The sequence below is a fragment of the Actinospica acidithermotolerans genome (genome assembly GCF_018139625.1).
Classification (GTDB): Bacteria; Actinomycetota; Actinomycetes; order Streptomycetales; family Catenulisporaceae; genus Actinospica; species Actinospica acidithermotolerans.
Genome location: NZ_JAGSOH010000003.1, coordinates 112,139 through 169,809, shown reverse-complemented (window position 1 = coordinate 169,809; position 57,671 = coordinate 112,139). Strand labels below are relative to the sequence as shown.

At 68.7% G+C, this 57,671-nt stretch carries 41 protein-coding genes and 2 pseudogenes (1 of these 43 cut by a window edge); 25 read left to right on the top strand and 18 right to left on the bottom strand.

From position 1 onward, the window contains the following. Both KDK95_RS02425 and KDK95_RS02420 read right to left on the bottom strand, forming a co-directional pair. Positions 1-228, bottom strand: the beginning of a protein-coding gene (locus KDK95_RS02425) for a hypothetical protein (RefSeq protein WP_212516304.1). The gene continues 273 nt to the left of window position 1, outside the view; 228 of the gene's 501 nt are visible here — the first part of the coding sequence; it begins with the start codon at positions 226-228; its stop codon lies beyond the left edge, outside the window. 350 nt (positions 229-578) lie between these two features. Then, positions 579-3,104, bottom strand: coding sequence for an RICIN domain-containing protein (locus KDK95_RS02420; RefSeq protein WP_307844087.1), 2,526 nt, complete (start codon positions 3,102-3,104; stop codon positions 579-581). A 182-nt stretch (positions 3,105-3,286) separates the two neighbouring features. Here KDK95_RS02420 and KDK95_RS02415 point away from each other — a divergent pair, with 182 nt between their 5' ends. Next, entirely contained in the window at positions 3,287-4,291 is a 1,005-nt protein-coding gene (locus KDK95_RS02415) for a LacI family DNA-binding transcriptional regulator (protein WP_212516303.1), read from the top strand. Here KDK95_RS02415 and KDK95_RS02410 read toward each other — a convergent pair. The 4 genes from KDK95_RS02410 to KDK95_RS02395 all read right to left on the bottom strand — a co-directional run bounded on the left by KDK95_RS02410 (position 4,288) and on the right by KDK95_RS02395 (position 9,698). Then, positions 4,288-6,366: a hypothetical protein gene (locus KDK95_RS02410; protein ID WP_212516302.1), complete on the bottom strand. Its 2,079-nt coding sequence runs from the start codon at positions 6,364-6,366 to the stop codon at positions 4,288-4,290. The two genes, KDK95_RS02415 and KDK95_RS02410, sit on opposite strands and share 4 nt — an antisense overlap. Positions 6,367-6,370: 4 nt before the next feature. Beyond that, a complete protein-coding gene (locus KDK95_RS02405) occupies positions 6,371-7,279 on the bottom strand; it encodes a carbohydrate ABC transporter permease (protein WP_212516301.1) in 909 nt (302 codons plus the stop codon). After that, positions 7,276-8,238 carry a carbohydrate ABC transporter permease gene (locus tag KDK95_RS02400; RefSeq protein ID WP_212516300.1) on the bottom strand — a complete coding sequence of 321 codons (963 nt, stop codon included), beginning with the start codon at positions 8,236-8,238 and terminating at the stop codon, positions 7,276-7,278. The genes KDK95_RS02405 and KDK95_RS02400 overlap by 4 nt, the downstream gene beginning before the upstream one ends. 134 nt (positions 8,239-8,372) lie before the next feature. Continuing rightward, positions 8,373-9,698, bottom strand: coding sequence for an ABC transporter substrate-binding protein (locus KDK95_RS02395; RefSeq protein ID WP_212516299.1), 1,326 nt, complete (start codon positions 9,696-9,698; stop codon positions 8,373-8,375). A gap of 252 nt (positions 9,699-9,950) precedes the next feature. On the opposite strand from KDK95_RS02395, the gene KDK95_RS02390 reads away from it, so the two are divergent. Together KDK95_RS02390 and KDK95_RS02385 are read left to right on the top strand one after the other, a co-directional pair. Beyond that, positions 9,951-11,222: an ROK family transcriptional regulator gene (locus KDK95_RS02390; protein ID WP_212516298.1), complete on the top strand. Its 1,272-nt coding sequence runs from the start codon at positions 9,951-9,953 to the stop codon at positions 11,220-11,222. Between the two features lie 145 nt (positions 11,223-11,367). Beyond that, positions 11,368-12,156, top strand: coding sequence for a DeoR/GlpR family DNA-binding transcription regulator (locus KDK95_RS02385; RefSeq protein WP_212516297.1), 789 nt, complete (start codon positions 11,368-11,370; stop codon positions 12,154-12,156). 23 nt (positions 12,157-12,179) lie between these two features. Here the strand turns inward: KDK95_RS02385 and KDK95_RS35465 are convergent. Further along, positions 12,180-12,503: pseudogene (locus KDK95_RS35465) on the bottom strand (carbohydrate ABC transporter permease); the annotation flags it as partial. A 167-nt stretch (positions 12,504-12,670) separates the two neighbouring features. Here KDK95_RS35465 and KDK95_RS02375 point away from each other — a divergent pair. The 3 genes from KDK95_RS02375 to KDK95_RS36660 are packed head-to-tail and all read left to right on the top strand — an operon-like array spanning position 12,671 to position 14,758. After that, a complete protein-coding gene (locus tag KDK95_RS02375) occupies positions 12,671-13,597 on the top strand; it encodes an ROK family protein (RefSeq protein WP_212516296.1) in 927 nt (308 codons plus the stop codon). After that, complete coding sequence (locus KDK95_RS36665) at positions 13,594-14,424, top strand: N-acetylglucosamine-6-phosphate deacetylase (RefSeq protein WP_212516295.1); 831 nt, start codon at positions 13,594-13,596, stop codon at positions 14,422-14,424. The genes KDK95_RS02375 and KDK95_RS36665 overlap by 4 nt, the downstream gene beginning before the upstream one ends. Then, on the top strand, positions 14,342-14,758 hold the full coding sequence (locus KDK95_RS36660; RefSeq protein WP_212516294.1) for an amidohydrolase family protein: 417 nt from the start codon (positions 14,342-14,344) through the stop codon (positions 14,756-14,758). The genes KDK95_RS36665 and KDK95_RS36660 overlap by 83 nt, the downstream gene beginning before the upstream one ends. Before the next feature lie 30 nt (positions 14,759-14,788). On the opposite strand, the gene KDK95_RS02360 is transcribed toward KDK95_RS36660, so the two are convergent. From KDK95_RS02360 to KDK95_RS02345, 4 genes are all read right to left on the bottom strand, one after another. Beyond that, positions 14,789-15,976: an SIS domain-containing protein gene (locus KDK95_RS02360; RefSeq protein WP_212516293.1), complete on the bottom strand. Its 1,188-nt coding sequence runs from the start codon at positions 15,974-15,976 to the stop codon at positions 14,789-14,791. Then, a complete protein-coding gene (locus KDK95_RS02355) occupies positions 15,969-17,300 on the bottom strand; it encodes a D-tagatose-bisphosphate aldolase, class II, non-catalytic subunit (protein WP_249160039.1) in 1,332 nt (443 codons plus the stop codon). The genes KDK95_RS02360 and KDK95_RS02355 overlap by 8 nt, the downstream gene beginning before the upstream one ends. A 568-nt stretch (positions 17,301-17,868) precedes the next feature. Next, a complete protein-coding gene (locus KDK95_RS35455; RefSeq protein WP_307844083.1) occupies positions 17,869-19,269 on the bottom strand; it encodes a putative Ig domain-containing protein in 1,401 nt (466 codons plus the stop codon). A 134-nt stretch (positions 19,270-19,403) separates the two neighbouring features. After that, positions 19,404-20,432, bottom strand: a complete 1,029-nt coding sequence (locus KDK95_RS02345; protein ID WP_212516292.1) for a LacI family DNA-binding transcriptional regulator — start codon at positions 20,430-20,432, stop codon at positions 19,404-19,406. 150 nt (positions 20,433-20,582) lie between these two features. On the opposite strand from KDK95_RS02345, the gene KDK95_RS02340 reads away from it, so the two are divergent. The 6 genes from KDK95_RS02340 to KDK95_RS02315 all read left to right on the top strand — a co-directional run bounded on the left by KDK95_RS02340 (position 20,583) and on the right by KDK95_RS02315 (position 31,731). Then, positions 20,583-22,535, top strand: a complete 1,953-nt coding sequence (locus KDK95_RS02340; protein ID WP_212516291.1) for a glycoside hydrolase family 127 protein — start codon at positions 20,583-20,585, stop codon at positions 22,533-22,535. Beyond that, positions 22,532-23,842, top strand: a complete 1,311-nt coding sequence (locus tag KDK95_RS02335; RefSeq protein WP_212516290.1) for an ABC transporter substrate-binding protein — start codon at positions 22,532-22,534, stop codon at positions 23,840-23,842. The genes KDK95_RS02340 and KDK95_RS02335 overlap by 4 nt, the downstream gene beginning before the upstream one ends. A 12-nt stretch (positions 23,843-23,854) precedes the next feature. Further along, positions 23,855-24,745, top strand: a complete 891-nt coding sequence (locus tag KDK95_RS02330; RefSeq protein ID WP_212516289.1) for a carbohydrate ABC transporter permease — start codon at positions 23,855-23,857, stop codon at positions 24,743-24,745. Next, positions 24,742-25,656 carry a carbohydrate ABC transporter permease gene (locus tag KDK95_RS02325; protein WP_212516288.1) on the top strand — a complete coding sequence of 305 codons (915 nt, stop codon included), beginning with the start codon at positions 24,742-24,744 and terminating at the stop codon, positions 25,654-25,656. Before KDK95_RS02330 ends, KDK95_RS02325 begins: the two co-directional genes overlap by 4 nt. An 85-nt stretch (positions 25,657-25,741) precedes the next feature. Continuing rightward, the gene (locus tag KDK95_RS02320; RefSeq protein WP_212516287.1) at positions 25,742-28,117 is read left to right on the top strand and encodes a 3-keto-alpha-glucoside-1,2-lyase-like domain-containing protein; all 2,376 of its coding nucleotides are present in this window, start codon (positions 25,742-25,744) and stop codon (positions 28,115-28,117) included. A 290-nt stretch (positions 28,118-28,407) separates the two neighbouring features. Further along, the gene (locus KDK95_RS02315; RefSeq protein ID WP_212516286.1) at positions 28,408-31,731 is read left to right on the top strand and encodes a carbohydrate-binding protein; all 3,324 of its coding nucleotides are present in this window, start codon (positions 28,408-28,410) and stop codon (positions 31,729-31,731) included. A gap of 110 nt (positions 31,732-31,841) precedes the next feature. Here KDK95_RS02315 and KDK95_RS02310 read toward each other — a convergent pair whose 3' ends face one another. Next, positions 31,842-35,711, bottom strand: a complete 3,870-nt coding sequence (locus KDK95_RS02310; RefSeq protein ID WP_212516285.1) for a ricin-type beta-trefoil lectin domain protein — start codon at positions 35,709-35,711, stop codon at positions 31,842-31,844. Between the two features lie 661 nt (positions 35,712-36,372). Between KDK95_RS02310 and KDK95_RS02305 the strand changes: the two genes are divergently transcribed. The 5 genes from KDK95_RS02305 (at position 36,373) to KDK95_RS02285 (ending at position 43,659) form a co-directional block, all read left to right on the top strand. After that, positions 36,373-38,190 (top strand): glycoside hydrolase family 2 protein, encoded by a 1,818-nt coding sequence (locus KDK95_RS02305; protein WP_372463252.1) that lies wholly within the window; start codon positions 36,373-36,375, stop codon positions 38,188-38,190. 38 nt (positions 38,191-38,228) lie between these two features. Further along, positions 38,229-39,500 carry an ABC transporter substrate-binding protein gene (locus KDK95_RS02300; RefSeq protein ID WP_212516283.1) on the top strand — a complete coding sequence of 424 codons (1,272 nt, stop codon included), beginning with the start codon at positions 38,229-38,231 and terminating at the stop codon, positions 39,498-39,500. A 120-nt stretch (positions 39,501-39,620) separates the two neighbouring features. Continuing rightward, a complete protein-coding gene (locus KDK95_RS02295) occupies positions 39,621-40,493 on the top strand; it encodes a carbohydrate ABC transporter permease (RefSeq protein WP_212516282.1) in 873 nt (290 codons plus the stop codon). Continuing rightward, the gene (locus tag KDK95_RS02290; protein ID WP_212516281.1) at positions 40,490-41,392 is read left to right on the top strand and encodes a carbohydrate ABC transporter permease; all 903 of its coding nucleotides are present in this window, start codon (positions 40,490-40,492) and stop codon (positions 41,390-41,392) included. Before KDK95_RS02295 ends, KDK95_RS02290 begins: the two co-directional genes overlap by 4 nt. A gap of 86 nt (positions 41,393-41,478) precedes the next feature. Beyond that, a complete protein-coding gene (locus KDK95_RS02285) occupies positions 41,479-43,659 on the top strand; it encodes a ricin-type beta-trefoil lectin domain protein (RefSeq protein WP_212516280.1) in 2,181 nt (726 codons plus the stop codon). 279 nt (positions 43,660-43,938) lie between these two features. Here the strand turns inward: KDK95_RS02285 and KDK95_RS02280 are convergent, their stop codons facing one another. Both KDK95_RS02280 and KDK95_RS02275 read right to left on the bottom strand, forming a co-directional pair. Further along, positions 43,939-44,766, bottom strand: a complete 828-nt coding sequence (locus tag KDK95_RS02280) for an LLM class F420-dependent oxidoreductase (protein WP_212516279.1) — start codon at positions 44,764-44,766, stop codon at positions 43,939-43,941. A 257-nt stretch (positions 44,767-45,023) separates the two neighbouring features. Beyond that, positions 45,024-46,145, bottom strand: a complete 1,122-nt coding sequence (locus KDK95_RS02275) for a hypothetical protein (RefSeq protein WP_212516278.1) — start codon at positions 46,143-46,145, stop codon at positions 45,024-45,026. On the opposite strand from KDK95_RS02275, the gene KDK95_RS02270 reads away from it, so the two are divergent. Next, positions 46,138-46,545 (top strand): hypothetical protein, encoded by a 408-nt coding sequence (locus tag KDK95_RS02270; protein WP_212516277.1) that lies wholly within the window; start codon positions 46,138-46,140, stop codon positions 46,543-46,545. The two genes, KDK95_RS02275 and KDK95_RS02270, sit on opposite strands and share 8 nt — an antisense overlap. 15 nt (positions 46,546-46,560) lie before the next feature. Beyond that, entirely contained in the window at positions 46,561-46,995 is a 435-nt protein-coding gene (locus KDK95_RS02265) for a hypothetical protein (protein ID WP_212516276.1), read from the top strand. 152 nt (positions 46,996-47,147) lie between these two features. Here KDK95_RS02265 and KDK95_RS02260 read toward each other — a convergent pair whose 3' ends face one another. Beyond that, positions 47,148-47,981: an alpha/beta fold hydrolase gene (locus tag KDK95_RS02260; protein ID WP_212516275.1), complete on the bottom strand. Its 834-nt coding sequence runs from the start codon at positions 47,979-47,981 to the stop codon at positions 47,148-47,150. 109 nt (positions 47,982-48,090) lie between these two features. Here KDK95_RS02260 and KDK95_RS02255 point away from each other — a divergent pair, with 109 nt between their 5' ends. Continuing rightward, positions 48,091-48,687 carry a TetR/AcrR family transcriptional regulator gene (locus KDK95_RS02255; RefSeq protein ID WP_212516274.1) on the top strand — a complete coding sequence of 199 codons (597 nt, stop codon included), beginning with the start codon at positions 48,091-48,093 and terminating at the stop codon, positions 48,685-48,687. Positions 48,688-48,785: 98 nt separating this feature from the next. On the opposite strand, the pseudogene KDK95_RS38080 reads toward KDK95_RS02255, so the two are convergent. Next, a pseudogene (locus KDK95_RS38080) lies at positions 48,786-48,935 on the bottom strand (alpha/beta fold hydrolase); the annotation flags it as partial. A 185-nt stretch (positions 48,936-49,120) separates the two neighbouring features. On the opposite strand from KDK95_RS38080, the gene KDK95_RS02250 reads away from it, so the two are divergent. Continuing rightward, positions 49,121-49,726, top strand: coding sequence for a hypothetical protein (locus KDK95_RS02250; protein WP_212516273.1), 606 nt, complete (start codon positions 49,121-49,123; stop codon positions 49,724-49,726). Here KDK95_RS02250 and KDK95_RS02245 read toward each other — a convergent pair. After that, positions 49,720-50,214 carry a hypothetical protein gene (locus KDK95_RS02245; protein ID WP_212516272.1) on the bottom strand — a complete coding sequence of 165 codons (495 nt, stop codon included), beginning with the start codon at positions 50,212-50,214 and terminating at the stop codon, positions 49,720-49,722. The genes KDK95_RS02250 and KDK95_RS02245 overlap by 7 nt on opposite strands. A gap of 323 nt (positions 50,215-50,537) precedes the next feature. Here KDK95_RS02245 and KDK95_RS02240 point away from each other — a divergent pair, with 323 nt between their 5' ends. The 3 genes from KDK95_RS02240 (at position 50,538) to KDK95_RS02230 (ending at position 54,099) form a co-directional block, all read left to right on the top strand. Next, complete coding sequence (locus KDK95_RS02240) at positions 50,538-51,995, top strand: aldehyde dehydrogenase family protein (RefSeq protein WP_212516271.1); 1,458 nt, start codon at positions 50,538-50,540, stop codon at positions 51,993-51,995. A gap of 17 nt (positions 51,996-52,012) precedes the next feature. Beyond that, the gene (locus tag KDK95_RS02235) at positions 52,013-53,131 is read left to right on the top strand and encodes an NAD(P)-dependent alcohol dehydrogenase (RefSeq protein ID WP_212516270.1); all 1,119 of its coding nucleotides are present in this window, start codon (positions 52,013-52,015) and stop codon (positions 53,129-53,131) included. Positions 53,132-53,337: 206 nt separating this feature from the next. Further along, the gene (locus KDK95_RS02230; protein ID WP_212516269.1) at positions 53,338-54,099 is read left to right on the top strand and encodes an SOS response-associated peptidase; all 762 of its coding nucleotides are present in this window, start codon (positions 53,338-53,340) and stop codon (positions 54,097-54,099) included. 23 nt (positions 54,100-54,122) lie between these two features. Here KDK95_RS02230 and KDK95_RS02225 read toward each other — a convergent pair whose 3' ends face one another. Further along, positions 54,123-56,129: a DMT family transporter gene (locus tag KDK95_RS02225; RefSeq protein ID WP_212516268.1), complete on the bottom strand. Its 2,007-nt coding sequence runs from the start codon at positions 56,127-56,129 to the stop codon at positions 54,123-54,125. A 333-nt stretch (positions 56,130-56,462) separates the two neighbouring features. Here KDK95_RS02225 and KDK95_RS02220 point away from each other — a divergent pair, with 333 nt between their 5' ends. Further along, positions 56,463-57,371, top strand: coding sequence for an oxygenase MpaB family protein (locus KDK95_RS02220; RefSeq protein ID WP_212516267.1), 909 nt, complete (start codon positions 56,463-56,465; stop codon positions 57,369-57,371). Positions 57,372-57,671: the final 300 nt, after the last annotated feature.

Below are 57,671 nucleotides of genomic sequence, written 5' to 3'. Positions count from 1 at the left end.
CAGCACCTGGGCGGCCCGCGAACCGCAATCGGCGATCACCGCGGCCTGCGCGCGCATCCCGTCGCTCTGCACCTGGAAACTCGGGCTCGACCCGCCCCCGCCACCCGAGCTCCCGCTCGCGCCGCCGCCCGCGGGTTGCTGCGCGGCAGGCCCCCCGGTGTACTCCGTCTGATAGATCCCCGACTCGTCGACCGACGGCGCCGAGTACGCGCCACTGCTCATCGACATCTGCTTCCCATACCCCCCACTGCTGGGAACCTGCGACGAATCAGGTTACTACATCGGCAGTGTCTGAGAACAGCGCGTGCGCGGAGAGCACGATGAACCGGGGGCGTCGTTTCGTGGTGTGGGTGGCGGAGTCAGTGTTCTTCGGGGTCGAAGATCGTCACTGGGCCGCCTTCGAGGGCGATCGCGGTGAGCCCGGTGTCGGTGCCGGTGGCGTGCACTTCGCCGGGAGCCCAGTAAGCGGCTTGTCCGGAGGTGATCGGGGGATCGACTGATACCAGTGTGCTCCCGGGCGGGTTCCCGGACGGCGCACGCGTCGTCCGGGAACCCGCTCACTCGAGTTGATCGACGACTCAGTTGAGCGCCCACTGCTGCAGCGAGGAACCTGTGTTCGTCTGCTGCGTCACGAGCGCTCCGCTCTTTGTCGACGCCGTCGACAGCAGCAGCCCGCTGTTGACGTTCGTGAGCTCGTACGAGCCGTTCGGCTGGAGGGCAACCGTCCAGTGCTGGTTGCTGTTGCCTGTGCACGCCCACTGGATCACAGGGTCGCCGACAGTGGTGAACCCGCCGTCGTCGTCCATACACAGGTTCGAGTACGCGTTCTCGATCTGGTACGAACCGTCCGACTGCTCGGTGAAGACCCAGTTCTGGTTCGCACCACCGTTGGCCGTCCACGTGTCCAGTTGCGTGCCCTCGCTCGTCGACCAGTTAGGGTCGTCGAGCGCGTTTCCGGAGATCGACAGTACGTGCGTGCCGTTGAGGCTTGCGCCTGCCGCTACCGTCCAGGAGAACGTGGTCTGGTTCGAGGCGCCTCCAGCGGTGGCGGTGACGGTCGCCTTGCCGCTCCCGGTGCTGGTCGGGTCTCCGCTGATCAGGCCGGTCGACGAGGCGATCGAGACGCCGGCGGGCAGGCCGCTGGCCGAGTAACTGATGGTTTGGCCGGTCGAGGAGGTCGCGTTCGCCCGGATGCTCACCGGGCTGCCCTCAGTCCAGTTCTGCGTGCCGATGGAGGCGAGCGTGACGGTGCCGGTGACCGCGCCGACGGCTGTGATGGTGAGCGTCTGCTCGTTGGCGGTGCGGCTGCCGCCGACGGAGTTGCCGGTCGCGTTCGACCAGTACCGTGCCGGAGTCGTCTCGGCACTCGCGCCGGAGCCGGTGGTCAGTGCGAGGACCAAGCCGCTGTAGCGGTTGACGAGGCGGTAGGAGCCGGTCTGGCTTCCCGTGGCCGAGTCGGTGTCGGCGATGATCCACCACTGTTGCCCGACGGTCGCTCCGGTGCTGCCGGACGCGGTCACAGTCGGCGCGGAGCCCCAGGAGCGTGAAGCGGTGGTGGACGCGTCGACGCCGAGGAGTTCGCCGGTGGCGGCGTTGAGGATCTGGTAGGAGCCGTCGCCGTCGGGCACGAAGGTCCAGTCCTGCAGCATGCTTCCGCTCGAGGAGCTCTGCGACGCAGTAGCCGTGCCGCCAGAGACCTGCGCGAGGATCTGACCGTCGCCGGTCGCGATTTGGTACATCTCAGTTGTGCTGAACGGATAAGGTGCCGGACTGCTCGAGTCGAGTGTGATGTTCGCGTACTGGCCGCCGGAGGTGCCGTTGCACGAGACCGCGCAGTAGGAGCGGAAGTTCTCGCCGACCACGGAGTTCGTCAGTGTCGCCGAGGCCGAGTCGACGAACCACCGGTACCAGGAGTCCGACGTGAAGGACCCGGTGTCGCCGACCAGGCGCCACTGTTCGGTGGCGAGGTTGTCAGTGACGTAGAACTGCTGCGGCTCGGGCGTCGAGGTGTTCACGACCTCCGGCTCACCTATGTAGAGGCCCAGATATGCGTCGTAAGCGATGTTCATCGCGAACAGCGGCGACTTGCTCGGTATCTCGTTCGCCGCGATCTGCGCCTCGACGGTGCCGGTAGTCGAAGGGCTGTACTCCGCGGAGGACGGGGTATAGCCGGTGTTGTTGGCGCTGCCGTCGGGATTGGTCGAGCCCACCGGGACCAGGTTGCTTTCCAGGCCGCCGATGCCGGGCTGGGACCATGAGCCGTCGTCGTACTTCTCCCACGAGCCGGTCGCCATCTTGTCCGCGATCGGGGAGCGTGCGACATGCTCGAGGCTGTCCTGCCACACCCCGCCCTTGTCGACCAGGCGCGAGCCGTAGAAGACGTAGAAATAGCCTGATGCGGTGTCGACGAACAGGCGCGGGTCGCCGTCGCCGTAGTCGTAGGTCTGGTTGGGGAACGCGGTGCCGTCTTCGCGCTCGGTCGCGTACGGGGAGGTGATCGCGTGGCCCTCGATCGTCCACACCTGGCCCTGGTCGGTGGAGACGGCGTAGTCGATGTCGTCGAAGTGGATATCGTCGCCGTAGGGCTCGGGGGTGAACTCGTTGTGCACCAGGCCGTACCAGTCACCGGTGTCCGGATCGACCCAGATCCCGATGAGGTCGCAGTAGTTCGCTTCCGCGTGCGTCGTGAGGGTGGGCGCGTACGTTGCTTCGAGTCCTGTCGGGCTGTTGTTGCAGCGCCAGGTGGTGTCGTTGTTCTTGTCCTCGGAGTTCGCCGGGTTGACCGCGTCGTCGAGGGTGGTGTCCGCGGTGGCCGTGTCGAAGTCCGTGCCGGTGAAGAAGTCCCATGCGCGCCCCGCGCTCGCGGCATAGTCGGCGTGCGAGGACTGGTAGTGGAATGTGCCGTCCTTGTCGATGAAGCCGTCGGCCGGGCTGTCGTCCGGGTTGCCGAAGTTCCCGGTCGAGCCGACGGTGACAGTGTAGGTCGCGCCGGCCGGAGTGGCGGCCGCGGCGGAGACCGCGGTCACGGTGCTCAGTCCCGAGGCGGCCAACGCACCGGCGGCCACGACGCCCATGATCCTTTTTCGGGTACGGTGAGCTTGCACGCAAACTCCTTGTTATCAGACATCGCGCGCTCTCTAGCGCGCGGTGCAAGGAAGATACTGCTAATTTGACCGGTAAAACAAGCAGATACGAAAGATCTTCTTCGTGTTTTCTTGTTTGACAGTGTGCGATCTTCGACCTAGTTTCTTGCCGGTCTGAGATGATGAGTGCGGAGGGGAACGCGATGGTGACGATGAAGGACGTGGCCCGTCACGCCGGTGTCACCAAGCAGACCGTGTCCAACGTCGTCACCGGCCGCGTGCGGGTGGGCCCCGAGACCGAGGCCCGGGTCCGCGCCGCGATCGCTGAGCTCGGATACAGCCCGAACCTCGTGGCCAGGTCATTGGTGACCGGCACGACGATGACCGTGGGCCTGCTGGTGCCGACCGTCGTCGGGTCCTTCTATGCCGAGTTGATCGAAGAGGTCGAGGACGCCCTCGACCGGCATGGATACCACCTGCTGCTGTGTACCACCCGGCTCGACGGGGAACGCGCGCGCCGGCACCTGGCCGGGCTCTCGAGCCGCAACGTCGATGCGCTGCTGATCGCAGGGGACGCGGATCTGATCGAGCACTTGCCGCTGCTCGCCGACGCCCGCTTTCCCGTGGTGCTGTGCGCGTGGGAGACCGAGGTGCCGGAGAGCTATCGGGTCGTGACCATCGACTACGAACGGGCGGGCTTTCTGGCGGGCCGTCATCTGCGCGAACTTGGTCACGAGCATGTCGCCGTGCTTGCCGGGCGTACGCATTCCGTCCGGATAGCCGGTTTCCGGCGGGCGTTCGCCGCGGACGGGATCGCCCTGCCGGATGACGCGGTGCGGTACGCGTCCGAGGCCACGCCGGCGGCGGGTTTCGCGTCCGCGTCCCTGGCGCTGGCGGCGAACCCGCACGTGACGGCGCTCTTCGCCACCTACGACGTGCTCGCCCTCGGCGCGCTCGAAGCCGCGCGCGCGGCCGGCCGCGTCGTGCCCGGCGACTTATCCGTCCTCGGGCACGACGACGGCCTCGAGACGCGCCACACCTGGCCCGCGCTCACCTCCGTCGCGATCCCCAAGCGCGAGATGGCTCGCCAGGCGGTCCAGTCGCTGTTGCGCGCCATCGCGGAGCCGGATGCCGAATCCGGCTCGAGGAGGCTGCTGTCGCCCGAGCTCGTCGTCCGCAACAGCACCGGACCGGCCGCCGTCCGTTAGTCATCGACCGGCTCCGGCCACTCAAGCACGAGCCACCCACGATGGCAGAGTTCGGATTCATGACGCAGAATCCGCCCCTGCGCGCGGACCGGCTCCTTCACCGGAGCGGCCAGCGGCCGCAGCAAGGTCGCCGAGGGCCGGTCTGGAATGCGCGGGATGTCGACTTCGACCCGGGCTGGATCCGCACTGCCGTTGGCGACCGCCAGCCGAGTCGTGCCGTGGCTGCGCGAAAGGTGCGGGAAGAGATGCGGTCCGCCGCTCACCAGCGGCATCGCCGGGTGCTCGCCCTCGAGGAACCGGATCGTATGATGCAGCAGGCGCTGCGCCGCGTCGCTGCCGGCCAGGGCATCGGGTGCGGTCGCGGCCAGGACGACGACCCGTCCACCGATGTCGTTGGGGAAAGCGGTGCGTCCCGCGCCCCAACGGCTGCCGTCCCCGGCCAGCACCTCGGTCCAGACCGTCGCTCCTTCCCGCGGCTCGAGCCGGGCCAGCGCGGGTTGCACATTCAAACTCAACATGCTGTTTTCTAGCCCTAGGTCCCGCGCGAGGTTCGGTTCTACCGCACGCTCGCCCGTATACGGCGTCTGCGTTGGCTGTGCGCCGCGTTCCGGCCGTGGGTCGCGTGGCACGATCGCTGCTACATCGACGCCGATGCGGGAACCGAAGCCGCGTTTGCAGAGGACTTCGGCCGCCAGACCGTCCACCAGGAGTCCGCCGCCCAGCAGCCTCAGGATCACTTCGTCGCTGAGCGCCCACGCCATCCCGCCGAACACGGCATTCACCGGTGCGGGGCGCGAGGTCACCGGTATTCCGTTGCGCAGCAGATAGTCGGCGGCCGGCCCGGAATCGATCTCCAACGCGCTCAGATCGCCCCCTGCTCGCGTGCGCAGGTGGGTCGCGGCGGCAGGCGGGAAAGGCACGCCCACCCCCCAGGACTCGTGATCTCGCGGGTAGCGCTCGGCGATCCAGTCCAGCGCCGGGCGCGATCGCCGCAGCAGCCCGCTCACCTGTGGATAGCGCTCGATCACGCGCCTTTCGTTGTTCGGGTAGGCGTTGACCAGGAGCGCGTCCGACCCGGCGAACTGGGCCACCGTCATCTCCGACCAGGTCTGCACATCAGACTTGGTCCAACTCGTGTACGGCCAGTTCTCAATCTCCGGCTCGCTGCGCACAGCAGGCGGCCGCAACGCTCGCTGCGCCTCGAGGAGCCATAGCTGTGCGCCCAAGCGGTTTCCGGGCAAGTCGTTGTACCAGGCGAAGTGCGGCCGGTGGGTGGCGCGGCCCTCCACGGTCAGTGCCTCGAACAGCGCTTTCCAGTCGCGGCCCTCCACCGAGTGCTTGTCGAGTCGCGAGCTCATCAGACCCACTTCCGACCTGCCGCGAGAACGACGGTGCACCTCGGCCGCGACGAGTTCAGCCACCTCGAGTTGGGCGGTACGCCACACTTGCTGGAGCAGCGCGCGCCACGGGTGCGGTTCACCCGGGTGCGTCACCGCGGCCACGACTCGCTCCCTCGTCACCGGTTCGCCGACGAGCGCGGCCAGGCGCTCGAGCATCAGCGGCTCGAATCCGCCGCCCCACTCGAGCGGAGCATGGTTGTGAAAGCGGAAGTCATCCTCAAGCCAGACAACCCTGAATCCGAGTTCCGCGAAGCGGCCGTAGTGGTTCACCATCCACCGGCGCCAGCGCGGGCAGGCGAAGGAGGCTTGTCCCGAAGCGCTCTGGCCGGTGGGTGAAACCATGGGTGAGAACCCGAGCCGGTCGACCCGGCCGCGGTCGGCGTGCCCCACGGTGGCCCAGGGATTCAGGCTTACCGAGAGGCCCGCCTCGGTGAGCACGGCGAGAGCGGCTTCGACGGTGACGTACCACCGGTCCTCCTGCGCGCCGGCAAGATGCCCCTCGAAGACGTCCTCCGCGCCGAGCAGCAGGACGACTTCGGAGATCTCCAGTTCCTGGCAAGCCTTGGCCAGCGCCTTGGCTTCCGCAACCGTCTCTTCTCGCTGCGCGGCCGGAAGAATCTGGTAACGCAGATGGTACTGGGCGCGGACAGGCCGCCCTTTGCTGTAGTGCGTCATCGTGCTACTTCACGCTTCCCGACGTCATGCCACTGCGCCAGAACCGCTGCAGCGAGAGGAACAAGATCACCAATGGGACCACGCAGAGTGCGGCGGCCGTGATAACGACGTTCGTGGGCACCGCATTGCCGCTGCCGTGCTGCTGCTGCCAGCCGACGATGCCGACTGTCACCGGCTGGAGGCTCTCGTTGGCCAGCATGAGCGCGGGAAGCAGGTAGTTGGACCAGATGCTCACGAACTGGAACAAGAAGATCGTCACCAGAGCGGGCGACATCACCCGCAGAGAGATCTGGAAGAAGGTGCGCACCTCCCCGGACCCGTCGAGGCGTGCGGCCTCGAGAACCTCGTCGGGGACGGATGCGGCGGCGTAGATGCGCGCCAGGTACACGCCGAAGGGGCTGACCATGCTGGGGATCAGCACTGCCCAGTAGGTGTTGACCAGGTGGACAGGAGAGAAGAGCAGGTAGAGCGGGATCGCCAGGAGCGGCTGCGGCACGAGCACGGCGGCGAGCACGATGTTGAACAGGGCCCCCGAACCGCGGAAGGGGAACTTTGCCAACGCGTACCCTGCCAGGCTGGCGAACAGGGTGCTGAGCGCGGCCCCTAGCCCTGCGTAGACCAGCGTGTTGAGCAGCCATCTCGCGTAGATGCCGTTGTCCTGGGCGAAGACCGAGCGTATGTTCGACCAAAGGTGGAATCCGTTGAACCAGAAGCCGTTTCCGGAGAAGAGGCCCGAGTCGGATTTCGTCGAGGAGACCAGCAGCCACCAGACCGGGGCGAGGAAGTAGACGACGCTGATCGTCATCACGCCCAGGATCAGCCAGCGTGAGGAGTCGGAGCGCCGGGGCGTGCTCCGCCGGGTCGGGCTCGTGGAGGCGGCCCGGGGCCGCGAGCCGATCTGGAGAGTGCTCATCGGATGCTCCCCGTGCGCTGGACCAGGCGCAGGAAACCGAACGACACGATGAGGGTGAGCAAGGCCAGAATCACCGATTCGGTTGCGGCGTAGGGAAAGTCGTTATCGGCCACGGCGGTGAAGGCCGCGAAGATCGGGGTATAGCTGCTGCCGACGTTCGGGGCCACTGTCTGGAGCGTGGCAGGCTCGTTGTAGAGCTGCGCGGTGCCGATGATGGAGAAGACGGTCGTCAAGATCAGTGCCGGGCGTACCATCGGTATCTTCACGTGCCAGGAGATGCGCCAGGCGGAGCAGCCGTCCATCCTCGCCGCCTCGGACAGCTCCGGCGGAATGGCCTGCAGCGCCGAATAGATGATGAGCATGTTGTAACCCGTCCAGCCCCACGTCAGCATGTTGCCGATCGTCGGCGCGAGCATGCGGCTCGAGGTCGGGTTCAGGTTCCACCCGATGTCGTGGGCCAGCGCGGTGATCGGGCTCAGGCCCGGGTCCACCAGATAGGCCCACATCAGCGAACCGACGACGCCGGGCAGCGCGTAGGGCAGGAAATAGGCGAGCCGGAAGAAGCGCTTGAGGACGGTGCTCCTGGCGTCGAGCAGCAGCGCCAGCAGCAGGGCCAGGCCCAGCATGATCGGCACCTGCACGAGACCGATCAGCAGGACGCGCTCGATCGAGCCGGTGAACGCGGAATCTCGCAGCACGTCCGCGTAGTTGCCGAGGGCGTTGAAGACCTTTGTCGGCGCACCCAGTCCGAGCCCGTCGTGGCGAAGCTTATAGAGACTCTGATCCACCGTGTAGGCGATGGGGATGATGTAGACGGCGAGGAAGAGCAGCGCGAAGGGCGTGAGGAAGAGCAGCGCGATGTTGCGATTGCGTCTGCTCGCGGCTGCTCGTGCGAGCGGACGGCGACCGGAAACCCGGTTGTCCGTGCGGAGCTCGCGCGGTTGGGCGTGTGCTGTCATGGCGGGGGCCTTTCCGGGCCATCACGTGCGGCGGGGAGGCGAGGGCGGGGAACCGGTGCGGCGGTCCCCCGCCTGACCGGGGCACCGCCGGACCGCGGCGTACACGGCCGCGTCCGGCGGATCGGTGTTCGGGATCAGCCGCCGGAGACCGAGATTCCCTGCTGGGTCAACTGGGCGGCGGTCTTCGACTGCACGTCGCCCAGCATGCCCGCGACGGTCTGGGACCCGGTCTCCACGGAGCCGAGATCGTTGCCGAGGTCGGTGGAGACCTGGGTCATCGTCGGCCCCCACAGCCAGCTGGTGTTGATCTGCGGCATCTCCGCCTTGAAAACGTCGTAGACGACCTGGTTGCCGTAGTAGGCGTTCGGCGCCGACAGGGCGGGATTGGACAGCCCGGAGGTCGCCGCCGGGTAGATCCCGGTGACGTCGATCAGGTTGGTGACGCTGCCGGAATCCGTACTCATCCAATCCGCGAACTCCGTGGCCTGCTGCGGGTCCTTACAGCCGTTCAGTACGGCAGTCGCAGACCCGCCGTCGTTGCCGTACGCCGGCGCGGAAGCGTTCCACACCGGCATGGGCGCGACGGCCCACTGGCCGGACTGCGACTTGCCGACCGAGGAGGCCAGCAGCGGCGCGTCCCAGACGGCGTTGACGTCGGAGAGGATCCTGCCCGCGGCCATGTCCTTGTAGAGGCTGGGAGAGTAACTCTGGTCGGTGCTCAACAGGTGCCGGGAGACCAGACCCTGCCAATAGGAAGCGACCTGCTCGCCCGCCGAGCTGGTGAACCCGAGCCGCCACGAGCTGTTCGGCGTAGTGAACCAGGGTGCGTTGTCCTGCCAGTCGAGGCCCGCGTAGTTGTACGCGTCGTTGCCGAAGTAGCCGATGTAGACTTTGGGATCCGCCTGGTGTATCTTCGCGGCGTCCGCGGAGTATTCGGCCCACGTCGCCGGCGGTGCGGTGATGCCGTACTTGGCGAACAACGTCTTGTTGTACAGCAGGGCCATCGGCGCGGCGTCTACCGGGATGCCGTAGGTCTTGCCCTCGATGGTCACCTGGTTCCACGTCCACGCGGCGAACTGGCCCTGGTCGGGCGACGCGTACTGCGTCACGTCCTGCAACGCCCCGGCAGCGGCGAAACTCGGCAGCGTCTCATAGCCGACTTGCGCGAGACAGGGCGCATTGCCCGCTTTCACCGCCGTGAGCATCTTGGTGTAGCCACCCTTACTGCCTGGCGCGACAGTCTCCCAGTCGATCTGGATATCGGGGTGGGACTTGTTCCACAGCGCGACCGACTGCTGATAGCCGGGAGCCCAGCCCCAGAAAGTCAGCGAGACCGGCCCCGATGCCGGACCCTGTGTCGAACCGCTCGTTCCGCTCGTTCCGCTCGAGCTGCAGCCGGACAGACCGAAAGTGGCCGCCGCGGCGACCCCAGCTGCCGCCGCTATCCAACGCTTGCGCACGTTCTGACTCCTCTTCGAGTGCTGGTGGTGCATGGCGGGTGTCGCTCCGGACCGCTTGCGCCGGTCCTTAGTTAAAGTAGGATGCAAACTAAAGGCTGCCGCGTCAAGCCACCCGGCCATCCGGAAGCTAACGACTCCGCAACGGCGACGCGGACCGCCGCCACCGGGTCAAGGCCAGGCGACGCAGAGCCCTGGTAATCTGCGCGGATGCACGGGGCGTACGCACGCGCAGAACGTGAGAGAGGAGCAACCGTGAAGGCAGACTTGCGCGAGACGGCCCCGCAGCCGGTCGCGATCGCCGGGGCGTCGAAGCCGAGCGACCGCGCCTCCATCCGTCGTTCGAACCTCGGACTCGTGCTGCGGCTGTTGCGCGACTCCGGTCCCCGCTCGCGCAGCCGCATCGCCGCGGACACGGGACTGCCCAAGCCGACGATCACCGGCCTCGTCAGTGAACTCGCCGACCTCGGCTTGGTCACCGAGAGCAGGGAGGAACGCCTCGGCTCGATCGGCCGGCCCGGATTGACCGTGGAGATCGACGGCCGCGCCTTCTGCGGGATCGGAGCCGAAATCTGTGTCGACTACCTCTGCGTCGTGGCGCTGACCCTGCGCGGGGACGAGGTCTTCCAGAGCCGGCTACCCCTCGATGTCCGGGCAGCCGGTCCCGAGGCTGTGCTCGACGCGCTCGCCGGTCTCATCCGGGAGGCGCTCGCCGCGGTCGAGGGCTCGGGTGCCCGCTGCATCGGGGTGACGGTCGCCGCCCCCGGGGTGGTGGACCTGGCCGAGGGGATAGCCCGATACGCGCCGAACATCGGCTGGTCCGATGTCGCGGTCTTCGACGGGCTTCGCCGACGGCTGGGACCGCAGGCGCCGGCGTTCGGCCTCGAGAACGACGCGAAACTCGGCGCGGTCGCCGAGTACCTCAGGGTGTCGGACCCCGAAATCCACGACATGCTCTACGTCAGCGGCGAGGTGGGCATCGGCGGCGGGATCATCTCCGGCGGCGGGCTGCTGCGCGGATCGGCAGGGTACTCCGGCGAGATCGGCCACATGCCGCTCGACCCCGGGGGCCACCCCTGCGTCTGCGGAAGAACAGGATGCTGGGAAACCATGATCGGGCTCAGCGCGTTGCTTCGTGAAGCGGCCGACGCTCAAGACCCGGTCCAAGATCCGTCCCGCGACCTCGAGGCGCGCCTGGCCGACATCGCACAGCGAGCGGCCGCCGGGGACGAGCGCACCCTCGCCGCGCTCGCGGGCGTCGCCGAGGGCCTTGCGCTCGGCCTGTCGCTGTTGATCGACGTGCTCAATCCCCGCTTGGTGGTACTCGGCGGGTACTTCGCCCAGCTCGGCGACTATCTGATCGACGAGGTGCGCGCCGGCGTTCTGGAGCGCGTCATGGCACCCAACGCCGGAGGCTGCGAGATCGCACTGTCCTCGCTCGGATTCACCTCCTCGGCTCGCGGCGGTGCGTACCTCGCCCTCGACCGCGTCTACCAGGACCCGAGCGGCGTCGCAGGCTCCTCCTAGAAGTCCGGTGAAATCATCCTGTTCCACGCCGGGCTCGGCGAGCATCGCGGTTTGGGTGTGGCGCAGGTCGTGAGTGCGCCTCCCGCCGGGCTCGTCCCTCGCATGACACACGCGCGCCGCCCGCGAGACCGGTTAAGGTGACGCCATGAAGCGGTATGAGCGGCTGAACGCGATCCTGGAGCTGCTGGCGGAGGACTCGAAGCTGGACGTGGACACGGCGGCGCCCCGGCTCGGGGTGTCGGAGGCGACGATCCGCCGTGACCTTGAGTACCTCGCCGAACAGCAGTTGCTCACCCGCACGCACGGCGGCGCGGTCGCGAACAGCACGTCGTACGACCTGCCGCTGCGCTTCAAGTCCAGCCGTCACCCGGCGGAGAAGCAGCGGATCGCCCAGACCGCGGCGGCGCTGGTTCCGGCGGGCGGGATCATCGGCATCAACGGCGGCACGACCAGCACCGAGACCGCGCGCGCGATCGGGGCGCGCGCGGATCTGACGCCGAGTCAGGCCGACGGCGTGGCCCTGACCATCGTGACCAACGCCCTGAACATCGCCTACGAGCTCACCGTCCGCTCGCATATCAAAATCGTGGTGACCGGCGGCGTGGCCCGGTCCAGCTCGTATGAGCTCACCGGGCCGCTCGCGGCGGAAATGCTCGATCAACTGCAGCTGGACGTCGCGTTGCTCGGGGTGGACGCGATCGATCCGGATCTGGGCGCGATGACGCACAACGAGGGCGAGGCGATGATCAACCGGATGCTCGCGGACCGCGCACGCCAGGTCATCCTCGTGGCCGACTCGACGAAGCTCGGCAAGCAGGCCTTCGCCCGGATCCGCACGATCGACCGGGTGGACGTACTGGTCACCGACAATCAGGCGGACCCCGAGCTTGTGAAGCGGTTCACGGCGGCCGGAGTCCGCGTCGTCACGGCGTAAGCCGCCGGCCGCCCTCTGCCTGGTCACTTGATCGAGCCGGCCGTCAGACCGGAGACCACTTTCCTCTCGATCAGGGCGAGCAGGATGATCACCGGCACGGTCGCCACCGCGGACGCGGCGAACAGGTGGCCCCAGTTGATCTGGTAGCCGCCGATGTAGCTGTCGAGGGCGACCGCCAGGGGCTGGTGCGACGGACTGTTCGTCAGGATCAACGCCACCACGAACTCGTCCCAGGCGGCGATGAAGGTGAAGATCAGCGCGGTGACGACGCCCGGCCAGGCGAGCGGCAGCGTCACCCGGCGCAGTGCCCGCAACCGGCTCGTACCGTCCACCCTCGCGGCCTCCTCTGATCGGTTCTGCGCGTTCGGGGCCGATCGGCGTCTTGCGTGATGATGCGCACGAAGATGTAGACTGAGCAGAATCGCGCATGTAGGCTGCACTGGCCCGAGAGGACGGCGTGCCGAACGCGCCGTTTCTGCCTCATCGATTCCGATTCAGACTCCGAAGGATCAGGATGCCCGAGAACCCGCTGGCAGCTGGTGTCGACGTCGGCGGCACCAGCATCAAGTGCGTGCTGACGGCCCCGGACGGGAGGATCGTCGCCGGCCTCCGGAGCCCGACGCCGCGTCGGGGTGCGGACATCGGCGAGCGTCTCACGGACGCGATCGCCACATGCGTCGCGACCCTGTCCGAGCAGGCGCCCGGCCCGGTGAGCGCGGTAGGCCTCGCGGTGCCGGGCGTCGTCGCGGATGCGGACGGGCTCGCGATGCGTTCGGAGAATCTCGGCTGGTCCGACTTGCCGCTGCGCGACATGGTCGCCGAGCGGCTGAGTTTGCCGACGGCGTTCGGTCACGATGTGCGTGTCGGAGGCTTGGCCGAAGCGCGGCTCGGCAGCGGCCGAACCCTCCGCAGCGTGGTGTTCGTGCCGATCGGAACCGGAATCGCCGCCGCGCTCATCCTCGACGGGCGGCCCTACAGCGCCGGCGGGTACGCGGGCGAGATCGGGCACACCGATGTCGGTCACGGCGAGCCTTGCGTCTGCGGCGCTACCGGCTGCCTCGAAGCGATTGCCTCCGCCGCGGCCATCGCTCGCCGCTACACGCGACGGAGCGGTCGGCCGGTCGCCGGCGCCGAAGAGGTCGTGGCACTGGCCGGAGCCGGCGATTCCTCGGCGCTCACCACGTGGAATGAGGCTCTCGACGCCCTCGCCGGCGCTCTCGCCTGGGTCGCCAGTGTGCTAGCGCCGGAGGCCGTCATCCTCGGGGGCGGTCTCGCCGAAGCGGGCGACGCCCTCATGACGCCCGTGGCCGAGCGGCTTACCGCGAACCTGAGCTTTCAGCGCAGGCCCCGGCTCCTGCGCGCGGCGCTCGGCGATCGGGCCGCGAGTCTCGGCAGCGCCCTGCTCGCGCACGAACTGCTCGCCGAGACGTGCGCTCGATGATCCTCGCCAACGCGCGGATCGCAGCCGGGGGCCGGGTACTCGTGCCCGGATGGCTGAAGGTGGAGGGCGGTCGGATCTCAGCGCTGGGCAGCGGCACGCCGACCGGCCCGGCGGATCAGGACATGAGCGGACACTGGCTCGTGCCGGGCTTCGTGGACATGCACGTGCACGGCGCCGCGGGCTTCAGCTTCGACGAGGCGAGCGGCACCGCGGTCGACGCCGTCACCGGTCATCATCTCGCACACGGCACCACCACCATGCTCGCCAGCCTTGTGTCAGCCCCCGTAGACGTTCTCGAAGACCGGCTGCGCGCGCTGGCGCCGTATGTCGCGAACGGCACGCTGGCGGGCGTCCACCTCGAAGGGCCTTTCCTCTCCGCTCGGCACTGCGGCGCACACGACCCGCGGGCCCTGCGGGCACCGGACCGGACCGCGATCGCAGCACTGCTCGATGCCGCCCCCGGGTCACTGCGGTTGATGACCCTGGCGCCGGAACTGCCCGAGGCTGTTTCCGCGATCGAGCAGATCACTGCGGCCGGTGTCGTGGCAGCGATCGGCCATACGGGCGCCGACTACGAAACCACCCTCGCGGCGATCGCGGCGGGGGCGAGCGTGGCTACGCACCTTTATAACGGGATGCCCCCGATCCTCGGCCGGGCCCCCGGGGCCGGTCGCCGCGCTTCTCGATCACGAATCGGTGACCATCGAGCTCATCGCGGACGGCGTCCATCTGCACCCTGCCACAGTGCGCCGCACCGCGGCCGCGGCGACGGGCCGCCTCGCATTGATCACGGACGCTATGGCCGCGACGGGCAGTCCGGACGGTGAGTACCTGCTCGGATCGCTGAAGGTGAAAGTCACGGCTGGACGGGCCGAGCTGAGCGACGGCAGTTCGCTCGCCGGCAGCACGCTGACCATGGATCGGGCACTGCGGACCGCGGTGCAATGCGGCGTCCCGTTCCTGGACGCGCTCGCCGCCGTGACCTCGACCCCGGCTCGGGCGCTTGGTCTCGACGGCAGTTGCGGCCAGATCGCCATCGGGCGGGCGGCCGACCTCGTGCACTTGGACGACGACCTGACGGTGCGTGCAGTGATGCGGCGCGGCCGTTGGGTCCCGGCGACCGCCGCCCGGTCAGCCCGCATGCCACCGCATGCGAAGTGACCGGGCACGGCCGCGCAGTTCTCAATACCCTTACGGGCGGCGTTCCGCCGCGCAGTCCGGCGCGGGCGCATCGATCAGCGGGTGTATCGTCACTCCCTTGACGACACGGTTCACGTCCCCACGCGGGAACGGATTGTCCGGAGTGAGCCCGAGCGCGGCCGAGCAGTAGAGCGCGAACAGTTGCGCGAACACGATGTAGACCACGGCGAGATACGCGTCGTCGAGCGCCTCGAGCCCAGCCAGTGTCCAATCCGCACTCGCGCTCGCGGACTGCGGCCCGCCCGCCTGGCCGACCGAGACCGTCAGCACCCTGCTCCGCCCGAGCGTGCCGCGCAGCTCCTCGACGATGTCCTCGTCGTAGGCGCCGCTGTAGGGGTCGGCGGACCGGAAGACGACGGCGAGCGAGTGGGCGTTGAGCACGGCCTTGGGCCCGTGACGGAAGCCCAGGGACGAGTCGTGGTAGGCGACCACTCGGCCGGCGGTCAGTTCGAGCGTCTTGAGCGCCGCCTCGCGGGCCAGCCCGGCCAGCGGACCGCCGCCCAGGTAGACCAGCCGCTGCGGGACGCAGTCGGCGAGCGCCGCGATCCGCGTCCGCTGGGCCAGCAACTGCTCGGCCGCGCCGGCGAGCGCGTCGACCGAGACATCGTCGTCACCGCGGAAGGCGAGCAGCACCGCGAGCAGCATCGACGTGAAGCTCGAAGTCATCGCGAAGCCGTCGTCATGCGATCGCTCCGGCATGAGCAGGACGAACGAGCCCGGGCGGGCCTTGTGGGCGCGATTGAGAGCGCCTTCCGGATTGCAGGTGATGATCAGGTGGCTCACCTCGCCTAAGAAGCGGTCCGCCAGTTCCGTGGCCGCCGTGCTCTCGGGCGAGTCGCCGGAGCGGGCGAACGAGACCAGCAGCGTCGGGACGTCCTGCGGCAGGTAGGCGCCGGGGTGGGAGACCAGGTCGGTGGTGGCCACCGCCTCGACCCGCCGGCCGAGCCGCGCGCCGAGTGACGGCGCGGCGATCTGCCCGATGAACGCGGACGTTCCCGCACCCGTGAGCACGACGCGCAGATCCTCTCGGCGCAGGAGCGGCGCGAGGAAGTCGTCGAGCGTAGGGCGCTGCGCCCCGACGATCCGCGCGGTCTCCCGCCATACATCCGGCTGCTGGATGATTTCGCGGTAGGTGGCCGTGCTCGAGAGATCGGCGGTCAGTGCCGCGGCGTCAGACATGAACGGCTTCCCGGTCTTCGGTGGTCTCGATTGCTGCGCGGCCGGCAGCGGTCGTCGCCGCCGAGTAGGTGCGCAACGCGTCTCGTACCCGGTCGATCGCGAGTTCGTGCGGCGTCGCGGTGAGTTCCCCCCTGCGGACGCGCGAATACTGTTCCGGCAGGAACTGGCTGACCAGGGGGAGCGGTATCTCGATGGCAGCGAGGTTCGCGAAGAGCCGCTGCACGGCGGCCTCTACTTCGGCGTCGGCCCAGTAGTAGCGCAGCCGATCGCTGTAGCTGTAGCTGCGGGCGATCTTCTGCTCCGCCGGGCTCCCCGGATAGTAGCCCTCCCAGTATCCGGGGCGGGCGACCATGACCTCGTCGACGACCTCGGCCAAATCCGAGCATTCGTCGGCGGGCAGCAGTTCCGCCTCGATGCGGGCGAGCGCGAAGAGCGCTTCGCGCAACGCGAACGTCAAGCCGGGCCCGACCTTGAGGATCGCCCAGTGATCCTCGACGAGCTCGGTCAGGTGTGCCGCGGTCTGGTAATCGGTGGAATGCGCCTCGAAGACGAGGTGCGGCTCGTCTTCGAGGACGGTGCGGAGCTCGCGCGTTCCCGAGCGGTCGTAGTCGATGACCTGCAGGTGGTCGAACTCGACCGCCGGCTGCACGACGAGGGCCACGACGCGCGGCCAGACGCTGTCGAGTCCGAGCGCGGAGAACGCCTCCCGGTGGCGCTCGAGGGTGTGGCGGGCGGCGGAAGCGGGCGTGGCGGTGAGACGGCCGAGTGTCTCGTGCGCGCCGCCGGGCACGGGTACTTCGGTGCCGATGACATAGCAGACGGAGTCGGCAGCGCCCGCGCGGGAGGCGGTCTCCTCGGCGACGCGCAGCAGGCGGGCGGCGCGTGCCGCGACGAGCTCGTCGCCGGGCGGCTCGGGATCTCCGGCGCAGGCCATGCTGCAATCGAGGTGGATCTTCGTGTAGCCGGCGGAAACGTACGCGGCGACCAGTTCTTCGGCGAGCGCGAGCGCCTCCTCGGCCGGCCGGTCGCGCCAGCGGTTCGGCCCCAGGTGGTCCCCGCCCAGCACGACGCGCCAGCGGTCGAGCCCGTGTCGGTCCGCGAGGCGCAAAACCAGGTCGCGGAACTCCGGGGGCGTCATACCCGTGTACCCGCCGAACTGGTCGACCTGGTTGGAGGTGGCCTCCACCAGCAGGTACCCGCCGTCGGCGAGGGTCTGCCGGATAGCCGCCTCGAGGACCAGCGGGTGCGCGGAGCACACCGAGTACACGCCTTCCGCGGCACCGGCTTTGTGCCGGCGGATCGTCTCCCTCAGATGGTTCACCATGCGTCGGATCGCTTTTCCCTCTGCGCTGAGAGGACCGCGTGCGGCGCAAGACCGCCCGCGGCCCTCGGGTCTCGTGATTCTACGACCTCATCTTGCTCACTCCTGGTCGATTAATCAAGATACCAAGCAGAACCGTGCAGAAATGATGCGTGAATCTAGCCGCCCCCCGGCACTCGCATCAGAGCGTGACGGTGGCTGCCCGCGATGGCTCCGTCCATCCAGGCGGAGCAGGTGGCTGATTTATTGCTCCGCCCGCGCCGCCACCTTCCAGGCAGACATCGTCGGCACCCCGGGCGCGCCCGCTCGCGCTTCTCCAGGCACGGCTGGAGGAGCGACCGCGAGCGGGTCACCGACGGGACTGGTCGCGGATTGTCTTGACGCGATCGGCGCCCGGGTACCAGACCCCGGTGCACGCCGAATCCGTTCCGCGCAGTGCGACGCCCTTGGTGGCCGGGTCGCCATCTGCCCTGGTTCCCGTAGGCGAAAGGCCCCCGGCCCTCGCTTGAGTGCGGCGGGGCGCCGGGCCCGGTCTGTCTGCGTGACGAGAGCGGTGACTGCCCTCCTCAGATCAGTTCACGTTCAAGGCGACGTCGTCCAGGAGGAAGTTCGTCGTCCCGCCATTCGCGTCGGTCTCGGTTCCGGTGAACTTAAGGGTGATCTTCTGGCCGATGAACTGGTTCAGCGAGAAGCTCGACCGGTCGTACGTGTTGTCGGCGTCCAGGTTGCTGTAGGTGTGCAGTGTGGCCAGCACGGTCCCGGAGGGGTTGAGGACCTGCACCTTGAGGGTGTCGTCGGCATTCGTCGAGGTGATCTCCTGGGTGCTGATGTCGCGCCAGAACGCGTACGTTGCGCTCTTGCAGGTCGACGGGATGGTGACGGTCAGAGCGAGGGTGTCGGTCGCCGGGTAGCCGTAGCCGTCGAGCCAGGCGGCGTAGTTGCCGGTGTGCGCCGTACCGCCGTAGAGAGCGGGCTCGAGGATCGAACCAGTGGTGCCGGTCCAGGGCGAAGTGCCGTTCTCGAAGCCGCCGTTGACGATCAGCTGCGCCGCGGGGCAGCCGCCTCCACCGCTAGAGGAGCTGATGGTCCAGGTGAAGCTGGTCGAGCCGGCCGCGCCGGTGGAGTCGGTGGCGGTGACGGTGGTGTCGGAGGTTCCGGCCGTCGTCGGGGTTCCGGTGATGTCGCCGGAAGCGCTGATCGACAGCCCGGCGGGCAGGCCGCTGGCCGAGTAGGTCAGGGTCTGGCCGGAGGCCGAGTCGGTCGCGGCGAGCTGAAGGGACGTTGCGGTGCCGACCGTGCCGGTCTGGTTGCCGGGGTTGGTCACCGTGACGGTGTTGCCGCTGCTGGTCCCGTGGCTGACGATGGGGTGGGAGATGTCGCAGCTGTTGTCGTCGTTGGACCAGATCGACTGCTCGGCGAAGGTGCCGGCGGAGCCGAAGGTGACGTTCGCGGCGCCGCCGGGCTGGCCGGGCTGGATCCAGGCGCACTCGTCGCCGTTCTCATAGTACTTCGTTCCGCCGTTGGTTCCCGGGTTGACCCAGGCCGAGCTCGGGTCGACGTCCGACTCCATTTCGGAGAACTCGTGGCCCATGGTCATCGTGTAGCCGTCGAGGGTGCCGGAGGAGCCGTTGACGAAGCCGACGCCGCACTCGCTCTGGCCGAGGTAGGTGAAGTCCATGTTGTACGGCTGGTTGCTGAAGGCGATGTTCCCGTACGGCGTGGCGACCGCGCCGCCGGAGAGGTTCGCGCTGTCGCCGGTGTAGTCGTGCCAAGCGCAGTACCCGGTGGAAGTGCTCTGGTAGTTGTCCGGGCCGGTGCCGTGCGGGGAGAGGACCACGTAGTAGGAGTTGCGGTTGGACGCGGCGGTGGTGTTGCCGAAGTGGGCCGCGGCGTTGGTCGCCTCCTGAGCCAAGGCATTGCCGTTCGGGTTCGACGGGTAGGTCGAGTCGTCGTACCAGATGCCGGACAGCACGCCGCCGCTCTGATACGGGACGAACTGCGAGGACCTCCGCTTCAGTGCGCGTGCTCGGCCCGGACCACACGCGGCGGCACGGAAGGAAACCGGTTTCCGCGATCCTTCCCATAGCGCCGCCGGCTGGAGTGCGCTCAGTCGCGCACGCGCTGGAGCTCGGTGGATTCGCGCATCACCAGTCGGCTTGGGCAGGTTTCCAGGCCCTGGGTCGGCTCGCCGTCGATGGCGGCCAGCAGGCGCTGGGCGGCCCGGCGGCCGACCTCGTGCAGGTTCAGGTCGATGGTGGTGAGGGTCGGGGTGCGTCCCTCGACCAGGATGTCCCAGTTGTCGGTGCCGACGAGGGCCACGTCGTCGGGCACCGCGCGACCGGATGCCGCCAGGACCTCGGCGGCGCCCCGGGCGATCTGGTCGCTGCCGCAGTAGACGCCGTCGAACTGCGCACCCGACCGCAGCAGGATCTGCGCCGCGCGGCGGCCCCACGCCTCCGACCACTCGCCGTACAGCACGCCCGGCCCGACGAGGCTCAGGCCGCTGCTGGAGAGCGCGGTCCGCAGCCCCCGCTCCCGGTTGCCCACCGCGTCGAAACTCGCGGGGCCGGTGATGTGCGCGATCGCGCTGCGTCCGGTGGCGATCAGGTGCTCCCCGGCGAGGCGGCCCGCCTGCTCGTCGTCGGCCACGACCGAGCAGTCCGCCGGATCGCTGGAGGGCGTGAGGGCGTAGACGACCGGCACCGGGACGTCGACGGCCAGCGGCGTCCTCGGATCCGACCTGCGTCCGGTGACGATGAACCCGTCGACCCGGCGGGAGAGCAGCGTCTCCACATAGTGCCGCTCGCGGATCGGGTCCTCGCGCGTGTCGCACAGGAACACCAGGATCGTCCCGGCGGCCAGCGCGTCCTCGGCGCCGAGCAGCACAGGGATGCTGAACCGGCCGATGCTGTCGGTGGTCAGCAGGCCGACCGTGAAGGTGCGTTCGCTGCCCAGGCTGCGGGCCGTCTCGTTCGGCCGGAATTTGAGTCCCTTCGCCGCGGCGAGCACCCGGTCGCGGGTTTCCTGCCGCAGTTGGCCCTGGTTGTTCAGGGCCTTCGAGGCGGTGCCCGCGGAAACCCCGGCAAGCGCCGCCACGTCCCGGATCGTCACCGGTCGCGGCTTCGGCTGCTCCATGCATCTCCCTTTCGTGCGCATCCCACCCGGTTCCGACGCGGTGGCCTCGCCGTCCTTGTCAGCTTCCCCGAAGCGGGCTATGTTCAGCAAGTCACAGAATACGGTTTCCGGATTTTCCGCGCGACCGTGCACGGCGATCGAGGAGGGCGTGTGGGGCTGGCAGGAGGATCCACCGGCGGCCGGACGGACGAGACCGGGGGGCGGCAGGGGCCGGTCGCGCCGAGTGGGCGGGCACCGGTGGCGCTGCGCCCGCTGGCGCTCGGCGAGGCTCCGATCACAGGCGGACTGTGGGGGCAGAGGCAGCAGATCAACAGGGAGGTCACCATCCCCCTGGGCGCGGAGAAGCTCGAAGCGGTGGGCAGCTTCGAGAACTTCAAGGCCGCCGCCGCCCGCCGGCGCGGCGGGTACCACGGCCCGGTGTACCAGGACGGCGAGGTCTACAAGTGGCTCGAGGCCCTGGCCTGGGAGCAGGCCCGCGGCGCGTCGAAGCAGTTCGCCGGCTGGCAGCGGGAGGTCACCGGCCTGATCCGCGACGCGCAGGCCGACGACGGCTACCTGAACACGTTCATCCAGGTCGAAGCCGGTGACCAGGAGCGTTACGCCGATCTGGCCTACAACCACGAGATTTTCAACAACGGCGCGCTCATTCAGGCAGCCGTCGCCCAGGCGCGCACCGGCAACGACAGCGGCCTGCTCGCCGTGGCCGAGCGGGTCGCGACGCACCTCGGCGCGACGTTCGGCCCCGGCAAGCGGGCCGGTGTCTGCGGGCATCCGCTGGTCGAGATGGCACTCGTCGAACTCGGCCGGCAGACCGGGCGCTCCGAGTATGTGAACCTGGCGGGCTACTTCGTCGGGGCCCGCGGGCAGCGCACGCTCAACACGCGCGAGTTCCGCCCGATGTACTACTCCGACCGGCTGCCGTTCCGTGAGATCACCTCCCCGGAGGGGCATGCCGTACGTGCCCTCTACCTCGCCGCCGGCGCGACCGACCTGGCCGTCGAGAGCCGCGACAGCGAGTTGGTGGACGTGCTGCGCCTGCAGTGGCAGAACATGGTCGCCACGAAGATGTACCTCACCGGGGGCCTCGGGTCGCGGTGGGAAGGCGAGGCGTTCGGCGACCCGTTCGAGCTGCCCAACGACCGCGCCTACTGCGAGACGTGCGCGGCGGTGGCCAGCATCCAGTGGGCCTGGCGCCTGCTGCTGCTCACCGGCGAAGCCCGGTACGCCGATCTGATCGAGCGCACGCTGTACAACGCCCTGCTTCCCGGCCTCTCGCTCGACGGCGACCGCTTCTTCTATGTCAATGCGCTGGAACTGCGCTCGGGCGCCTCGATCGAGTACAGCCGGAGCGTCGCGGGCGGCCGTCAGACCTGGTACGGCACGTCCTGCTGCCCCACCAATCTGATGCGCACTCTGTCCTCGCTGGAGCACTACTTCGTCACCCGCACCGGTGACGGGCTTCAGGTGCATCAATACACTCCCACGCGGATCCGGACGACCGCGGCCGGGCAGCCGGTGGAACTCGATGTCGCCACCGAGTACCCGTGGGACGGCGCCGTGGAGATCACGGTGCGCAACGCGTCGGCCGTGCCGTGGGAACTGGCGCTGCGCATCCCCGCCTGGGCCACGGGAGCGAGGGTCACGGTCAACGGCGGCGAGCCGGCGGAGGTCCCGACGCCCGGTGAGTACCTGCGCTTGAACCGACGCTGGGAGACCGGCGACGTGGTGCTGCTGAATCTGCCCATGGCCGCCCGACTGACCCGCGCGGACGACCGGATCGACGCGGCCCGCGGCCGCGCCGCGATCGAGCGCGGCCCCCTTGTCTACTGCCTGGAGCAGGCCGATCACAAGGTCGACCTGGATCTGCTCTGCATCGAGAAAGGCACCGAGATGACTGTCACGGAGTCCGCATCACCGGGCGCCCGCATAGCCGTGGAAGCCTCCGGCCAGGCGATCAGCCGCGTTCCGGACAGCGGGCTGTATCATCCTCTTGACGGCGGTGCGCCGCGGCCGGGCGACCCGGTCACGCTGCGGGCCGTCCCGTACTTCACCTGGGCCAACCGCGGCGTCGACGCCATGCGGGTCTGGATCCCGCTGTCATGACCCGCCGAGCCCGCCGTCGTGCTCTGGCCTTCGTCGCCGCCTTCTTGCTCACCGCCTCGGCAACCGCGTGCTCCGGCAGCAACGGCTCGCCGACGACCACGGCCGCCTCGCTGAACGCCGGCGCGACCGGCACCGTCACCGTCTGGTACCGCTCGGGTTTCTCGAAGCTCTTCAACGCGCTGGCCAAGGACTTCAACGCCACGCACAAGGGCCTCAAGGTCGACGTCGTGCCGGTGCCGGACACCGACTACGTCACCAAGCTCGCCACGGCGATGCGGGCCGGCACCGCCCCCGATCTCGCCTCCCTGGACGACGTGGACTCGGAGATCTTCATCGCGAAGAACGAGTTCTTGGATATCACCAAGTACGTCGACCAGCTGCCCTACAAGAACGAGCTCAGTCCAGGCGCCCTGCGGCTGGCGACCAAGGGCGGCAAGTACTACGGCGTGCCGGACTTCGCCGACATGTCCTTCCTCTGGTACAACAAGACCCTGTTCAAGGAGGCGGGTATCGGCCAGCCGCCGGCCACCTTCGCGCAGGTCGTCGCCGACGCCAAGAAGATCCGGGCGCTCGGGCCGAACATCTACGGTCTCTCCTTCGCGGGGGACTGCCCGGGCTGCCTCACGTTCACCGTCATGCCCAACGTGTACGCCGGAGGCGCCGACGTGCTCAAGGGCACGCTGGGAGCCGAGAGCGCCACCGTCGCAGGCAACCAGCCGCTGGCCGCCGCGCTCCAGATGTACCAGCAGCTCTGGGACCAGCACCTGGTCCCGGCCGCGGACCAGACCCAGAACGGCACCACCTGGGGCAAGGACTTCCTCACCGGCGACATCGGTATGCTCCCCGGCGGGTACGGCCTGGTGGCCGGCAGCGCCTCGGCGGCGCTGATGTCCCAGGTCGGCATCGCGCCGCTGCCCGGTCCGAACGGCGGCTACAGCACGTATGACGGCGGAGCCAACTTCGGCATCCCGGCCGGCGCGAAGAACGCCGCGGGCGCCTGGGAGTTCGTGCAGTACGCGCTCAGCCTGCCCGCCCAGCAGCTCGAGGCGGCCAGCGGCGTGGAGCCGATCAGGTCCGACGTGGTCACTCCGGCGTTCACCGCGCAGTATCCGATGGTCTCGCAGATCCTCGGCTATCTCCCGAAGGGCCAGGCCCCGGTCACCGTGGCGCACGACGCCCTGTTCAACCTGGTGAGCCAGCCCTGGCAGGAGATGTTCGACACCGCGGTCTACAACGGGAACGTCCCGGGAGCGCTGCAGCAGGGCCAGTCCGGGTTCACCTCTGTGCTCTCGGCACTCCAGAACTGAGAGAGCCGGGACATGGCCGCGAAGAGCACCACGAAACCCGGTCGGCTCGGGTTCATGCTGACGGTGCCGTCACTGCTCCTGGTACTGGCACTGGTGATTCTGCCTCTCGGGTACGCCGTCGTCATATCGATGACCGACTTCCCGCTGGTGGGCTCCTACCACTACGTAGGCCTGGCGAACTACCGGACGATCTTCCACGATTCCCAGTTCCTGCACGCCATCCTGCTCACCGTCGTCTACACCGCGATCGTGACCGGCCCGATCTTCGTGGTCGGCTACGGGCTGGCCATGCTGACCAGGTCCAACCGCCGCGGGTCGACGCTGCTGCGCACGATGTTCTTCCTGCCGTACATCGTCGGCCTGACATTCGAGAGCTTCATCCTGTACGTCGAACTGCAGCCGGACAGCGGAGGTGTCAACTTCCTGCTGCGAATACTGGGCCTGACGGACGGCTCCACCGCCTGGCTGGTGCACACCGTGCCCGGCATGGTCGCCATCTGCGTACTGGTCGTCTGGTTCAGCTCCGGCCTGACCATGGTCCTGCTGCTGGGCGGCATGCAGGGCGTTCCGCGCGAGCTGTACGAGTCGGCCGCGCTGGACGGCGCGGGCCGGTGGCGCACCGAACTGCGGATCACGCTGCCGCTGCTGCGCCAGCCGATCGCCCTCAGCCTGATCCTGTCGGTCATCGGCTCGTTCCTGGCGTTCAACCAGTTCGAGATCCTGACCCAGGGCGGCCCGGGGACCAGCACCACACCCGTCGTGCTGTGGATCTACCAGGTCGCGTTCACCCAGGGACTGATCGGCAAGGCCACCGCCGGCGCGCTCCTGCTCGTCGTCGCGGTGGCCGCCATCAGCGCCGGCCAGTTCATCCTGCTCCGAGACCCGGAGGCGAACGCCAGGTGACCGTCGCGACACGGCCCCCCGGGCCCGACACCCTTCGTCAGCGCGCCGCGGCCGGGGTATCCCCGGCCGGGCGCGGCCCCCGCCGTGGCCGGGGGATCGCCTACGCCACTTCCGGCGTCCTGCTCAGCCTGGTGTTCGTGCTGCCGCTCGTCTGGGCGCTGATCCAGTCGTTCGAGCCCGGCACGGACATCGCGGCCACCCCGTCAGCCAAGGACTTCACCCGGTTGACGTTCGGCAACTACACCGGCCTGCTGGGCAGCGGCAACGACATCGAGCACTACATGCTCAACAGTTTCGCGGTCGCGCTCGGCACCGCCCTGCTCACCGCGGTCGTCGCGACGCTGGCGGGCTACGGGTTCGGCCGGTTCCGGTTCCGCGGGAAGGGGATCGTCTTCGGCGTCATCCTGGTGACCGTGATGATCCCGTTCCAGGCCATCCTCACCCCGCTGTTCATCGAACTCAACGATGTCCACCTGACGAATTCGCTGTACGGGCTGGTCCTGTTCTACGTCACGTTCAACCTGCCGTTCAGCGTATTCATCATGCGCAACACGTTCCTGCAGATCCCCAGCGAGATCGAGGAGGCCGCGTTCGTGGACGGAGCGTCGCACTGGACCATGCTCATCCGGGTGCTGCGCCCGCTGATCCTGCCGGGCATCGCGACCACGGTCCTCTACGCGTTCCTGTCCTCCTGGACCGAATTCCTCGGCGCGCTGACGTTCCTGACGTCGCAGAGCAAGTACACCCTGCCGGTGGAGCTGTACAACCTCGAGGTCGGCACCTACGGCGGCGTCAACCTCGGGTACCTCATCGCCGGCACGGTCATCGCCATGGTCCCCTGCATCGTCCTCTACGTGTCACTCCAGCGCTACTACGTCCAAGGCCTCATGGCCGGATCGGTCAAGAGCTGACCCGGCGCGCCTGATTCGGCAACGATCTGTCGCAGGGGGCTGACCCCGATATGCAACGATGCAAGTTACGGAAAGGATACTCCACGTGGTCCATCTGCCCACCTCCCTACGCCGGTACCGGTACGTGATCGCAGCGCTGTCCTGCCTCGTGCTGAGCCTGGCGTTTCTCACGGCGCGCGCGCCGGCGGCACACGCGAACGCGGCGGGGACAGCGATGTACACCCCGTCCTCCAGCAACGAGTCGATGGCCTACAGCCGGGTGATCAGGCTGGCGCACAGCGGCTCGGAAAACGGGACGCTGCTCGGCACCTTCGAGCACTCCGGGCTCAACGGAGCGCCTTCCTCGTACGTCATCCGGCAGAGCAGCGACGACGGAAAGACCTGGTCCACGCTCTCCACGGTGTCTGACGGCCAGACCGGCTCCGGCCACCCGTGGAACACGCTCTACCAGCCGTTCCTGTTTGAATTCCCGCGGACGCTGGGCGCCTATCCCGCAGGAACCTTGCTGCTGGCCGCCAATCTGCTGCCGGCGGACGGCTCGTCGACCGACTTCGAGGAGTGGCGCAGCACCGACCATGGCGCGACCTGGACGTATGTCGAAACCTTCCAGACCGGTGGCACGTCAGGCGACGGCATCTGGGAGCCGTACCTCGCGTTGAACTCGTCCGGCCAACTGGTGTGCTACTTCTCCGACGAGCGGCAGAACGCCACCTACAGCCAGTTCCTCGGGCACATCGTGTCCAACGACGGCGGCGTCACCTGGAGCGCGAATCCGGACGGCAGCACGAACTTCGCGCCGGGAGAGGTCAAGGACGTCGCCAGCACTATCCAGGCCGACCGTCCGGGAATGGCCACGATCGCCGACCTGCCCAACGGCAATGAAGTGATGAGCTACGAGATCTGCGGCACCGGTCGCAACTGCGAAGCCCACATCAAGACCTCGACCGACGGCGGCAACACCTGGGGCTCCGGACCATCGGATCTCGGCACCGAGGTCGAGAGTACCGACGGCAGATACCTGGGCAGTTCCCCATTCATCACCTGGTCGCCGGCCGGCGGAGCGCACGGCGAGTTGCTGATGACCGGTATGCGCACCCGCTTGGTCTCCGACAACAGCTTCACTTCGGAAGACCATCAGGCGGTCTTCGTCAACTACGACTACGGCAGCGGGCCGTGGTATTGGATGCCCGCACCCGTCAATGTGGGCGGGGCCGGCCAGACGACGAACTGCTTCCAGAACTACAGCCCCGACCTGCTGGTCAGCGGCTCGGGCGAGAGTCTGCGCTATACCGCCGCCTCGGCCGTCGGCCCCTACGGGTGCGAGGAGGTGACCGGCAGCGCGAGTGCCGGCGCGCTGCCGTACAACTCGACGTTCGACGGCACCGATGCCGGCTGGCTGGATGTCGGCGGCTGCTGGTCGGTCTCCGGCGGGGTGTACAGCGAGACCTGCGGCGGTACGACCGGTAACAAGGCCATCGCCGGATCCACCGGGTGGGGCGACTACACCCTGCAGGGCGACGTGGAGATCACCTCGGGAAGCCAGGCCGGCTTCCTGGTGCGGGCCAGCAATCCGTCCGTGGGTTCCGACGCGCTCAACGGCTACTTCGTCGGGGTGAGTTCCACGCAGCTCTTCCTCGGCAAGGAGAGCGGCCAATGGCAATCGCTGGCCGCGACCGACATTCCCGGCGGCCTGGCCGACAACACGTGGTACCACATCACTGTCCAAGCCATCGGCTGCACGTTCACGATCTCGGGTAACCCGGTCGGCAGCACCGCTACGCCGATCAGCTACAGTCACACCGATTCCGCCTGCTTCACGAACGGCGCCATCGGCCTGCGCGACTACGCCAGCACCGGCGCGTGGCGGAACATCACGGTCACGGCTTCCGGAACGACGTCGACCGCGACGGCCACGTACCTCGCGCCGTTCGCAAGCGGCAGCGCGCCGGACTGGACCACATACGGCGGCAGTTGGACCGACACCGCGAGCGGCGGGACGTACGCCGACACCGCGGGCGGCGCGGGCGACAAGGCCGTCGCCGGCCAGAGCGGCTGGGGAAACTACTCGCTCACCGGCGACGTGCAGATGAACGCCTCCACCGGGCCCGGATCCAATGCGGGACTGCTGGTGCGGGTGAGCAGTCCGGGCACCGGAGTCGACACGCTGAACGGGTACTTCGCCGGTGTCAGTTCAGACACGCTGTTCCTGGGAAAGGAAGCGAACTCCTGGACTTCGCTCGCGACCGTGCCGATCCCCGGCGGGCTCGCCGACGGAACCTGGTATCACCTGACCGTCGAGGCCGTGGGATGTCAAATCACTGTCACCGGCCAGCCGTCCGCCGGCGGTGATCAGGTGAGCCTGACCTACAACGACACCGGATGCTTCACCACCGGCATGATCGGCGCCCGTACCTACAACTCAACCGCGACCTGGCGAGACATAGCGGTCACCCCACGATAGTCGCGGAAGCCGCAGTGGCCTGGGGACACGGTTCCCAGGCCACTGTCCGGTCAAAGGCGGACGGCCCGTGACGAGGCGCTCGACGCGGGGACGACCGTGATCGTGGCACGTATTGTGCTGAAGCGCTCGGGCGCTTCGGCCGTGAGGAGAGTAACTTGAGATTCCATATACAGGTTCGTATGTTGGCCGCCGCGGCCTTGGTGGTGGGCACTGCCGGTGCGGCTGCCGCGGCGGCTGCCGCCGGCACGGGCAGGGCGTCGGGGGGTGCGGGCGGCGGGCAGAGTTCCTGGGTGTTGTCGGCCGCTTCTTACGGCAATGCCGACTTCACCCGGATGCCGTTCGTGGGCAACGGCTACCTCGCGCAGCGCCTGCCCGCGATCGGCGAGGGCTTTCAGGGCGCTCTGGGCCCGTCCGGATACCAGCTCGACCAGATCCCCAAGCAGCGAATGACCACCTCGATCGTCGCGGGCGTCTATAACAAGGGGCTGTCCTCCTCGGTGCCCGGCACCGAGTACATCGCCTCGTTGCCGACCTGGTCGACGATGGACCTCGGCGTCGGAGGGCAGACGCTGGACGCGAGCACGGCCGCGAGCCAGATCAGCGACTACCGGCAGTCCGTTGACATGTTGCACGGCGTGGTGAGCACCTCGCTGACATGGACGCCGCAGGCCGGCGACGCGACCGCCGTCTCCTTCCAGGTGCTGGCGAATCAGGCGCAGATGCATCTCGGCGAGGTGCAGGTGAGCGTCACGCCTTCGTGGAGCGGTGATCTGTCGCTTTCCGCCCTCCTCGACGGAAGCAGTGCGCAAGGTATCAACCCGACCTCGCGCGCGGTGGACACCAGGGCCCACACGTCGAGCGTCAGTCTTGAAACGCCGGGCGCTGACAACGTTGTCGATGAGGTTCAGCATCTCGTCGCGGGTCCTGGCGTCAGCGTGACGAGCAGCACCGCCGATCAGCCGACCGCGAACACGGCGACGGCCGGCGAGGACTGGACGGTGCCGGTCCAGGCCGGACACACCTACGTCGTGACCAAGTACGTCGGCATCGCCACGTCCAACGACACGCGCGATCCGTCCGCACTCGCGGCCACGACCGCCGTGAACGCCGCGCACACCGGCTGGAATGCCCTGCTACGGCAGCACGAGGCTGCCTGGGCAGCCCTGTGGGCGCCGAATGTGCGTGTCGCGGGCGATGAGACGCTGCAGGCGGCGACGAACATGTCGTACTACACCCTCTACTCGAGCATTCGCGCCGGGCTGTCCTGGAGCATCCCGCCCGCCGGGCTGACGAGTCAGGACTACAACGGCGACATCTTCTGGGACGCCGACACGTGGATGTTCCCCACGCTGCTCGCGCTGCATCCGGAACTCGCGAAGTCCATCGTGATGTTCCGCTACGACACGATCAGCCAGGCCGAGGCGAACGCCAAGGCCAACGGGTACCAGGGCGGCGTCTGGTCCTGGGACAACGGGCCGGACGGCGTCTGCGGGGACCTCGGGCATCCGATGTGCGTCGGGTTCGAAGACCACCTGGAGGGTGACATCGCCCTCGCGCAATGGCAGTACTACGAGGCCACCGGCGATACCGCCTGGCTGCGGCGGTACGGCTACCCGGTTCTCAAGGACATCGCAGAGTTCTGGGCCAGCCGGGTCACCCTCGGGTCCGACGGCCTCTATCACATCAACGGCGTCACCGGCCCGGACGAGTACACCGCGGGCGTGAACGACGAATCCGCCACCAACGCCGGCGCGATCGTCGCCCTGCGCGACGCGACCACGGCCGCGAAGCTCGTGGGCGCCACCGCCGATCCGGCCTGGTCCGCCATCGCCGATAAAATCAACATCGTGACCAGCGCCGACGGCACGCACGCCGAGTACGCGGGCTATACGAACGAGACCGCCAAGCAGGCCGACACGGTCCTGATGACCTACCCGTTCCAGTACGTCACCGCCAGCGCGACCGCCGCGGCCGACCTCGATCGGTACATGCCCGTCACCGACCCGAACGGGCCCGCGATGACGGCGTCCGTCGAGTCGATCATCGCCGCACAGGTCCAGCAGCCCGGCTGCCTGGACTACACGCTGTTCGAGAACTCGTACCAGCCTTATCTGAACGGCCCCTACGATCAGTTCGCCGAGACCCAGGGGGCGCCGGCGCTGACCGGCACCGGCACCGGGCCGGCCTTCGACTTCGCCACCGGAGCCGGAGGATTCCTGCAGACCTACGTGTACGGCTACGCGGGGCTGCGCTGGAGCACCTCGGCACTCGAGCTCGCGCCCACGCTACCCCCGCAGTTGAAGTCCGGGATCACCATCAGCGGACTGCGCTACCAAGGACGATCCGTCACGATCGCGATCGGTCCGAAGCAGACCGTGGTGACCCTGACCGACGGTGCTGCGGTCACGGTGCAGAGCCCGCGGGGCACGACGAAGCTGACCCAGGGACGCCCCGTCGTGCTGCCTACCGCCCGTCCCGATCTCGACGCCACGGACGACCTGGCACGCTGCCAGAACGTCGTCGCCAGTTCCTCGCAGCTCAACGAGTCGCCGACGGCGGCCGTCGACGGCAACTCGGTGACGACCTGGACCGCGGCATCCACAACGTCCTCGTACACGGTGACGCTGGCCCGGCAGTCCTCTACCGGCAACGCCCACATCACCTGGGGTACCACCCGCCCGGCGAGCTACGCGGTCTCGGTGCGGTCCGCGGCCGGCAGCTGGCAGCAGGTGGCGATCGGCCAGGTGCCCGCGACCGGCGATCTCGACATGCGGTGGGCGACCGTCGCCGGTACCGCGGTCCGCTTCGACTTCGGCGGGGGATCGGCAGCCAGCATCAGGGATCTGACGATCCCCGACGCGTCAGCCGCCGACCTGGTGGGCAGCCTTTCCGGTGCGCCCGCGACAGCGCCCGGGGCGTCCATCAGTGAGACATTGACGCTGAAGAACCCGAGCGACGTCGAGGCCCGCGATGTGACGAGCGATCTGGCCGTGCCGCAGGGATGGACCGTGACCGCCGACCCGGCGAGCGTGGACATCGCGGCGGGCGCAAGCGCGACCGTCACGTGGACCGTAACGCCGCCGGCCTCCCAGTCGGCGACGACAGCGACGCTCACCGCCACCACATCGTGGCAGGGCGTCGCGGCGCGTGACGCGACGACGGCGACCACGAGCCTGGACGTGATCCAGCCGAAGGCGCTCGGGGCGACGATGCAGGCCGAGGACGGCGCTCTCGGCGGCGGCGCGTCGGTGGACGGCAACCACAACGGCTACACCGGCACCGGCTTCGTCGACAACTGGTACGAAGGCGCGTCCGACACGTTCCTCGTGACTGTGCCGACCGCGGGTGTCTACCCGGTGAGCGTCCGCTACGCCAACTCACTCGGCGGGCAGGCCCCGCCGTTGCAGAACATCACCCGAACCACGAGCCTGACCACCGGCAGCCTGACCGCCCCGACGACGCAGCAGCTCCAGTTGCCGGTCACTGGAAGCTGGGATACGTGGGGGACGGTCACCGAGCAGGTCGCGCTCCCCGCCGGAACGGATCTCATCCAACTCTCCGTCGGTCCCGACGACGACGGAAGCGTCAACATCGACAGCATCGCCGTAGGCTGACGCCTCCTCGGTCCTGATCGTCGCGGCGGTCGGCGAGCTCGCTCCCAGCGAACTCGCCGACCGCCGCTATGACTGCTGCATGGTGCTTATAGGTGAACAGTTTGTTCAGCTCACGGCAGGTTCCAGATCTGGTTCGCCGCGTCGGTGCAGGTCTCGATGTCCAGTTGGATGCCTGAGGCGCCGGAACTGGGGTCGGTCAGGCAGAGTCCTGAGTTCGGATTGATCAGTTCGCCGTTAACCTGCGGCTGCCAGTTCTGTGCCGCGCTGCTGTTGCAGTAGTAGAGGTCCACGCTCGTGCCGGTCGTCGTACCCGCGTTGTTGACGTCGAGGCACTTGCCGTATGCCTGGAGGCTGTAGTTCGAGGCCAGTGTCCACTGCTGCGCCAATGTACTGTTACAGGTGTAGACCTGGACCGGGTTGAGGTCGGCCGGGTTGGCGTTGCGGACGTCGACACACAGCCCCTGATAGCCGGTCATCTGGCCGACGGGTGCGCGCAGGGTCCAGATCTGGTTCGCCGCGCCGGTGCAGGTCTCGATGTCCAGCTGGGTGCCGGACGCGCCGGAACCCGGGTCCGTCAGGCAGTTGCCGGACTGCGGGTTGAGGACCTCGCCGTTCGACTGTATCTGCCAGTTCTGAGCGCCCGTGGCGTTGCAGGTGTAGAGCTGGACGGGAGTGCCGCTCGCGGTGGCGCCGCCCTTAGCATCGAGGCAGAGTCCCATCGCGCGGATCGAGCCGTCGGAATCGGCTGTCCAGCTCTGCGCTTGGGTGCCATTGCAGAAGTATGCCTGGACCGCGTCGCCGGATTGACCGGTGCCGCCGCGGTCGTCGGTGCACAGGCCCTGAGCGCCGAGACGGATCTGCCGGGCAGCGGCCGGTATGACGATTTCGGCTACCTGCGCGGCGGCGGAAGAGCCTGCCTGGTAGCGGATGTAGCGGTAGCTCGAAGTCGGGAACGAGGCGGTGCTGCTCGGACTCGTTATCGCCGCCTGACTCGCGAGCGTTGTCCAGATGCTGTCGTCGTTGGAGCCCTGGATCGTGTAAGCGGTCGTCGTTCCGGCGGAGGTGACCTGGACCTGGTCGAGGGTGGTGGCGGCGCCCAGGTCGATGGTGAGGTTCGCGCCGGTGGCCGTGGCGTGCCACGAGGTGTCGGCGCTGCCGTCGACCGCGGCCTCGGCCGGATAGCTCGGGTCGGCGCTCGAGGCGGACACCGACTTGCACTCGGCGAGGTTCGAGGCGTTGCTGAACGTGCGGGTGGCGACGGTGACCGGGACTCCGGAGCTCACGTTCTGGACGGCGCCACCCGCGACGCTGACCGGCAGGGCGGGTCCGGCGGTGACGGTGATCGTGGTGCCGGTCGGGGTGATCGCGAGCGAGTAGGTGGTGCCGTGCCACTGCAGGCCGCTCAGATCGAGTTCGGGGATCTGCGGGGGCAGCGAGGGGTTGAGTTCGACGGCGTTCTGGTTCCAGCGCAGGCCGGTGAATCCGTATTCGAATTCCTGCAGGAAGCCGCCGTTCGCAGTGGTGAAGGTGAACGCGCCGCCGGTGCGGGTCTCGTGGAACTGGTCGTAGGGGGCACCCATGAACGGGTTCACGCTGCGTTCGAGGTAGGTGTAGGCGTCGCAGCGATTGGTCTGCAGGGCGGCCGCGTCGATGGCGGCGATGGAGTCGGTCATCGACGGTCCGTTCAGGTCGGTGACCGAGCTGTAGTAGTCGAGGTCGTTCTCGGCCACCGAAGCCGACATCGGCACGTTCCACGGGTACTGCAGCATGGTGACGTCGGCCTGCTTGATCGTCGTGCCGGTGGGATACCCGTTGTACTCGTAGTGGCGCTGGTCGGTGGAGTCGAAGGGGATCTCCAGGCCGCTCGCCACAGTCGTCCAGGCGGAGTTCGCGGTGTTGCCGGTGATCTGTGCCGCCTGGGTGGCGATGTTCAAGACCTCTTGGGCCGCGGCGTCGGTGTATGCGCTGTCGTTGACGCCGTCGTGGTACTCATCCGGGCCCATCACGTTGAGGATCTGGTACGCGCCGGAGGTCGTCGGGTCCGCGGTGGCGCGCGAGGCCCAGAAGTTCGCGATCTGGCTCAGCACGGGCCACGCCTTTTTCGCCAGCCAACTGGTGTCACCCGTGGCGAGGAAGTACTGCCACTGCGCGAGCGCGATGTCCGCCGAGATGTGCAGTTCGTCGCATTGCGCGCCGGGTCCCTGGTACGCGTCCTGGCCGGTGATGCTGCTCTCCCATGGATAGCGTGCGCCGGAGACGGTCTGTCCAGCCGGTGCGCAGGTCGCGGAGTTCTTCTGGGCTTGCCCGAGCAGGGCCTGGCGGTAGGTGTCGGTGGCCTCGGCGATGTCCGGGTGTTGAGCCAGCAGCGCGGGGTCCATCCAGGTTTCCATGTCCCAGAACACGTGGCCGTTGTAGTCGTCCGAGGACAGTCCGCCAGGCGGGCTGGGCCACGGTACGTCGGCGCGGTTGCTTTCGAGCAGGTAGAACATGCTGGCGCGGATCTCGCCGGTCAGTGCGGGGTTGCCGGGAACGGAGATGTCCGCGCTCCACAGCTTCGACCAGGCCGTGTTGTTGCGCGAGGTGATCGCGGCGGCCCCGAGGTTCGCGGCCGAGGTGGCTTGGCTGAGCGCGGTGCTCTGCGGGGCGGTGCTCGCCGCGCCGGGTCCGCCGTCGTCGCTGGAGGCGATGCCGACGAACTTCGTCGCCGTGTAGGTGGTGCCGGAGGCCACGGTCAGCTGCGCGCTCTGCCCGGCCGCGACGCCGTCAGCGGCGGTGGTGGCCGTCGGCGACGTCGAGCCTCCGAGTCGGAGCACGGACGCGATCGCAGCGGTCACCCCGGTGCTGTCGGCGGCGACGTTCTCGGTGAGCACGCCGTTCTGGGTGTCGATGGTCGGCGAGGAGGCGGACGAGTCGTTGAGCCCGCGTTCGTCGAGCGCGTCGACGACGGTCGCGGTCCCGGACCAGTGCGGTGTGAAGGACATGGTGACCATGCCGAGGTGGCCGTCGCTCTGGTCCGCGTTGACGGTGTAGGTGAAGTCGGTGGTGCGCCCGGACGGCGCGGTCCAGGTGAACGAGGTCGTCAACGTCCCGGTCGCCATGTTGAGCGACTGGTTGAAGCCCGACCGGGTGCCGGACTGGAGCGTTGAGACGGTAGTCGGTGCAGCTGCACCGGCCGGATACGCGGCGACAGTGTCGATGTTCACCTGCCCGGAGTCTCCCGAGCCCACGGTGATCACGACGTCGTTGTCGCCGGCGGTTAGCGTCGCCGGGAGGGTCAGGGTGCTCCAGGTGTCCCAGTTGGCAGTGGGCGGTAGCGTTACGTGCTGAAGCGGGCCGCCGTCGACGCCGATCGAGACCGTCTCGCTCGCACCGTTGCCGTTGGCATAGCGCAGGGCGATCGTCGCGGCACCCGCCGTGGCGTCGGCGATCGGTACGCTGACGGTGGCACCGACATTCGGGGAGCCGTACCCGAGGCCCGCGGCGAACAGGCCGCCGACAGACCCGGTGTGGTCGCTGGCGGGGGTGGCGCCGCCGGAGAGTTCGCCCGCTGCGGCCTGGCACACTTCGTCGTACCGGCAGATCGGCAGGTTGCCGTACATGTCGGTGCCGTCGACCAGCCCGAGGGTGGTCCAGGTCGGGATGTCGGCACGGATCTCCGACCAGTCGGTCTCGGCCGGGGGGTTCGAATAGAAACCCGCCAGCTCGCTTTCGGTGGTGATCGGGTTCGTGTCGAACCCGGCGCCCGCAGCGGGCACCCGGGCCGCGAGGTAGCCGTTGCCGATGAAGGTCGGCGTGTAGTTCGTGGTGGGATCCGTCGTCGAGAGCGTCCACGGCCCGCTGCCCGCGACCGCGGACGTGGCCGCCTGCGGATGCGCCTTCGAGGCAGCGGTGGCAGTCGGTGCCAGCGCCGCGCTCGCGGCGAGCAGGCCGACCGAGGCCACCGTGGCCCAGAGTCGTTCGGGTGTACGTCGTCGTCGCACCTTGATGCCTCTCGTTTCCAGAGGATTCGCCACAAACGGCCCGTGGTGTGGCCGTCCGCGTCCGGACCGGCCCGTCGTGGACCTGCCTCTGGATGCGGGCTTGCCGGTGAGCCGGTTGAGTGGTGGGTGGCTCGCCATGACCCGAAGGACATCGCGCCTTGGTGGGGGCATGGGCGGCTCCATTGCCGGGAAGGCGTTTACAACGTTGCAAGGCCTTATTGAGCCACCGCTTCGACGCTGCGTCAAGCGGTCGGGGGAAGAGGATCGCAGGGTCCGATCTTCGCGGACGGATTGTCGCGGATGTGCCGATGTAAGTTGTGGCCGGGTGAAGGCCACCACGCGACGGGTGCCAGGCTGGGCCCGTGAACGTCGACGAAGGCTATGCGTACTCCTGCGCGCCGCCGCGGCGAATCCGGAAGGGCGGCCGCTGTCGGTGCGGGTCAGCGTTCCACGGTGCCGACGAGTCGGCCGCGGGCGAGGACGGGTGCGGTACTCCTGGCGCGGACGGCGCTTATCCTGCGCGCGGACGCCTCATGAATCAGCATGCGTCGCAGTGTCACTCCGACCTGGCCGCCGCGCGTCGTAACCGGTTCGTTATCTTGGGGGTATTGCAACGATGCAAGCTCGGCGGCGATACTCACTTCCCGTGAACGTTGCAACGATGCAAGCGGCCGAGACGCCGGTGCGGCCGATGCCCCGGGCCGAGTACCCCCGGCCTCAATTCGTCCGGGAGCGCTGGCTCTGCCTCAACGGGACCTGGCGGTTCGAAATCGACCAGGCGGATTCCGGGTACGAGCGCGGTCTGCTCGAGGCGGAGCTGTCCGGCGAGATCACCGTCCCCTTCGCACCGGAGTCGCAGCTCTCGGGGGTCGGCGTGACGGACTTCCTCGAGGCGGTCTGGTACCGGCGTTCGGCCACAGTGCCGGCCGACTGGGCTGGAGAGAGGGTCTTGCTGCACTTCCAGGCCGTCGACCACGACGCGACGGTGTGGATCGACGGCGTGGAGGCGGGCCGGCACCGCGGCGGGTTCACCGGCTTCAGCCTGGACATCACCGATCTGATCGAGCCGGGCCGCCAGTTCGACATCACCGTGCGAGCTCGGGACAGCCGCGGCGGCAGCCAGGCCCGGGGCAAGCAGTCCACCCGTTACCACGGTTACGAAGCGTTCTACCAGCGAAGCACCGGAATCTGGCAGACGGTCTGGCTCGAACCGGTTCCCAAGGTGCATCTGAAGCGCGCCAAGATCACGCCCGACCTCTCCGGCAGCAGATTCCTGGTCACCGTTCCCGTCTCGAGTGCGGCGGCGGCCCTGCGCGTACAAGCTGTCATCTCCGACGAGGCCGGCGAGGTCGCCCGGGCGGAGGCGGCGCTCGACATCGACGGCGCCCCCGTACTGGTGCTGCCCGTGCCCGCCGGGCGGCGGCGCGTGTGGAGCCCTGCGGACCCGCACCTCTACGACCTTCGGCTGGAATTGCGTGGCGGGGAGGGCGAACTCGTCGATGAGGTGCGCAGCTACGCCGGTCTGCGCAGCGTGTCCATCGACGGGCGCGCGGTGCTCATCAACGGCGAGCGCGTCTTCCAGCGGCTGGTGCTGGATCAGGGCTGGTATCCGGATGGGTTGATGACCGCGCCGGACGACGCCGCCCTGGTCCGCGACATAGAACTGGCGCTTCAGGCCGGATTCAACGGAGCGCGGCTGCACCAGAAGGTGTTCGAGGAGCGATTCCTCTACCATGCCGACCGGCTCGGTTACCTCGTGTGGGGCGAGTTCGGGGATTGGGGAGCGCGCGTCGGCTCGGGTCCGGAAGGGCAGCAGCCGACGGCGTCGTTCATCACCCAGTGGCTCGAAGTACTCGAACGCGATCACTCGCATCCGGCGATCATCGGCTGGTGTCCCCTCAACGAGACCTTCCAGCCGCTGGGCGACCGGATCACCACCCTTGACGACGTCACGCTCGGCCTCTTTCTCGCGACCAAGGCGGCTGACCTGTCGAGGCCGGTGATCGACGCGTCCGGCTACTCGCACCGTGTCATATGGACGGACGTCTACGACTCGCACAACTACGAGCAGGAACCGGATCTTTTCGCGAAGGCGATGGCCGGACTGGCGGACGGCACTCCCTACGTCAACCGTGCGCCGGATGGCACGACCTGGTCTAAGCCCTACGCCGGCCAGCCCTATTTCTGCAGCGAATTCGGCGGCATCCTCTGGGATCCGGCGCGCGACCGTGGCCGCGATGCCGAGGGCTGGGGGTACGGCACCGCGCCGCGTACCGAGGAGGAGTGGTACGAGCGCTTCGCCGGCCTCGTCGACGCCCTTTTGGGCAACCCGCTCATGTTCGGTTACTGCTTCACGCAGCTGACGGACGTGTTCCAGGAGCGCAACGGAGTGTACCGCTTCGATCGCGGCTGCAAGCTCGACGTATCGCGCATCCGCGCGATCCAGTCGCGCCCCGCGGCCTACGAGCTCGGGGATTGAGACCCCGCAACCACCACAACTCCAATGGAGGAGAAATCGTGGCACTACGTACTCGGACTCTGGCGGCATCGATGGCGCTCGCCTGCGCCGCGGCGGTGACGCTCGGCGCATGTTCTTCGTCCGGTGGGTCGTCGGCGAACGGGAAGGTGACTCTGAACGTCGTCGGCTTCGAGGGCGGCGGTACCGAGCTCGCCGACATCCCCGAGATCAACGCCGCCTTCGAAAAGGCCTACCCCAACGTCACAATCAACTACAAGTACGTCGCGAACAGCGAGTACGAGGCCTACAACAACACACGACTGGCCGCGGGAACCGCCGCCGATGTGCTGATGGTGAATCCGTACTACGAGACGACGTGGGTGCAGCAGGGCTTCTTGAGCGATCTCAGCGACCAGTCCTGGGTCTCCACGCTGCTGCCGAAGGTCAAGCCCTTCGCCCAGCGCGACGGCAAGACGTACGCGTTCATCCAGCAGAACATCCCGATCGGCCTGTACGCCAACCTCGATCTGCTCAAGCGCGCCGGGATCGACAGCGTCCCGACGACGTGGCCCGAGTTCCTCTCGGACCTGCAGACGCTCAAGGCCAAGGGTGACGGCGGCATCGAGGTCCCGAACCTGCAGGGCTGGGATGCCGAGCAGCTCTCGCTCGCCCTGGCGGCGAACCTCATCGACACGAGCTGGGGCTCGAAGTACGACAGCGGCGGCTCGACGTGGGCCGCGACCTGGAGCCCGGTGATCGACAAGCTGAAGCAGCTTCTGTCATCCGGATACGTCGACGGCAAGACGATGAACGGCATCGACCCGTTCGTGCAGGGCCCGGCGGACTTCGCCTCCGGCAAATACGCCTTCTTCGTCGACGGCGCCTGGGACCTGAGCCACTACAAGCAGACCGCGTCGTTCAACTTCTCGCTCAACCCGTTCCCCGGCGGCGCGGCGGGCAGCACTCCGAAGACCTTCACGTTCATCGGCTCCGGCTGGTCGGTCTACTCGCAGTCCCCGAACCAGACCGCGGCCAAGGAGTACGTGGCCTTCATGGCTCAGCCGGCCCAGGACAGCGCGTACCTCGCGGCGGAGAGCTCGTTCACCACCCTCACCGACGTGCCGAGCCCGCATGTGGCCGCATCCGCCCCCGTCTACAACGCGTTCAGCGCGGGCGACACCAGCCCCTCGCAGATCGAGTTCATCGCGGACCCGGACTCCGAGAACAAGTTCAAGCCGCAGCTGACCGCGCTGTTCAGCGACCCCTCGAAGCCGGATGCCGCGCTGCTGTCCGCGCTCGACCAGCAGATTCCCAAGACCGCCTCGAAGTGATCTTCAGCGCCGTCCACTGAGGCCCGTGGGGCGGGCGCGGGGGGCCCGCCCCACGGGCCCCCGCGCCTGCCCCGCAGGGCCCTCCCGTCAAGGCCGCCTGGCAATCAGACGAGGTGTCACATGAAACTCAACAGTCGGTCGGCTTTGCTCCTCATGCTGCCCGCCACAGTGCTCTACGCGCTGTTCGTGCTCTACCCGGCCATCGAATCCATCCAGCTGAGCCTCACCAACGCGCGGGGACTGCGCGGCGGGTCGTTCGTCGGCCTCGCCAACTACCGGGCTCTCCTGCACGATCCGCAGGTCACGGCCGCGCTGAAGAACACGCTGATCTACACCGTGTTCGTCGTCGTGGTACAGAACGCCCTCGGTCTCGCAGTGGCCGCGTGGCTCTACAGCCACCCGAAGATCCGCACCATCGCACGGACCGGAATGCTGCTGCCCGCCATGATGGCGCTGGTCGCCGTCTCCTACCTGTGGCAGTTCATCTACTCGCCGATCGGCGGGCCGCTCAACGCCATCCTCGGGGGACTAGGGCTGCAGTCACTCGAACAGTCCTGGCTCGGCAATCCGTCCACCGCGCTGGCGTCCATCGCCGCGACATACATGTGGATGTACCTCGGCTACACGGCGACGATCTTCCTGGCCAACTACCTCGCGATCCCGGCCAGTGTGCTGGAGGCGGCGTCTCTCGACGGCGCGACCGGCTGGCGGCGCTTCAAATACATCGACTGGCGCCTGCTCGCGCCTTCGCTGACCGTGAACGTCACCCTGTCCACGATCGGCTCGCTGCGCGTGTTCGACCTGCCGTTCGTCATGACGAACGGCGGCCCGGGAAACAGCACCCAGACGCTGAGCTACGTCATCTACACCGACAGCTTCCAGAACTTCCAGTTCGCCTACGGAACCAGCATCGCCGTCGTACTGCTGGTCATCACGATCATCGCGAGCATCCTCGTCACCACGGTGCTGCGCCGCAGGGAGGTCGCCGCATGAGTTCCGTGCTCACCACACCGGTCCGCGCTGGTGACGGCGCGAAGGCACCCGCCCCGCGGAACCGTCCCGGATCTCGCCGCCGCGCGCTGCGTTCGCGCATCTCGGCGGCCGGTCTGCTGCTCGTGACGCTCGTTCTCGTCGCCCCGATCATCCTGGCGATCAAGGTGTCCCTGCAGTCAGACGCGGACGCCTCCTCGAATCCCCTCGGTCTGCCTCACCACCTCGACTGGGCCAACTACTCCAACGCCTTCCAGACGATGGACTACGGGCGCAGTGTGTTCAATTCCGTGCTGATCACCGGTTGCTCGGCGCTGGTCGTGCTGCTCACCGGTTCGCTGTGCGCCTGGCCGCTCGCCCGGCTCAGCCGAGCGTGGACGAAGATCGTCTACCAGTTCTTCGTCGCGGGGCTCACGATCCCGGTCTTCGTGCTGATCACGCCGCTCTACATCCTGATGCGCAACCTGCATCTGCTCGACAGCTTCGCCTCCGTCATCCTCTCCGAAGCGGCGATCAGCCTCCCGTTCGCCGTGTTGTTCTTCACCAGCTTCCTGCGGTCGGTTCCGGCCGAGCTCGAGGAGGCTGCCGCGATCGACGGTGCCGGACCCTTGCGCACCTACTGGCACGTCGTACTGCCCTTGCTGCGCCCGGCCAGCGCGACGCTGATCATCACCCTGACCCTCGCTATCTGGAACGACCTGATCATCCCGCTCGTGATGCTCAGTTCGGACAACAAGCAGACGATCACGCTCGACGTCTACAACACCATCGGCACGCACAGCTACAGCGCTTCCCAACTGCTGCCGACCGTCCTGCTCGGCACCGCTCCGCTGCTCGTGGTCTTCGTGATCCTGCAGCGCCACATCGTCGCCGGCATCTCCGCCGGTGTCGGAAAGGACTGACCCGACGCCGCGCATCCGCGCGCGATCGGTCCCACTCACGCAAATTCGCCCGTTCACGCAATGACGCGCCGAATTGGAGATATCTGATGAGTACCCACAGCCGTCCGGGACTTCTTCCCGGCGGCCGCAGCCGCCCCGGGTGGCGTGCGATCAGCCTGTTCTTCAGCCTGCTCGCCGCCCTGCTCGGTCTGCAGCTCGCACCCGCGCACGCGAACGTCATCGGCAACACGCTCTACGCGCCGTCCTCCAGCACCGAGGGCATGGCCTACGTCCGGATGATCCGGCTCGCGCACAGCGGCGGGTCGAACGGCACGCTGCTGGCCACCTTCGAGCACTGGAACACCGACGGCACGCAGAGCGACTACATCATCAAGCAGAGCACGAGCGACGGCGCCAGCTGGTCCACCCTGTCCACCGTCGCCGGCGACACCTTCTCCTACCAGCCGTTCCTGTTCGAGTATCCGCAGCAGCTCGGCAACTACCCGGCCGGAACACTGCTGCTCGTCGGCGCGACGCTGCCCGCGAACCGCGCGGGCGTGAGCTTCCGCGAGTGGCGCAGCTTCGACCACGGCGCCACGTGGAGCTCGGTCGGCGTCATCCAGACCTCGCCCGGCGCCGACGGCGACGGCATCTGGGAGCCGTTCGTCGGCCTCGACAACGCCGGGAACATGGTCATGTACTTCTCCGACGAGCGGCAGAACGCCACCTACAGCCAGTTCCTCGGCCACATGATCTCCACCGACGGCGGCGACACCTGGAGCGCCAACCTCGACGGTTCCACGAAGTTCGCGCCCGGCGAGGTCAAGGACGTGGCAAGCACCATCCAGGCGGATCGTCCCGGCATGGTCACCATCGCGAAGATCGTACCGACCGGCCAGTATGTCATGACGTACGAGCTGTGCGGCCCGGCCAACTGCTCGGTGCACTACAAGACCTCGAGCGACGGCGACACCTGGGGCTCGGGTCCCACCGACACCGGAACGATGGCCGAGACCAGCGACGGCCGGTACCTCGAGGGGACGCCGGTCCTGGCGTGGAGCCCCAAGGGCGGCCCGGACGGCGAGCTGCTGCTTTCCGGCCACAGCGAGGTCCGGTCGGCGGGCGGCACGCCGGAGAGCGGCGAAGTCGTGCTGGTCAACACGAACTCCGGCAGCGGCAGCTGGTCGTGGATGCCCTCACCGATCGCCGTGCCGACCGCCGGCGGCAACTCCAGCCAGTGCGGCTTGAACTACGACCCCGACCTGCTGGTCTCCGCCGACGGCACGGCCGTGCGCTACAGCGCGGCGGGAGCCGCGGGCCCGTACAACTGCGAAGAGCTGACCGGATCGGCCAATGCCGGTGTGCTGCCGGACACCGCCGACTTCACCAACGGCGACGGCGGTTGGGACCAGTACGGAGGCAGCTTCAGCACATCCGGCGGTGTCTACGGCGAGACCGCCGGCGGCACCGGAGGCAACAAGTCCGTCACCGGGTCGACCGGCTGGACCGACTACGACGTCGCCGGAGACGTGCGGCTCAACAGCGTCGGCGCGAACGGAAACGCAGGATTCCTCGTCCGCACCACCGACCCGACCACCGGCACCGACAACGAGGACGCCTACTACGTGGGCGTCACGTCATCGAGTGTGGTTGTCGGGAAGGAAGCCTACGGCTGGACGCAGCTCGCCTCCACGCCGATACCCGGCGGCCTCGCGACCGGCTCGTGGTACCACCTGACTATCGGCGTGACAGGATGCGATGTCACCGTCCAGGGGGAGCCGACCGGCACGAACTCGAATCCGGTCTATCTGCACCTCAACGACTGCTCCTTCTCGCAGGGTTCTGTCGGCGTGCGCGACTACGACGCGACTGCCTCGTGGGAGAACATCCACATCACCAAGGCCGGGGCCATCACCGGCCCCGGTTCGACCGGCGAATGCGTGGACGACAACAAGAACACCGACGCCAACGGCAACGCCGTCCAGCTTTGGCAGTGCAACGGCGTGCCCGGCCAGCAGTGGAGCGTACTCGCCGACGGCACGATCCGCGCCTACGGCAAGTGTCTCGACATCGTCGGCGACGGCACCGCCAATTTCAGCAAGGTCGAACTGTGGGACTGCAACGGCGTCGGCGGCCAGCAATGGGTCCCCCGCTCCGACGGCTCGCTCTACAACCCGCAGTCCGGCCGCTGCCTCGACGACCCGAGCGGCGTGACCACCGAGGGAACCCAACTGCAGATCTACGACTGCAACGGCCTCTGGACCCAGCAGTGGGCAATGCCGTCCTGACGACGGACAGAAGCCTCAACACCGTGCGTTCCCGGCCGGTCAGCGGGAACGGATGATCTCGGTCCATGCTCTGCCTGCGACAGGTGAAGTCAAAGGCAGAGCATGGACTTCCCATGCGCAACGCTCCGAACCCGTCCTTGCGACGTCATCGTCCGCCGATGCCGCGGATCTCTGCCGATCGCCGCGGATCGCCGCCGATCGCCCCCGATCGCCGCGGATCTCTGCCGGCACGACTGCGGAAAACCCCAACACCTTCCAGCGAAGCCGACGACGACGAACTCACACCCTCCCGGCGAGGGCGCGCGCCGCGCCCAGGATGTCGTTGTCCGCGGAAAGCACTTGGATCGCGACCTGGTCCGCGCCCGCGGTCAGGTGCGCGCGCAGCCCTGCGGCGACCGCCTCGACATCGCCGTGTACGGCCAGCTCGTCGATCAGCCGGTCGCTGCCGGGAGACTCCAGATGCTCCTCGGTGAAGCCGATGCGCTTGAGATTCGCGACGTAGTTCGACAAGCCCAGGTACATCCCGACGCGCTTCCGGCCGATTTCGCGGGCGCGCTCGGGATCCGCGTCGAGCACGATCTTCTGCTCGGCCACCAGCAGCGCGTTCGGCCCCAACTGCTTCCGTGCGCCGCGCGTGTACTCAGGGGTGATGAGGTACGGCAACGCTCCGGCCGTGCGGGTACGGGCCAGCTCGAGCACGCGCGGCCCGAGCGCGGCCAGCGCGCGTCGCTGTACCGGCACGCCGTGCTCGTCCAGCTTGTCGAGGTAGTCGACCAGCGCGTCGTACGGCTTGCGGTAGTCCGAGGTGGCCTCCGGATGGCCTGCGCCGATGCCCAGTAAGAACCGGCCGGGGTGCTTCTGATCCAGCCGGTGGAACGACTCCGCCACCGGGCCGGGCGCGGACGCCCAGATGTTGACGATGCTGGTGCCGACGGTCAGTCGCTCAGTCGCGTCCAGCAGCGGGTCCACCATGTCCAGCTGGGCACCAGGAGACGCGCCGAGCCAGATCGCGCCGTAGCCGAGCTCTTCCAGTTCGATTGCGACGTGCGCATCCACGTGGGTGTAGGGAGCCCAGATCGCAACACGGCCAAGATCCTCAGTGGTCATACTTCCGGAAACCCGTGCCGCCGGCCGGCTATTCCCCGGGCTGTCGCGCAGCGGCCCCGGATCGGAGCCTGAAGGGTTGGCACGCGAGACGTCATTGGACGTGCCGACCTCCTCGCCCTGCAGCGCACTCTTTCGCGACCGCGCGGGCTGCGAGCAAGAAGCTCCAGTCGCGCGGCGTCATGCCGCTGGTCGGCCTCTCCTTTCGAGCTGAACTCCCCCTGGCTGCGGGTGATTGCTCCCGTAGCGGATTCCGCCGGCTACCGGGGGCTGCGTGCCATCATGTCGGTCTCCCGGGCGGGTGCGATACGGGAGAGCCATTGGGCTGCCTCCGCCGGTTCGATCTCCCGGTCGAGCGTGAGCGTGGGAACCATGCTCGCGTAGGCCCGGCCGTTGCTCCAGCCGTAGTTTCCGTTCGGCGGATGAAGTACGAGCACTCGCACGCCGTCGAGCGGCTCGATGTCGGCCGGCCGGCCCTCGGGGTACACGTAGCCGCCGTGGCCGTCGAACAGGCGGAATCTGCGCATGATCGGGTTGGTCACGTCGAATGGCCCAGGAGAGGCGGTGGTGGCCGCTTCGACCCAAGCCGGCTCCGGCGGCTGCGTATCGAGCAGTCCCCCGTGCTCCGGCCGAATGAGCCGGTCGGCGAGGAGCGTGTGAAGTTGGTAGTTGTCGCCCACCCCGCTCATGGTGAGCCGGAAGCCGCGGCCGGTTGTCGGGTCGAGCACGATCAGCGGCTCGTCGTCGCGCACAAGGCAGAGGCCGTGCAGCCAGTATGCGCGCTCGGAGCGGTGCTTGAGCCTGCCTGCCCCGTCGGCTATGTCCTCGCGCCATGCCATCGCGTCACGGAACTCGCGACTGCTCGTCATCGCGGAGATCAAGGGGTTGATCCAGTCCTCGAGACTGAACCACGAGTAGGCGATCTGCGCGATCCTCCGCCCGGACTGTTCAGCCTGCTCAGACTGTCCAGAACGCCTGACGTACACCGCCACCGTTTCCTCGATCTCGTGCAATAGCATCTGATCGAGGGGCGGCGTGAACTCGGGCAGCGGCCGTCCTTGCGCGGCCCGATCCCAGATCCGCTCAAGCGTCAGGTAGCTCGCCATGGTCATGAGGACCCGCTCTGGGAGGACTTCAGCCAGGGACATCGGCGAAGCGCCTCGCTCGACCATGGCACCCGCGACGATGGCCAGTTTGGCGAACGTTCCGACCAGCCCGGGCAGCATTGGTGCGATCTTCTGGACGAGCGTGGTCGACTCCTCGTCGCTCAAGTCCTCGGTATCAGAGGCCAGAGCGCGAAGAGCCTGGAAGAAGTGCCGATCGCTGCCCTGCTGCATGGCAGCACGTATCTCGGCGAGCTGATGATCGAACCGGGTGGTCATGGGAGCAGAGGTTAGAGGAGCCGCTCGATTCCGTCGATCGGCGAGCGATGCGGCAGCGCAGCCGTTGATCGTGCGGGTTTCTGTCGGCGCTGGCGCGTATCGTTCTCGCGGCATCGTCAGGGAGGTCTCGGTGGGGTTCTCAGGCCAGTTCGTGTTCGGGCGCAGCGACGGGTCGCTGTTGGCGGCGCCGGCATTCGACGGCGTGCGCGCGGTGCCCGCCGCAGCCGAGGCAGCAATCCAGTGGGCGGTTGCAGCCGGGGTGACGACGACAGTGAATCAGGGCACGATCGACGCTGTGCTGCGCTCACACGAGGTGTTCGTCGAGGACGCCTTCATCGCCCTGCTCGATGCGCTCGGCTTCCCGCTCGCGGTCGCCCCTGCCGACGAAGCCGAAGCGTGAGCGGCGGCCACGGAGATGGTGTACAGGCTCTCGTTCTTCGGTCGCTGCGGCGAGCAGAACGCGCAGGATGCAATCGGTCGGCTGCTGGACGAAGTGCTCACTGACGGCGCTTCTGTCCTCGCCGAGGTGTGCGGCCCGGTGATGCCGGTAGATGAGGTCGCGGCGTACCGGCTGGCGACGAGGACACCCGAGGGAATGGCGGAGGGCGACAGGCTGACCTTGGAGGTTCATCTCGGGGTCGCCCATAACGCCGAGGTGGTGATCAGGATCGACCCGGACGACGCGCGCGGGATCTGGGGCAGCGACCTGTATGCGGTGATCTCGCTGAGCGGCGGTCACCCGGACTGGGTGCTGGTGGACCGGATCTGGGCGGCGCTGGAGCGCTTGTGGTCGGCGGTGGCGTGGGACGAGCAGTCCGGGTTCGATCTCTCCCGCGGGATACCTACCTGACGGTGTCGGGGTATCGAACGATTCGCGGACACCGGCGCCGGTCTGCCCGCGCGGGTGAAGCGCGGGCCGGCCCGGCTGTCGGAGGGAACGCTGATCGGTTGGCAGGGGTGGTTAGGCTGCTCCTTCCGGCCGGTTCGGATTGAGGGCTTCGCTCAGCGGTCGAGGAATGCGGCGACGTCGGCGGCGAACTGCTCGTGGTGCTGGAACAGGAAGCCGTGGGCGGCGTCCGGGTAGATCTTGGTGGTGGCGTCGGGCAGCAGGCCGGCGAGCAGGTGGGTGTACCGGGGCAGGATCATCGGGTCGCTGTCTCCGTTGGCGACGAACACCGGCTGGGTGATGCCCTGTACCCGCTGGAGTAGGGCGTGGTTCGGGATGCCCCAGCGGGTGATCGCGTCGTACTGGGCGGTGACGGTGGGCCAGGTGACGGGTGCGTCGTGGCCCTCGGTGCGGGTGCCGAAAACGCGTCCGGCGGCGGTGGCGTTCTCGGGCTTGGTGAAGAAGATGCTCACGTAGCCCTCGGCCGAAGCGGTCTGGCCGCCGACTGCCGCGACGACATCCGGCGACCAGCCGTGGATCCCCGAGGCGCCCTGGGGTGCCGCGGAGGCGAGCACGATGCGGCGGACCAGGTTCGGGCGGATCAGGGCGATCTCCTGGGCGACGAAGCTGCCGAGGGAGAAGCCGAGCAGGTCGACGGTGGTCAGGCCGAGCGCGGTGATGAACGCGATGGCGTCTTCGGCCATCGCGGCCACGGTGTTCGGGGCGGTGCCGGTGGTGGCACCCACGCCGCGGTTGTCGAACGTGATGACCCGGCGGCCGGCGGCGAGGGTGTCGACGAGCGCGGGGTCCCAGTTGTCGAGGTTGCCGCGGAAATGCTGGAGCAGCACCAGCGGCTGCGCGGCGCTGTCCTCGCCGAGGTCGCGGTAGGCGTACGTGATGCCGTTGTCGGCCTCGACGGTCTGCGTCTTGACGGTGGCGTAGCTGTCCATGATGGGTCTCTCCTTCGGAGGGGCGTTGACGGACTGATTTAGATTATGACTGTAATCTATTAGACTGGTTCCCGGTACGCAACCCAGACCGGTTGGCACGGGAGGACATGTGAGGCGCTCCAAGGAGCACAAGGACGAGACGCGGCGGAAGATCCTCGACTCGGCCGGCCGCCTGTTCAAGGCTGACGGGATCGACGGCACCGGCATCGCCGGGCTCATGGCGGACGCGGGCCTGACCAACGGGGCCTTCTACAAGCACTTCGCCTCGAAGGACGACCTGGTGGCGAACGCCGTAGCAGACCAGCTCGCCCAGCAGCAGCAAGTCGTCGACGCCCTGCCCGCCGGCCGCGCCGGTATCGAGGAGTTCGTACGGGGCTATTTGTCCGCCGCGCACCGCGACGACCATGTCGGCGGCTGCCCGTCCGCCGCATTGCTCGACGAGATCGGCCGCTGCACCGACGCTACGAGGCAGACCTACACCGCTGGGCTCAGTGGGCTCATCGATGCGCTCGCGCAGCGTCTGACGCCCGGCGACCCCGCGGCCTCGCGCACTGCCGTAACGACGGCGTTCGCGATGATGGCCGGCAGCATCCAGATCTCCAGGGCACTGGCAGACCGGGCCGCGGCCGACGCGCTTCTTGAGCATGCCGCCGCGACCGCGATCGAGCTGTTCGATGCCGCGGCAGATCACGCCGGGCGAGGATGATCCGGGCTCCCACGTCCGCTCGGCTACCAAAGCGCTGGAGGTTCCCCGACCCACGGCGCCGAGTGTGGCGATGCGCTCGGCGACTTCGTCGGTCATGCCAGGAGCTTGACCGCCTTCTCGGCCGACGCGATGAGCGGAACGATCTGATCGTCGTCGCCGTGGATGAGCAGAGTTGGGACCTGGATGCGCTTGAGGTCCTCAGTCAGGTCGGTCTCGGATAAGGCCTTGATGCAGTCGACCGTGCCCCGGCCGTCCGGGCAGCCCGCATGGCCGGAGTTCCGGCCGCCTGATCCCGCGAGGATGCCGCCGCGACCGTAAAGCAGTTGTGGGCGAGCGAATAAGGGCTCTACTCTGCTCGGACGGGGGCGGAAGAGAGCGATTCCCCGTTTACCGCAACTTCGCACGGCACATCCGAATCATCCGGAGGGGTCAGATGAGATCGTTCGGTTCCGTCCTGCGCAAACTCACATCAGGCAGTGGCCGGCGCGTGCTCGCGCTGTCCGCCGCCGTCATTGCGCTGGTGGGCCTCACCGCCGCCACTGCGGGCACCGCCAGCGCCGCCGCGGCGCCGCACACCGTGCGGGTCACGGTGCAGATGCACGTCGTCGGCTTCAATGCCACAGTCGCACGAGCACACGGATACTTGGTCAAGACCGCGCCCGACGGCCACCAGTACGCGGTCGCCAAGGGCGCGAACAGCGCGGTCGTGCCGAACACGACCGTCCCCGGCAACTGTGGCACCGCCACCATGGACTACACCGCCATCGGCGGCAAGGCCGCGAACGTCTACACCGGCTTCACCGTCGACGACGGCGCCTGGCTCTTCAGCTGGAATGTGTCCGTCACCGACAACGCCGGTGTGGGCAACGAGAGCTGGGGCGACTACCTCGCCAGCGACCACCAGTGGTACACGACATGGGAGACCCACCACTCCGTCACCGGCTACTCGTGGGCCGAGGTCACCAGCGGCGCCGCGTTCCTGGACAACGGCACCACCTGCGAGGCCGCGAACGTCAGCGCCTCGACGAACCTCTACTGAGCCCCCGGGCCGTACCTGGCGAGATGCGCGGCGTCGTAGGCCTCGAAGTCGGCTACGGCGCCGCTACGCAGTCGCAGTCCGTCCACGAGTTCCCGAACCCCGACGACATAGACGTGCTGGCCCTGCCAATCGAACGCCACCGCGCAGTCACCGTCACGGCAGTCGATCCGCACGCCTGGTACAGCACCAGCGTCGTCGACCTCCACCAGCGTCGCGTGCTCGAGTACCGGCTCGACCGGCCTCGCCTCGCAGTTGGCCATCACCGTGTACACGTTCTCCACGGTGCCGATCACTGGCGTCCAGTCCAGAGCGCCGCGTGTCGTGCGCACGACCACGCGCCGCCGCGCATCGCCGGGATCGCGATACCGCACCTGCACAGACCAGGGCCGCCCGTCGGCCTCCTGGAACCCGGGCAGAGCGATCAGGCCCTCCGGCACATCCGCCGCGACCACCACCGGCCCGGTAAAGCCCGCGAGACGCGGCGCCATACCGGGAAATCGGCCGCCCGCTCCGCCGCCCGCAGTTCGCCGGTACATTCCGCCCCCGTAGCTGAAAGTGAATAAGCCATCTTCTACGTGCACCTCACGATAGCCGCTAACCCGCTCGCCGCACAGCGGTTATCCCCTTCGCTCGTGCTGCCGTCTGTCGAAACGTGGCGGGGTCTCGGGCCGCGCCATCCGGATGCAGCGCCATCCGGATGTTCGCGCCGGATGCAGTGCATACTCTTGACGGCAGTCGGATAGCTGCCTAATGTCGGCTCCACGCGCGGGGCCCCCGCGTCGCCGCCCCTCGAGGACGAGGAGACCGCACCATGCCCCCCACCATCAAGGACGACATCGGCTTGCCGCCGGGTGAGCTGTTCATCGGCGGGGCGTGGGTCGCCGCCGACGGAGTGCGCGAGATCCTGGATCCGGCGACCGGGGCGGCCGTGGCCTCGGTCGCCCAGGCCGGACCGGCCGAGACGCAGCTCGCGCTGGCCGCCGCGCGGCGGGCGTTCGACGACGGCTCGTGGTCTGGGCTTGCGCCGCGCGAGCGGGGCAGGATCCTGCTTCGGGCGGCGGAGATCCTGCGCGGACAGGCCGAGGAGCTGGCCAGGCTCGAGTCGCTCGACACCGGCAAGCCGATCATGTTCACGCGCATGGTGGATGTGGCCACGACGATCGACCAGATCGACTACTACGGCGCCTTGGCGGCCGGGATCGAGGGCTCGGTCAGGCGGACGGGGCGCCCGACCTTCGCCTACACGCGCCGCGAGCCGATCGGCGTGGTCGCGGCGATCACGCCGTTCAACTTCCCGCTCATCCTGTCCTCGATCAAGATCGCGCCCGCGCTCGCCGCGGGGAACACCGTGATCCACAAGCCCGCCGAGGAGACTCCGCTGACCGCGTTGCGGATCGCCGAGGTGCTGCACGAGGCGGGGGTCCCGGACGGCGTGTTCAACGTGCTGCCGGGCGACGGTTCGGTGGGCGAGACGCTGGTGCGCGATCCGCGGGTGGACAAGATCGCGTTCACCGGTTCGACCGCGGTGGGCCGCGGGATCGCGGCGGCCGCGGCCGAGACGCTCAAGCATGTGACGGTCGAGCTCGGCGGCAAGAGCGCGAACATCATGTTCGCGGACGCCGACCTCGAAGCCGCGATCAACACCGCGATCTCGGGCTTCGTCTTCAACACCGGCCAGTTCTGCATGGCCGGATCGCGACTGCTCGTGCAGCGTCCCGTGTACGACGAGGTCGTCGCGGCGCTGGCGGGCGCGATCGGCCACGTCCCGGTCGGCGACCCCTTCGACGAGGGCACCGTCATCGGCCCGATGGCCGGACCCCGGCACCTCGCCAAGGTCCGGGCCTTCCTGGACAAGGCCGGCCAGGGCGGCGCGAAGGTGTACGGCGGCGGCCCGGTGCACGACGGGCCCGGCTTCTGGGCGGCGCCGACCGTCCTGGCCGACGTGTCGCAGGACTCGACCTTCGTGCAGGACGAGATCTTCGGCCCGGTGCTCACGGTCCAGCCGTTCGACACCGAGGACGAGGCCGTGGCCCTCGCGAACGGCACGCAGTACGGACTCGCCGCCGGACTGCAGACGACCGACATCGCCCGCGCGCACCGGGTCGCGGAGCGGCTGCGCGCGGGGATCGTCTGGGTCAACGGCTGGGCGCTGCTCGACGCCGCGCTGCCGTTCGGCGGCGTGAACCAGTCCGGCTACGGCCGCGAGGGCGGTCCCGAGGGCCTCGACGAGTACCTGCAGACCAAGTCCGTGCTCATCTCCGTGGCCTGAAGACGAGGAGTCCATCCATGCCGATCGAGACCAGAGCCGCGGTCGTCGAGGGACCTGGGGCCGCGTTCGCCGTGCAGGACGTCGTGCTCGATGAACCGCGACCGGACGAGGTGCTCGTCCGCGTCGTGGCCGCAGGGCTCTGCCATACAGACCTGGGCGTCCAGGCCGGCGGCATCCCGTTCAAGCTTCCCGGGATCCTCGGTCACGAGGGGGCGGGGATCGTCGAGCGCGTCGGCTCCGCCGTGACCCGCGTCGTGCCCGGTGACAAGGTGCTGCTGAGCTTCACCTCCTGCGGGCGCTGCGAGTCCTGTCGCGGCGGGCATCCCGCGTACTGCGCGGCCTGGTTGCCGAGCAACCTGATCAGCGGCGTGCGCGCGGACGGCACGGCCACCGTCACGCGCGACGGCGGCGCGATCGGCGGGCACTTCTTCGGCCAGTCGTCGTTCGCGCAGTACGCGCTGGCCGACGAGCGCGGCGTGGTCAAGGTGGACGCGGACGCGGATCTCGAGGTCCTCGCGCCGCTCGGCTGCGGCGTGCAGACCGGCTTCGGCAGCGTCTGGAACATCCTGCGGCCCGAGCCCGGTGCTTCGATCGCGATCTTCGGCAGCGGCGCGGTCGGTCTGGCGGCAGTCATGGCAGCGCGCCTGCTGCCGCTGAGCTCGATCGTCGCGATCGACCGCGTACCCGAGCGTCTTGAGCTGGCCCGGGAGCTCGGTGCCACGCACACGATCGACGCGACCGGCCTGCGCCCCGAGGACGTGATCCGGTCGCTGCTGGAGGCCACCGGCGGGCGCGGCGCGGACAACGCGGTCGAGACCACGGCCGTCCCGGCGGTCCTGCGCACGGCGGTCGACGCCCTGGCCCCGCGCGGCGCGTGCGCGGTCGTCGGCGCTCCGCCGGCCGGGACCGAGGTGGCGCTCGACGTCCAGGGCCTGCTGACCGGCAAGCGCGTCATCGGCGTCACCCTCGGCGACGCCGACCCGGAGACCCTCATCCCGCACCTGGTCGCCCTGCACCGCGCCGGCCGCCTGCCGCTGGAGCGCCTGGTACGGCACTACCCGCTGGATGAGATCGGCCGGGCGGCCGCGGACATGCACGAAGGCCGCACGATCAAGCCGGTGATCCGGCTCGGCTGAGACCCCGTGTATGACGGGCGCCGCCCGCTCATCCCGGCGTTCGGGTGAGCGGGCAGCGCGGCCGTCGCTTTCCGAACGAGGCGGCGTGCCCGAGCCAATCGCAACCCGGCGACCTGCTGGGGCAGGCCTCAAGCCCCCCTTCGACGGCGTGTTCCGGCCTGGATGCCGACGGGCGACGGCGCGCCGCCGATCGTAGGCTCGAAGACATGTGCGGTAGGTACGTCGCGGTCCACACTCCGCAGCAGTTGGCCGAGGAGTTCGGCGTCGACCGGGTCGTGGTGGACGCTCCGGTGGAGCCGGACTACAACGTGGCGCCCACCAAGCCGGTCCTGGGCGTCATGGCACGCGAACCGCGCGAACGACCGGGAGCGCGGCAGCGGCAGCTGCGCGTGCTCCACTGGGGCCTGGTGCCGTCGTGGGCCAAGGACCCGTCGATCGGCAGCCGGCTGATCAACGCGAGGATCGAGACCGCGGCGGACAAGCCGTCGTTCCGCCAGGCGTTCGCCAAACGCCGCTGCATCCTGCCGGCATCGGGCTACTACGAGTGGGACAAGCCCCCCGCACGCGAGAAGGGCGGTGCGGCGCGCAAACAGCCGTACTTCATCCACCGCGCGGACGGCGCGCCCCTGGCGATGGCGGGCCTCTACGAGCTGTGGCGGGATCCGGAGCGAACCCGTGACGATCCGGAGGCCTGGCATTGGACCTGCGTCGTCTTGACGACCCAGGCCACCGACGAGGTAGGCCGCATTCACGACCGCGCCCCGCTGATCGTGCCCGCCGAGGGCTACGACGCCTGGCTCGCCCCCGAGCCCGGCGACGCCGACGACCTGCGCGCCATGCTGGTGCCGGCCACCCTCGGGATGCAGGTCGACCCGGTGAGCACCGAGGTCAACAACGTGCGCAACAACGGACCCGACCTGATCCGGCCGGTCCCCGGCGATCACGAGGAGCCGCGCGAGCTCCGATGAGCCCCCCGCCGACCACGGCTCGTCTACGACCGCTGAGTCCGGTACGGCTTCAGTCTGCGCAGCTCGGGCAGGTAGACGAGGGCGAAGGGGAAGGGCAGCCAGAGGCTCAGCGCCCGGTAGACGAACACCGCGGCGACGGCCATCGCCACCGGGGCGCCGCTGTGCCAGAGCGTGAACGGCAGCACGACCATCAGCAGCCCGGCTCCGGCGAGCGGGCCCACGCGGCGGGAGAAGAGCATGCCGGTGGCGAAGCCGACGGCGAGCGCGGCCCAGTCCATCAGGAATCCGAACGCCGCGACCGCGGCCCAGACCGAGAACGCCTCGCCGAGCCAGAAGACGAGCATGCCGAGCACGGCGACGCCGTACTTGCGCGGTCGCAGCAGCAGGGTCCGGATGACGAGGGCGGAGTCAAGGAGCATGGCGAGGCTCTCCTGTCGGCGGCTGCCCGTCCGCAGACGTGGACGGAGCCACGCGGTGAAGGCCAAGGCCGCTGCAGTGGCCGGGATCGGGATGACCGCCCAGGGCAGGGTGAAGTCGGTGGGCGGGGCCGTCAGGCCGAGTACGAGGACGGCGACGCTCACCGCCGTGCCCAGGTAGCCGAGGACGGCGAGTTCCATCCCCGCCAGCACGTTCGCGCGCATCCGGGCCTCCCGGTCGCTGGCCCCGGCCGCGCGCAGCGTGTCCCGGTCCAGGCCGCCCCGGCCGTGCGCCAGCAGGCCGCCGTGGCCGACGACCGTCACGGCGGTCATCCGTCTGCGGCCGGGATCAGGTCCGCCCTCGGCGCGGTAGATGACCCGGCAGGAGGCCGCGAAACCGGCGAACGAGACGGCCAGGCCCGCGGCGGCGGCGATCAGCCACAGCGGCTCGAAGTGGGCGAGCGTGTGCCGGAGTACCCGGAAGCCGGCGACGCGGGCGAGGCCGAACGCCGCCGCGAGGTCCAGCACGGCCGCCGCGATCAGCACGCCGGCGATCTCGTGCGCGCGGCGCTGGACGTACGGGACGGCGGCGTGCCGCCGCACCGCCTGCCACCAGCGCGTCCATCCGGCCGCCACGGCCCGGCGCGGCCCTGGCGCGTCCGCCGTGTCCTTTCGCCTGGATCGGCTGGATCGGCCGGATCGGCGTGCCCGCTCGCCCGGCCGATCACGGCGGCCGGATTCGGGCTCGTCCTGTTCGTCCGGCTCGTCCTGGTCGTCGGCGAGCAGCGGCGAGCGCGCGAGCACGACGACGGCGCCGCCCACGAGAGCGGCCGAGGCCGCGGCGGCGACGATGAGCCAGCCCCCGCGCATGGTCTCGCGGAAGACCAGGCTTCCCCACAGGATGGAGATCACGGGATCGCCGAGCGACAGGCCCGGCTGCGCGGCCAGCAGGCGTCCCGCCCGGACTGCGGACTGGAGCAGGAAGAGCGACCCGGCCCCCGTGATGATCACGGCGTAGAGCTGCCAGCGGGTGAACAGGCCACCGATGCCGGAGGCGGCGCTCGCGCCCTTGACCAAAGCCGCGGTCATTCCGAACCCGCAGCCCACGGCCACACCCAGGACCGCCGCCTTGCGCGTGCCCTCCGGCATCGATCGGGCCCACAACACGCATGCCAGCACCAGGAGGGCGTTCGCCCCGACCGCCAGCGCCCACGTCACCCCGGACACCGACGCGCCCGTACCGCCCGACGGCGACAAACTCAGGAGGAGCCCGGCCAGCCCGCCCACCATCGCCGCCACCGCAGCCCACTCGCGCGCTCGCAGGTGCCTGCCGTGCAGAATGAGCGGTGAGAAAACGAGCGCCACTGGAAGATCCAGCACGAGCAGCGACTCGACCACGGAGATCCGGCCGAGCCCGAGAGCCACTGCCTGGAGCAGGAAGCCCGCGGTCAGACAGGCGATACCGGCCAGCCACACCGGACGGCGCACCAGATGCCAGAGCAGCCTCCAGCTGAGGCTCTCGCTCGCCGGGCGGTCCCGCGCCTCCTTGCGCTGCAACACCGAGGCCAAGCCACTGGCGAAGGCGGCCAGCACGGCCAGCAGCGCGCTCAACACGGGCAGACCACCTCCCAAGCAGTCGGGAGCATTCGCGCAGCCCCGGCCCTACCGGAGGCGTCTACCCCGGAAGACCGAAAGCGGCCTCGAGTAGGCAGACGCACTCGCCACGGCATGACCAGGGCGTCTCTTCCACATGACCGGCCAGGGAAGTCCCATGCGTCCGCGGCGACACCAATGCGCCCCAGAACGCAGGTCGGGCTCACAACCCGGTGACACCGCATGCCACGTGTCGGCTGCCTCGACCCGTCCCCTCCCGGGTTCCACGACGGCGATCGGGCCGATCGGGCCGATCGGCGAGCGTAGACTCGGCATCAGGATCGGAGGCCAAACATGCCGCTTACGAGCCAAGAACGCTCGGCGGATCCAGTCGAGGCTCTACGCCGCTCGCTCGCGGGAATGCTGGCCGCCCGCATCGCCGGTCCGGGGGGACCCGCGGTGCGCCAAAGGATCGTGCGGGCGCGCTCCGGCTGGTTCGGGCCGGACCGTCCGATCAGACGCGTGCACGGCGACGCGGCCATGTTCGTCGGGGGACTGCGCGCCCTGTTGCTGCAGTCGCTGCACCCGCTCGCGATCGCGGCGGTCACCGAGCATTCCGGATACCGGGCCGACCCGTGGGGCAGGCTCCAGCGGACCGGCGCGTTCCTGGCCATCACCACCTACGGCTCGGCCGAGGACGCGCAGCGTGCGGTCGACGCGGTGAAGGCCGTTCACACCCGTGTGCACGGCGCCGCACCCGATGGACGCACCTACCGCGCGGACGACCCGCATCTGCTCGCCTGGGTCCACGTGGCCGAGGTCGACAGCTTCCTGCGCTGCCACCAACGCTACGGCGCCGCTCCGCTGACCGATCAGGAAGCCGACGGCTACGTGGCCGATGCCGCCGTGGTCGCCGAAGCGCTCGGGGTCATCGATCCTCCGGTCACCACCGCGCAGCTCGCCGAGCGGATCGAGGCCTACCGGCCCGAGCTGGCCGGAACCCCGCAGGCCCGCGCGGCGGCCCGCTTCCTGCTGCTCAATCCGCCGCTCCCGCTCCCGGCCCGCGCCCCCTACGGCGTCATCGCCGCGGCCGCGGTCGGCAGCCTGCCCCGCTGGACACGCTGGCCACTGCGCCTGCCCTACCTCCCGATCAGCGAAGCGACCGCGGTACCGGTCGCGGGCCACGCGCTGATGCGCGCCACACGCTGGGTACTCGCCTCCCACGAACCCCTCGATACCACGACGGCGACGCGCGAGGGGTGAGCTCGCGGGCGCGCTACACGTCCGCTACGCGGATGCTACATCGGGCTGACACGGTGTCAGTGGCTCGGCAACTACGCGGCGCAAGGGATTGGTAAGGCGCCGGCGGGGGCCGGCGGCACCACACCGTTTCCCAGATCAGGGGGAGAATCCACGATGCAGGGATCGAAGAGTCTCGCAGTCGTCGGAGCTGCGCTCGCGTTAGGCGCGCTCGGCGCGACAAGCTCCGCCGCTTCCACGACCGGAGCGCCCACCACCGCACATACGAAGGCTGTCGCCTCCGCAACTCCCAGACGCGCCAAC

Excerpts from the sequence above, each read along its gene's own strand:
- KDK95_RS02230 (WP_212516269.1), top strand. The coding sequence starts at position 53,338 with ATGTGCGGTAGGTACGTCGCGGTCCACACTCCGCAGCAGTTGGCCGAG.
- KDK95_RS02335 (WP_212516290.1), top strand. The coding sequence starts at position 22,532 with ATGACCCGCCGAGCCCGCCGTCGTGCTCTGGCCTTCGTCGCCGCCTTC.
- KDK95_RS02405 (WP_212516301.1), bottom strand. The coding sequence starts at position 7,279 with ATGAGCACTCTCCAGATCGGCTCGCGGCCCCGGGCCGCCTCCACGAGC.
- KDK95_RS02280 (WP_212516279.1), bottom strand. The coding sequence starts at position 44,766 with ATGACCACTGAGGATCTTGGCCGTGTTGCGATCTGGGCTCCCTACACC.
- KDK95_RS02295 (WP_212516282.1), top strand. The coding sequence starts at position 39,621 with ATGAAACTCAACAGTCGGTCGGCTTTGCTCCTCATGCTGCCCGCCACA.
- KDK95_RS02360 (WP_212516293.1), bottom strand. The coding sequence starts at position 15,976 with ATGTCTGACGCCGCGGCACTGACCGCCGATCTCTCGAGCACGGCCACC.
- KDK95_RS02330 (WP_212516289.1), top strand. The coding sequence starts at position 23,855 with ATGGCCGCGAAGAGCACCACGAAACCCGGTCGGCTCGGGTTCATGCTG.
- KDK95_RS02245 (WP_212516272.1), bottom strand. The coding sequence starts at position 50,214 with ATGGCGCCGCGTCTCGCGGGCTTTACCGGGCCGGTGGTGGTCGCGGCG.
- KDK95_RS02415 (WP_212516303.1), top strand. The coding sequence starts at position 3,287 with ATGGTGACGATGAAGGACGTGGCCCGTCACGCCGGTGTCACCAAGCAG.
- KDK95_RS02345 (WP_212516292.1), bottom strand. The coding sequence starts at position 20,432 with ATGGAGCAGCCGAAGCCGCGACCGGTGACGATCCGGGACGTGGCGGCG.
- KDK95_RS36665 (WP_212516295.1), top strand. The coding sequence starts at position 13,594 with ATGATCCTCGCCAACGCGCGGATCGCAGCCGGGGGCCGGGTACTCGTG.
- KDK95_RS02220 (WP_212516267.1), top strand. The coding sequence starts at position 56,463 with ATGCCGCTTACGAGCCAAGAACGCTCGGCGGATCCAGTCGAGGCTCTA.
- KDK95_RS02235 (WP_212516270.1), top strand. The coding sequence starts at position 52,013 with ATGCCGATCGAGACCAGAGCCGCGGTCGTCGAGGGACCTGGGGCCGCG.
- KDK95_RS02290 (WP_212516281.1), top strand. The coding sequence starts at position 40,490 with ATGAGTTCCGTGCTCACCACACCGGTCCGCGCTGGTGACGGCGCGAAG.
- KDK95_RS02375 (WP_212516296.1), top strand. The coding sequence starts at position 12,671 with ATGCCCGAGAACCCGCTGGCAGCTGGTGTCGACGTCGGCGGCACCAGC.
- KDK95_RS02400 (WP_212516300.1), bottom strand. The coding sequence starts at position 8,238 with ATGACAGCACACGCCCAACCGCGCGAGCTCCGCACGGACAACCGGGTT.
- KDK95_RS02240 (WP_212516271.1), top strand. The coding sequence starts at position 50,538 with ATGCCCCCCACCATCAAGGACGACATCGGCTTGCCGCCGGGTGAGCTG.
- KDK95_RS02355 (WP_249160039.1), bottom strand. The coding sequence starts at position 17,300 with ATGGTGAACCATCTGAGGGAGACGATCCGCCGGCACAAAGCCGGTGCC.
- KDK95_RS02275 (WP_212516278.1), bottom strand. The coding sequence starts at position 46,145 with ATGACCACCCGGTTCGATCATCAGCTCGCCGAGATACGTGCTGCCATG.
- KDK95_RS02260 (WP_212516275.1), bottom strand. The coding sequence starts at position 47,981 with ATGGACAGCTACGCCACCGTCAAGACGCAGACCGTCGAGGCCGACAAC.
- KDK95_RS02305 (WP_372463252.1), top strand. The coding sequence starts at position 36,373 with ATGCAAGCGGCCGAGACGCCGGTGCGGCCGATGCCCCGGGCCGAGTAC.
- KDK95_RS02265 (WP_212516276.1), top strand. The coding sequence starts at position 46,561 with ATGGTGTACAGGCTCTCGTTCTTCGGTCGCTGCGGCGAGCAGAACGCG.
- KDK95_RS02410 (WP_212516302.1), bottom strand. The coding sequence starts at position 6,366 with ATGACGCACTACAGCAAAGGGCGGCCTGTCCGCGCCCAGTACCATCTG.
- KDK95_RS02385 (WP_212516297.1), top strand. The coding sequence starts at position 11,368 with ATGAAGCGGTATGAGCGGCTGAACGCGATCCTGGAGCTGCTGGCGGAG.
- KDK95_RS02250 (WP_212516273.1), top strand. The coding sequence starts at position 49,121 with ATGAGATCGTTCGGTTCCGTCCTGCGCAAACTCACATCAGGCAGTGGC.
- KDK95_RS02285 (WP_212516280.1), top strand. The coding sequence starts at position 41,479 with ATGAGTACCCACAGCCGTCCGGGACTTCTTCCCGGCGGCCGCAGCCGC.